This window comes from Aequorivita lipolytica (genome assembly GCF_007997135.1).
Lineage (GTDB): Bacteria > Bacteroidota > Bacteroidia > Flavobacteriales > Flavobacteriaceae > Aequorivita > Aequorivita lipolytica.
In genome coordinates this window covers 115,343-158,989 of sequence record NZ_VORU01000008.1, presented here as the reverse complement: position 1 = coordinate 158,989, position 43,647 = coordinate 115,343, and the positions used below count along the sequence as shown (strand labels likewise).

45 protein-coding genes and 1 tRNA gene (1 of these 46 running past the window's edge) are annotated in these 43,647 nt (G+C 37.4%); 17 read left to right on the top strand and 29 right to left on the bottom strand.

Annotation, left to right across the window (positions count from 1 at the left end; genetic code table 11):
• Window positions 1–109: 109 nt before the first annotated feature.
• The 4 genes from ESV24_RS10660 to ESV24_RS10645 form a co-directional block, all read right to left on the bottom strand.
• A tRNA-His gene (locus ESV24_RS10660) sits at window positions 110–185 on the bottom strand.
• A gap of 110 nt (window positions 186–295) precedes the next feature.
• Window positions 296–1,012, bottom strand: coding sequence for a bacillithiol biosynthesis deacetylase BshB1 (gene bshB1, locus ESV24_RS10655; RefSeq protein ID WP_111816248.1), 717 nt, complete (start codon window positions 1,010–1,012; stop codon window positions 296–298).
• A gap of 142 nt (window positions 1,013–1,154) precedes the next feature.
• Window positions 1,155–2,303, bottom strand: a complete 1,149-nt coding sequence (locus ESV24_RS10650) for a trans-sulfuration enzyme family protein (protein WP_111816247.1) — start codon at window positions 2,301–2,303, stop codon at window positions 1,155–1,157.
• A 126-nt stretch (window positions 2,304–2,429) separates the two neighbouring features.
• A complete protein-coding gene (locus ESV24_RS10645; protein WP_146743164.1) occupies window positions 2,430–2,729 on the bottom strand; it encodes a hypothetical protein in 300 nt (99 codons plus the stop codon).
• Window positions 2,730–2,900: 171 nt separating this feature from the next.
• Here ESV24_RS10645 and hutI point away from each other — a divergent pair, with 171 nt between their 5' ends.
• The 5 genes from hutI (at window position 2,901) to ESV24_RS10620 (ending at window position 9,377) form a co-directional block, all read left to right on the top strand.
• Window positions 2,901–4,139 carry an imidazolonepropionase gene (gene hutI / locus ESV24_RS10640; RefSeq protein ID WP_111816245.1) on the top strand — a complete coding sequence of 413 codons (1,239 nt, stop codon included), beginning with the start codon at window positions 2,901–2,903 and terminating at the stop codon, window positions 4,137–4,139.
• Window positions 4,140–4,217: 78 nt separating this feature from the next.
• Complete coding sequence (locus ESV24_RS10635; RefSeq protein ID WP_111816244.1) at window positions 4,218–5,219, top strand: formimidoylglutamase; 1,002 nt, start codon at window positions 4,218–4,220, stop codon at window positions 5,217–5,219.
• A 61-nt stretch (window positions 5,220–5,280) separates the two neighbouring features.
• Window positions 5,281–6,081, top strand: a complete 801-nt coding sequence (locus tag ESV24_RS10630) for an MBL fold metallo-hydrolase (RefSeq protein WP_111816243.1) — start codon at window positions 5,281–5,283, stop codon at window positions 6,079–6,081.
• A gap of 12 nt (window positions 6,082–6,093) precedes the next feature.
• On the top strand, window positions 6,094–6,684 hold the full coding sequence (locus ESV24_RS10625) for a hypothetical protein (protein ID WP_111816242.1): 591 nt from the start codon (window positions 6,094–6,096) through the stop codon (window positions 6,682–6,684).
• Window positions 6,685–6,821: 137 nt separating this feature from the next.
• Entirely contained in the window at window positions 6,822–9,377 is a 2,556-nt protein-coding gene (locus ESV24_RS10620) for a T9SS type A sorting domain-containing protein (protein WP_111816241.1), read from the top strand.
• A 70-nt stretch (window positions 9,378–9,447) separates the two neighbouring features.
• On the opposite strand, the gene ESV24_RS10615 is transcribed toward ESV24_RS10620, so the two are convergent.
• The 4 genes from ESV24_RS10615 to ESV24_RS10600 form a co-directional block, all read right to left on the bottom strand.
• The gene (locus ESV24_RS10615; protein WP_111816240.1) at window positions 9,448–9,891 is read right to left on the bottom strand and encodes a hypothetical protein; all 444 of its coding nucleotides are present in this window, start codon (window positions 9,889–9,891) and stop codon (window positions 9,448–9,450) included.
• Between the two features lie 3 nt (window positions 9,892–9,894).
• Entirely contained in the window at window positions 9,895–11,586 is a 1,692-nt protein-coding gene (gene ettA, locus ESV24_RS10610) for an energy-dependent translational throttle protein EttA (RefSeq protein ID WP_111816239.1), read from the bottom strand.
• Window positions 11,587–11,615: 29 nt separating this feature from the next.
• Complete coding sequence (locus ESV24_RS10605; RefSeq protein ID WP_111816238.1) at window positions 11,616–12,092, bottom strand: DinB family protein; 477 nt, start codon at window positions 12,090–12,092, stop codon at window positions 11,616–11,618.
• Window positions 12,093–12,215: 123 nt separating this feature from the next.
• Window positions 12,216–12,398, bottom strand: a complete 183-nt coding sequence (locus ESV24_RS10600) for a CAL67264 family membrane protein (RefSeq protein ID WP_111816237.1) — start codon at window positions 12,396–12,398, stop codon at window positions 12,216–12,218.
• Window positions 12,399–12,652: 254 nt separating this feature from the next.
• On the opposite strand from ESV24_RS10600, the gene ESV24_RS10595 reads away from it, so the two are divergent.
• Window positions 12,653–14,296 (top strand): acyl-CoA carboxylase subunit beta, encoded by a 1,644-nt coding sequence (locus ESV24_RS10595; RefSeq protein ID WP_111816236.1) that lies wholly within the window; start codon window positions 12,653–12,655, stop codon window positions 14,294–14,296.
• Window positions 14,297–14,464: 168 nt separating this feature from the next.
• Here the strand turns inward: ESV24_RS10595 and ESV24_RS10590 are convergent, their stop codons facing one another.
• Window positions 14,465–14,755 (bottom strand): type II toxin-antitoxin system RelE/ParE family toxin, encoded by a 291-nt coding sequence (locus ESV24_RS10590; RefSeq protein WP_170227885.1) that lies wholly within the window; start codon window positions 14,753–14,755, stop codon window positions 14,465–14,467.
• Between the two features lie 9 nt (window positions 14,756–14,764).
• Window positions 14,765–14,992: a hypothetical protein gene (locus ESV24_RS10585; protein ID WP_111816234.1), complete on the bottom strand. Its 228-nt coding sequence runs from the start codon at window positions 14,990–14,992 to the stop codon at window positions 14,765–14,767.
• A 230-nt stretch (window positions 14,993–15,222) separates the two neighbouring features.
• Here ESV24_RS10585 and ESV24_RS15335 point away from each other — a divergent pair, with 230 nt between their 5' ends.
• Window positions 15,223–15,366, top strand: coding sequence for a T9SS type A sorting domain-containing protein (locus ESV24_RS15335; protein ID WP_160110616.1), 144 nt, complete (start codon window positions 15,223–15,225; stop codon window positions 15,364–15,366).
• Between the two features lie 50 nt (window positions 15,367–15,416).
• On the opposite strand, the gene ESV24_RS10575 is transcribed toward ESV24_RS15335, so the two are convergent.
• The 9 genes from ESV24_RS10575 to ESV24_RS10535 all read right to left on the bottom strand — a co-directional run bounded on the left by ESV24_RS10575 (window position 15,417) and on the right by ESV24_RS10535 (window position 25,412).
• Window positions 15,417–16,478 carry an AMP-binding protein gene (locus ESV24_RS10575; protein WP_235004035.1) on the bottom strand — a complete coding sequence of 354 codons (1,062 nt, stop codon included), beginning with the start codon at window positions 16,476–16,478 and terminating at the stop codon, window positions 15,417–15,419.
• Window positions 16,478–17,446, bottom strand: a complete 969-nt coding sequence (locus tag ESV24_RS10570) for a CPBP family intramembrane glutamic endopeptidase (protein ID WP_111816231.1) — start codon at window positions 17,444–17,446, stop codon at window positions 16,478–16,480. The genes ESV24_RS10575 and ESV24_RS10570 overlap by 1 nt, the downstream gene beginning before the upstream one ends.
• A gap of 80 nt (window positions 17,447–17,526) precedes the next feature.
• Window positions 17,527–18,567 (bottom strand): o-succinylbenzoate synthase, encoded by a 1,041-nt coding sequence (locus ESV24_RS10565; protein ID WP_111816230.1) that lies wholly within the window; start codon window positions 18,565–18,567, stop codon window positions 17,527–17,529.
• Window positions 18,568–18,621: 54 nt separating this feature from the next.
• Complete coding sequence (locus tag ESV24_RS10560) at window positions 18,622–19,785, bottom strand: hypothetical protein (RefSeq protein WP_111816229.1); 1,164 nt, start codon at window positions 19,783–19,785, stop codon at window positions 18,622–18,624.
• A 52-nt stretch (window positions 19,786–19,837) separates the two neighbouring features.
• Entirely contained in the window at window positions 19,838–20,518 is a 681-nt protein-coding gene (locus ESV24_RS10555; protein ID WP_111816228.1) for a metal-dependent hydrolase, read from the bottom strand.
• Window positions 20,519–20,543: 25 nt separating this feature from the next.
• Window positions 20,544–20,807, bottom strand: coding sequence for a Txe/YoeB family addiction module toxin (locus ESV24_RS10550; protein ID WP_111816227.1), 264 nt, complete (start codon window positions 20,805–20,807; stop codon window positions 20,544–20,546).
• Complete coding sequence (locus ESV24_RS10545) at window positions 20,798–21,058, bottom strand: type II toxin-antitoxin system Phd/YefM family antitoxin (protein WP_111816303.1); 261 nt, start codon at window positions 21,056–21,058, stop codon at window positions 20,798–20,800. The genes ESV24_RS10550 and ESV24_RS10545 overlap by 10 nt, the downstream gene beginning before the upstream one ends.
• A 59-nt stretch (window positions 21,059–21,117) precedes the next feature.
• Complete coding sequence (gene menA / locus ESV24_RS10540) at window positions 21,118–22,059, bottom strand: 1,4-dihydroxy-2-naphthoate octaprenyltransferase (RefSeq protein WP_111816226.1); 942 nt, start codon at window positions 22,057–22,059, stop codon at window positions 21,118–21,120.
• Window positions 22,060–22,166: 107 nt separating this feature from the next.
• Window positions 22,167–25,412, bottom strand: a complete 3,246-nt coding sequence (locus ESV24_RS10535) for a choice-of-anchor I family protein (protein WP_111816225.1) — start codon at window positions 25,410–25,412, stop codon at window positions 22,167–22,169.
• Window positions 25,413–25,619: 207 nt separating this feature from the next.
• On the opposite strand from ESV24_RS10535, the gene ESV24_RS10530 reads away from it, so the two are divergent.
• The gene (locus ESV24_RS10530; protein WP_111816224.1) at window positions 25,620–25,997 is read left to right on the top strand and encodes a DoxX family protein; all 378 of its coding nucleotides are present in this window, start codon (window positions 25,620–25,622) and stop codon (window positions 25,995–25,997) included.
• Between the two features lie 49 nt (window positions 25,998–26,046).
• Here ESV24_RS10530 and holA read toward each other — a convergent pair whose 3' ends face one another.
• Window positions 26,047–27,051 carry a DNA polymerase III subunit delta gene (gene holA / locus ESV24_RS10525; protein WP_111816223.1) on the bottom strand — a complete coding sequence of 335 codons (1,005 nt, stop codon included), beginning with the start codon at window positions 27,049–27,051 and terminating at the stop codon, window positions 26,047–26,049.
• An 86-nt stretch (window positions 27,052–27,137) separates the two neighbouring features.
• On the opposite strand from holA, the gene ESV24_RS10520 reads away from it, so the two are divergent.
• From ESV24_RS10520 to ESV24_RS10500, 5 genes are all read left to right on the top strand, one after another.
• Window positions 27,138–27,584 carry a type I restriction enzyme HsdR N-terminal domain-containing protein gene (locus tag ESV24_RS10520; protein WP_111816222.1) on the top strand — a complete coding sequence of 149 codons (447 nt, stop codon included), beginning with the start codon at window positions 27,138–27,140 and terminating at the stop codon, window positions 27,582–27,584.
• A 134-nt stretch (window positions 27,585–27,718) separates the two neighbouring features.
• Window positions 27,719–28,711 (top strand): glycosyltransferase family 2 protein, encoded by a 993-nt coding sequence (locus tag ESV24_RS10515; protein ID WP_111816221.1) that lies wholly within the window; start codon window positions 27,719–27,721, stop codon window positions 28,709–28,711.
• Window positions 28,712–28,816: 105 nt separating this feature from the next.
• The gene (locus ESV24_RS10510) at window positions 28,817–29,674 is read left to right on the top strand and encodes an OmpA/MotB family protein (protein WP_111816220.1); all 858 of its coding nucleotides are present in this window, start codon (window positions 28,817–28,819) and stop codon (window positions 29,672–29,674) included.
• Between the two features lie 132 nt (window positions 29,675–29,806).
• On the top strand, window positions 29,807–30,142 hold the full coding sequence (locus ESV24_RS10505; RefSeq protein WP_111816219.1) for a hypothetical protein: 336 nt from the start codon (window positions 29,807–29,809) through the stop codon (window positions 30,140–30,142).
• Window positions 30,129–30,650 (top strand): nuclear transport factor 2 family protein, encoded by a 522-nt coding sequence (locus tag ESV24_RS10500; protein WP_317046804.1) that lies wholly within the window; start codon window positions 30,129–30,131, stop codon window positions 30,648–30,650. Before ESV24_RS10505 ends, ESV24_RS10500 begins: the two co-directional genes overlap by 14 nt.
• On the opposite strand, the gene ESV24_RS10495 is transcribed toward ESV24_RS10500, so the two are convergent.
• Together ESV24_RS10495 and ESV24_RS10490 are read right to left on the bottom strand one after the other, a co-directional pair.
• Window positions 30,647–31,264, bottom strand: coding sequence for an L-threonylcarbamoyladenylate synthase (locus ESV24_RS10495; protein WP_111816217.1), 618 nt, complete (start codon window positions 31,262–31,264; stop codon window positions 30,647–30,649). The two genes, ESV24_RS10500 and ESV24_RS10495, sit on opposite strands and share 4 nt — an antisense overlap.
• A gap of 8 nt (window positions 31,265–31,272) precedes the next feature.
• Window positions 31,273–31,485, bottom strand: coding sequence for a hypervirulence associated TUDOR domain-containing protein (locus ESV24_RS10490; protein WP_111816216.1), 213 nt, complete (start codon window positions 31,483–31,485; stop codon window positions 31,273–31,275).
• A gap of 104 nt (window positions 31,486–31,589) precedes the next feature.
• Between ESV24_RS10490 and ESV24_RS10485 the strand changes: the two genes are divergently transcribed.
• A complete protein-coding gene (locus tag ESV24_RS10485) occupies window positions 31,590–32,465 on the top strand; it encodes an alpha/beta hydrolase (protein ID WP_111816215.1) in 876 nt (291 codons plus the stop codon).
• Window positions 32,466–32,520: 55 nt separating this feature from the next.
• Here the strand turns inward: ESV24_RS10485 and ESV24_RS10480 are convergent, their stop codons facing one another.
• The gene (locus ESV24_RS10480) at window positions 32,521–34,842 is read right to left on the bottom strand and encodes an ATP-dependent helicase (RefSeq protein WP_111816214.1); all 2,322 of its coding nucleotides are present in this window, start codon (window positions 34,840–34,842) and stop codon (window positions 32,521–32,523) included.
• Between the two features lie 162 nt (window positions 34,843–35,004).
• Between ESV24_RS10480 and ESV24_RS10475 the strand changes: the two genes are divergently transcribed.
• Window positions 35,005–36,621, top strand: coding sequence for an FMN-binding glutamate synthase family protein (locus tag ESV24_RS10475; RefSeq protein WP_111816213.1), 1,617 nt, complete (start codon window positions 35,005–35,007; stop codon window positions 36,619–36,621).
• Window positions 36,622–36,749: 128 nt separating this feature from the next.
• Window positions 36,750–37,274 (top strand): DUF7935 family protein, encoded by a 525-nt coding sequence (locus ESV24_RS10470; RefSeq protein ID WP_111816212.1) that lies wholly within the window; start codon window positions 36,750–36,752, stop codon window positions 37,272–37,274.
• 13 nt (window positions 37,275–37,287) lie between these two features.
• On the opposite strand, the gene ESV24_RS10465 is transcribed toward ESV24_RS10470, so the two are convergent.
• The 6 genes from ESV24_RS10465 to ESV24_RS10440 form a co-directional block, all read right to left on the bottom strand.
• Window positions 37,288–37,920 (bottom strand): response regulator transcription factor, encoded by a 633-nt coding sequence (locus ESV24_RS10465; protein WP_111816211.1) that lies wholly within the window; start codon window positions 37,918–37,920, stop codon window positions 37,288–37,290.
• 36 nt (window positions 37,921–37,956) lie between these two features.
• Window positions 37,957–38,709, bottom strand: a complete 753-nt coding sequence (locus ESV24_RS10460; RefSeq protein WP_111816210.1) for a sensor histidine kinase — start codon at window positions 38,707–38,709, stop codon at window positions 37,957–37,959.
• Window positions 38,688–39,338: a hypothetical protein gene (locus tag ESV24_RS10455; RefSeq protein ID WP_146743163.1), complete on the bottom strand. Its 651-nt coding sequence runs from the start codon at window positions 39,336–39,338 to the stop codon at window positions 38,688–38,690. Before ESV24_RS10455 ends, ESV24_RS10460 begins: the two co-directional genes overlap by 22 nt.
• Window positions 39,339–39,352: 14 nt before the next feature.
• Window positions 39,353–40,042 carry a hypothetical protein gene (locus tag ESV24_RS10450; RefSeq protein ID WP_111816208.1) on the bottom strand — a complete coding sequence of 230 codons (690 nt, stop codon included), beginning with the start codon at window positions 40,040–40,042 and terminating at the stop codon, window positions 39,353–39,355.
• Between the two features lie 190 nt (window positions 40,043–40,232).
• The gene (locus ESV24_RS10445; RefSeq protein WP_111816207.1) at window positions 40,233–41,147 is read right to left on the bottom strand and encodes a patatin-like phospholipase family protein; all 915 of its coding nucleotides are present in this window, start codon (window positions 41,145–41,147) and stop codon (window positions 40,233–40,235) included.
• Entirely contained in the window at window positions 41,144–43,198 is a 2,055-nt protein-coding gene (locus ESV24_RS10440; protein WP_111816206.1) for a M1 family metallopeptidase, read from the bottom strand. Before ESV24_RS10440 ends, ESV24_RS10445 begins: the two co-directional genes overlap by 4 nt.
• A gap of 90 nt (window positions 43,199–43,288) precedes the next feature.
• Here ESV24_RS10440 and recG point away from each other — a divergent pair, with 90 nt between their 5' ends.
• Window positions 43,289–43,647, top strand: the 5' end (the start) of a protein-coding gene (gene recG, locus ESV24_RS10435) for an ATP-dependent DNA helicase RecG (RefSeq protein WP_111816205.1). The gene runs 1,747 nt beyond the window's last position; 359 of the gene's 2,106 nt are visible here — the first part of the coding sequence; the start codon lies at window positions 43,289–43,291; the stop codon falls past the right edge of the window.

Here is a 43,647-nt window from a genome sequence, read left to right as displayed (position 1 = left end):
GACCGGGTTCCCTTCGACAAGCTCAGGATAAACTTCTCACCCGGCTTCAATTTCTTATAAATTATTAATATACAAAAAAAGCTCCCCATTTCTGAGAAGCTTTTGTTTTGGGTGGAAGACCGGGTTCGAACCGGCGACCCTCGGTACCACAAACCGATGCTCTAACCAGCTGAGCTACAACCACCATTTATCGTGCTTTTAGGCAAAATACCGCTAAGCGGACCTGCATATTCCAGCAGGCAGGTGCAAATATAATTCAATTCTTACGGTTGCACAATATTCTTGCTTAAGAAAATTAAATTAAATCGAAAATCGAATCTACCGCAGGATAGCGCTCTGTTGTGAATCCCTCGCCATACTCGGTACCAATAAGTCTTCCCAAATCTTGCGCCCGATAAGTGATGCTATCGCGAAAATTGGTTGAAGAAATTGGGGTTTCAGGCTCATCTGCTTCTTTTTGGTGAAACTGGCTTTGATACGCAAAAACAGCCTCTAACTTTTTCTCTAAAAAACCTGTTACATCAACTACAAAATCAGGCTCAATGTTTTTCCATTGTATATAATGGTAAACGTGTTTGGGTCGCCAAGCCTTTTGGTGATTGCCTTCGTAAATACTTTCAATTTTTTGGAGGCCGCTTAAAAAACAAGCGTCGCTTGCTAGTTTGCTCGCTTTTCCGTGGTCTATGTGTCTGTCATCTATGGCGTTGCAAAGCACGACATTGGGCTGATATTTTCTGATAATTTTAATGATTTCGAGTTGTGATGCCGCATTATTCACCAAAAACCCATCGGAGAATTCTAGGTTGTGTCTAAATTTTACACCCAAAACTTCTGCTGCGGTTGCTGCTTCTTTGTCTCGTATCTCAGCAGTTCCGCGGGTTCCAAGCTCCCCGCGGGTAAGGTCTAAAATACCTACTTTTTTTCCATTGGCTATTTCTTTTGCTAAAGTTGCCGCACATCCCAATTCCACATCGTCTGGATGTGCGCCAATGGCGAGTATATCAATTTTCATAAATAAGTTTAAAAGTTTAATTGTTTATGAGTTTAAAGGCTGGTGGATTGAATTCCTATCAGCAACAAACATCCTTTAATCTTCAGTTTTTAATATTTTCATTAGGTTTTTATTCCAAACAAAAAATAGTAAAATTGAAATTCTAACATTTTGAAAATGCTCCTTCCAAATCGGCAATTATATCTTCCACTTCCTCAATTCCCACTGAAAAACGCAATAAGCCATCGCTTATATTTTGCTCTTTTCTCGCCTCAGGTGTTAATAAACTGTGTGATGTTTTTGCAGGTGAAAGAATGGTAGATTCCACACCAGCCAGACTCATTGAAGGTTTTATCATTTTTAAACCTTTTAAAAATTTACTTACATCCAAACCTTCATTTATTTCAAAAGAAAGCATTCCCGTATACCCACTCATTTGTTTTTTTGCAAGCTCATAATCAGGATGGTTTTTCAGACCGGGATAGTACACTTTTTCAACCAAAGGATGTTTTTCAAGCCAGTTCGCCATTTTTTTAGCATTTTTATTTTGGGCTTTTACGCGCAACACCATCGTTTTCATACTGCGCTCCAAAAGCCAAACGGTGTAATCGCTAAGATTTCCACCCAGATTTTTAGCAAGATTCCAAATTATTTTTATGTTTTCTTCGCTAGCGGCAACAGCACCTGCAGAAATATCACTGTGTCCACCCATATATTTCGTGGCACTGTGTATCATAATATCAATCCCGAAATCTGCCGGAGTTTGGTTTACGGGCGAAGCAAAGGTGTTATCGATCATTGTTAAAATTTTGTGTTGTTTCGCCAATTTTGAAATCATTTCCAAATCTGTAATGCGCATTAAAGGATTTGAAGGCGTTTCAACAAAAAGAACTTTAGTGTTTTTCTGAATTTTTTCAGAAAAATCTGCTTCCGAGAAACCATCGGCAAAAGAATATTCTATTCCGAATTTATGAAACTCCTTAACCACAAAATTATAAGTTCCTCCATATAAAGTCTGCGGAAGCACCACGTGATCGTCTTTGTGTAAAAACGCAAGCATTGCAGTACTAACGGCAGCCATTCCACTCGAAAAAATAAGTGCTGCTTCACTTTTTTCAAGCATTGCTATTTTTTTGCAGAGCGCTTCTTGGTTTGGTGTATTAAAATAACGTGGATAGCGCTTCACTTCCACGTCTTCATACGCATAGCTGCTGGACATATATAGGGGTGAAATGGCGCCTTTAAATTGTTTGTCCTCTACCTCGCCAATGTGCGTGCAAATGGTGTTTATACCTAGGGATTTTAATTTCATTTTATATTGGTTTTTCAGAAAGTTTAAAGGTATGGTTTTTTCCAGAATCAGGACAGAAAGGAAAACAGGATTAGAAGGGAAATCAAAACTCCGAAGAGAAGAAACGATAAAGAAACGATTCAGGTTTTAGGAAACTACATTTGTAATTCTTTCCATAAGCTTTTCATATTCTGAAAATTTTCCAACGTGGATTTCATCGCGTGAGTTGGCAAGCGTTTCCTTTAAATAAATTTCTTTTGGAAATAGAATCTTTGTAAGTTTCTCAACTTCTTCTACACTGAAACTTTTATCCTTTAATTTACGGTAGTAAGTTCCCTTAGGAATTTGAAGTTTTTCAATAATATACGCCGTCTTATAAGGTGATTCTTTTATAAGCTTGGGAAGTTCTTTTAGATAATTCGAGTATTCTGAGACCAATTGTATCATTTTATTAATATTTATTTCAATATAGCCATAATAATTCACTCAATCAAACCATCTACATTTTATAATAAGTTGCAACGAGATAAGTTCCCGCTAATTCACTGCTCTTCACGAACTGCCACTGCTAACTTTTTAAGTATCTTTATAAAAAATTGTTGTTGCAAAAATTATTTCATGAAATTACTGCTCACACATATAAAAGAATTGCTCCAGGTACGTGAAAACTGTCCTTCAAAACTTAGTGGCAAAGAAATGAATGAACTTCCAACCTTAAAAAATGCTTGGGTTTTTATAAACCACGGTATTATTGAAGATTACGGAACAATGGACAAAATGGGCCCACATCAAGGTTTTAAAACGTTGGATTGCAGCGGAAAAATGGTGCTTCCCGCTTGGTGCGACAGCCACACACATATAGTTTACGCAGGCAACCGCGAACAGGAATTTGTAGATAGAATTAAAGGGCTCAGCTACCAAGAAATTGCCGAAAGAGGCGGAGGAATTGTAAACAGCGCAAAAAAATTACAAGAAACTTCGGAAGAGGATTTATACCATCAATCTGCCGCTCGTTTGGAAGAAGTGATGCGTCTAGGCACAGGAGCTATTGAAATAAAAAGCGGTTACGGATTAACAACTGATGCTGAATTAAAAATGCTACGCGTTGCAAAAAAACTTGCTGAAGAATATCCTATTACCATAAAAACCACATTTTTAGGCGCACACGCAATTCCCACGGAATATAAAGGCAATAAAGATGGTTATCTAGATCTGCTCTGTAACGAAATGCTGCCAAAAGTAGCTGAAGAAAAACTTGCAGATTACGTAGATATCTTCTGTGAAGAAGGGTATTTTTCTGTTGCCAATTTGGAACGAATTCTTTCCGAAGGAAAAAAATACGGTCTTATTCCAAAAGTACACGTCAATCAATTCAACAGCATCGGCGGGATTGCAGCAGCCGTAAAACACAAAGCGCTGAGCGTAGATCATTTGGAAGTTTTGACAAATGAAGATTTAGAAGCATTGAAAAATAGCCAAACTATGCCCGTGGCACTTCCCTCCTGCTCCTACTTTTTGAGTATTCCCTACACGCCCGGCAGAAAAATTATTGACGCCGGACTGCCATTAGCGCTCGCTACAGATTATAACCCAGGTTCTACGCCAAGCGGAAATATGAATTTTGTAGTTGCAACGGCCTGTATAAAAATGCGTTTAACGCCCGAAGAAGCTATAAATGCAGCTACTATAAATGGCGCGTATGCTATGGGTTTGAGCAAAACCCACGGCAGTATTACAAAAGGGAAAATGGCAAATCTTATTATTACAAAAGAAATTCCATCCTACGGCTATTTGCCCTATGCTTTTGGCAGTAATTTGATTGATTCGGTAATTATTAATGGGCAAGAAGTAAAGTAACCCCTCCACCTATCGGCACCTCCCCTTAAAAAAAGGGGAGGAACTTATTTAAAACCTAAAAATATATTGAGGATTATTATGAACTTGCTTAAAATTTATTCTGAAAAAGATGTTGTTTCTTTTATAAAGAAACGGGCTGGAGAAATTAAGTTTGGTGAAAAAGTAAACTTTGTTGAAACGCTCGACGATTTAAAAAATCATTCGGCAAAATATGTGCTTTTGGGAATTCCAGAAGATATTGGAGTTCGTGCAAACTATGGAAATCCCGGAACTTCAAAAACTTGGGAAGCCGCTTTGGGAAGTCTTCTAAACATTCAGCACAATCATTTAACCAATGTGGAAAACGTAATACTTTTAGGCGAAATTGATTGCGAAACGCAAATGAAACAGGCAATAACTATTTCAAAAGAAGAAAACCACTATGCCGAAAAACTGGGCGAATTGGTTACCCAAATTGACCATAAAGTTTCGGAAGTTGTAAAACTGATTATTGAAGCTGGCAAATTTCCAATTATTATTGGCGGCGGCCACAACAACAGTTATGGAAACTTGAAAGGTGTTTCCGAGGCATTGCAAAAACCAATAAACTGCATCAATTTTGACGCGCACACAGATTTCCGTTCCCTAGAACATCGCCACAGCGGCAACGGGTTTTCGTATGCGTTTGAAGAAGGGTTTTTAAATAAATACTTCATTTTCGGATTACATAGAAATTATACTTCGGAAGCCGTTTTCAATTCAATTGAAAAAAATTCCGAAAGGGTAAAATTCAATCTTTTTGAAGCTATTACCATCCAACAAAAAATATCCTTTTCCGAAGCAATGAAAGAAGCTGAAAATTTCTGCAGCAATGAAAACTTCGGAATTGAACTGGATATGGACGCCATTGAAATGATGGGCAGCAGCGCGATTTCGCCCAGTGGATTTACTTTGTCTGAGGCTCGAAAATTTGTTTCCTATTTTTCAAAAAACGCCAATGCGCGTTACCTTCATATTTGCGAAGGGTCGCCATCTGCGGGGCTTTTTCCGAATCAAGTGGGTAAAGCGATTGCTTATTTGGTGAGTGATACAATCTCATAATTTTATAAAAAACGCCGATAACTCTTGTTTTCTTGGTATCTTCATTCAAAAAATATTATTTATGAAAAATCTAGCCTACATTTTAATGGTTACAATTGTGTTAACAGCTTGTAAAAACACTTCAGAAAAAGAGGAATCGGAGGCAACGATCAATACTCCATTAGAAGAAGTTGATGGCGGGGAGGCTGCAACAGAAGAAGGTTTTACCATCAATCCGGTAGAGCACGCCACTATGGTCCTAAATTGGGACGGAACAATAATTTATGTAGATCCCGTGGGCGGAAAAGAAGCATTTTTGAAATATACCGAACCAAATTTGGTTTTGGTCACAGATATCCACGGCGATCATTTGGACCTTCCTACACTTGAATCCATTGTACTGGATAATACCCAAATAATCGCTCCAAAAGCGGTATTTGACAAATTATCTGAAAATCTTCAAAAGAAAACAAAAATTTTAAATAATGGCGAGAGCACTTTAAATAATGAAATTACTATAGAAGCTATCCCAATGTACAATCTGCGTAAAGAAGCTTTGAAATTTCACGAAAAAGGACGTGGAAACGGGTATATACTTGAACAAAATGGTGAGCGAATTTATATTTCCGGCGACACCGAAGATATTCCAGAAATGCGTAATCTCAAAAATATTGATATAGCCTTTGTCTGTATGAATCTCCCATATACAATGACGGTTGAAAAAGCAGCCGAAGCGGTTTTGGCTTTCAAGCCAAAAACCGTTTATCCATATCATTACCGCGGAACTGAAGGGTTGAGTGATGTTGAAAAGTTCAAATCTTTGGTGGAAGCAGGCAATCCAGATATTAAGGTTACACAATTGGATTGGTATCCAAAAAAATAGATTTCCAAAGGAATGAAAAATTATTCAACAATTAATCTAAGTACAATTGAATTTGCGTGGAGAGTTTTTACGGCATTTTATATGTTTCGCTATGGAATGGTGAAGCTAACTGGTGAACAGTTTGCTTATGGTAAAGATCTTTATGACAAAACAATAAATGAATTATCAGGTCTCGATTTAACTTGGGTATTTTTTAGTTATTCGGAAAGCTTTGCAAATATCATCGCTCTTTTTCAGATTTGTGGAGGTTTGTTATTGTTGTTCAATAAAACTAAGTTATTGGCAGTAACCCTTCTGTTTCCCATATTATTGAACATTCTCCTGATTGATATACTCTACGCGGGTTATCCAATATTGGAAGCAATAATAAATGTTTCTTTTTATATATTAGTACTCGTTTTTATATGCTATAATGAGCGGATCCAGATATCAAAAGCATTTGCCGCGCTGATTTTGAGTCCTAAAAATCCGTTAAGTCTGAAAGCAAAAACATTTCAAATATTCGTGGTTATTCTTACAATAATCTTGACTTACATCATTATCAATTTTATAATCAAAAAATTTTTATTGGGAATTCATTTCCAATCAGAAATATTTCATTGATCCTAATTTTCTTTTATGAACTTTCATTCCGCAAACAATCTTTTGTGATTGGGCTGATTGTTGAACCATTAATTACGATATTTACAATGGATTTCAATCCGTTTCAAAAAAAAAACTAAAATTTAAAATCGCCTTTGATGAAAAATTACAAATACTTATCCCCGTCTTTTGCTCTTTTAATAGTATGCTCAGTCTTTCTTCTATCAAGCTGTAAAAACACTTCTGAAGAAAAAGTATCCGGCAAGGAAACTGGAAAAATGGAATATCCCGCCGAGTGGATGTACAACCAACGCGCTTATCCCAACAATTATATAAATAAAGAAGCTTACAAAGAAGCCGTTCTTCAGTCCAGACAAATTATTGCAAACAGAGCTCCTGAAATGGCTGGAGAATGGACATTTGTTGGCCCATTAAACACTGGTGGACGCGTTACAGACGTTGCGATTTCTCCTGATAACGACAATCATCTTTACGTAGCCACAGCAACGGGTGGGATTTTTAGAAGTTATGATGCTGGCACAAACTGGACGCCAATTTTTGATGAAGTAACAAAACCATCAATTGGTGATATTGCAATAGCTCCCTCAAATTCACAACGCATTTACGCCGGAACTGGTGAAGCAAACGGAAGCGCTACAGATGGTGCCTATTTTGGTGATGGAGTTTACCGAAGTGACGATGCCGGTGATACTTGGACGAATGTTGGTTTGCCAGAGAGCAACCACATAGGTCGCATAGTTGTTGATCCTACAAATCCTGACCGCGTTTTTGCCGCGGCTACTGGAGAACTATACGGTAAAAATGTAGAGCGAGGGATCTACAGAACAATAAATGGCGGAACGAATTGGGAACAGGTTCTTTTTGTGACAGATTCAACAGCGGCGATTGATTTTGCTATGAATGTTGCAAATACAAACATTATTTATGCAGCAATGTGGGAGCGCACCCGCAAACCTTGGCAACGTGATTATGGCGGTGTAAGTTCTGCTATTCACCGTTCGATTGACGGTGGAACGACCTGGACGGAATTAGGAGCAACCAATGGCCTACCTGCTCCAAATGCACAAACAGGACGAATTGGTATCGCGGTTTCTGAATCAGACCCTTCAACGGTTTATGCCCGTTTTACAACTAATGAAATTACCAATGAATTTGATGGTTTATACAAATCAACAGATAATGGCGACAATTGGACACTGGTAACCACGCCGGGAGCCCTCAATGGAATAGATGCTAATTTTGGGTGGTATTTCGGAAATGTGCGGGTTAACCCTACAAACTCTGAAGAAGTTTATGTAATTGGTTTTGAAATGGCAAAATCAACCAACAGTGGTGCTTCTTGGCAAACCTTACCCGGAATGCACGTAGATCATCACGCATTGGATTTTTCAAGAACAAACAGCAACTTTATGCTCTCCGGAAACGATGGCGGTGCTTATATTTCTAATAATGGAGGAAGTAGTTGGACTAAGTTTTTAAATCTTCCAATCACACAATTTTACAATATTGAAGTGGATTATTCACAACCCGAAAGACTTTATGGGGGTACACAGGACAACAATACTATCCGCACTCTCACCGGAGGCACTAGCGATTGGAATTCAATTATTGGCGGCGATGGTTTTCATGTGAATGTAGACCCCAACGACAATAGTTATGTTTATGGAGAATCGCAATATGGAAATCTTCGGCGTTCAACAAATGGGGGCAGCTCATTTCAAAATGGAACAAATGGGATAAGCGGTAGCGACCGCACAAACTGGAATACTCCGGTAATTCTTTCACCGTTCGATTCTTCTAAAATGTATTACGGGTCTAATAAGCTTTACACCTCAACGCGCGCAGTTTCTTGGACTGCCATAAGCCCAGACTTAACCGATGGCCTGCATCCAAGTGGTTCTTTAGCTTTTGGTACACTCACCGCTATCGCAGCTTCCTATAACAATCTTGACGTTATTTATACCGGAAGCGATGACGGAAACGTAAACGTAACTTTTGATGGGGGAACAACGTGGACAGACGTTAGCACCGGCCTGCCAGACCAATACATTACTTCAATCGCGATGGTTCCGAGTGACGATATGGTTGCTTATGTAACGGTGTCAGGTTTTAAGTATTTAGATTATACGCCACGCGTTTTTAAAACTGCGGATGGCGGACAGAACTGGACAGATATTTCATCCAATCTCCCAAATATTCCCGTAAATGATATTATTGTTTATCCAGCCGAAAACATACTTTTCGTTGCGACAGATTTAAATGTTTGGTATTCCAAAGACGATGGTGCCAATTGGACCATTTTAGGAAACAACCTTCCATTTACAGTTGTAATGGATTTGAAACTTCACGAACCTACGCAAACACTTTACGCCGGAACTTTTGGAAGAGCGATGCACAGTTATGACGTGAGTACTATTTTAGGAGTTGAAGAAAATGAATTAAGTGAAAATTCAATCAAAGTTTATCCGAATCCAGCAACTTCAGAATTTACAATTTCTCAAAATATTTCTTCGGAAGGGACTGTTCAGCTTTATGATATTTCAGGGAAAAAGATAAAAGAATTGTTCCGAGGAAATTTCGGCTCAAATAAAAACATCAAAGTTAAAACTGACGGGATTGCGGCAGGAATTTATTTAGTTAAAGTGACTAGCGGAAAGCAATCTTTTACGAAGAAACTAGTAATCAAAAAATAAATTGTCCGTGTAAAATTAAAACTCCCAATTCAAAAACTGAGTTGGGAGTTTTTAAATTTATACATTCGGCTTATTGCTTTTCACAAACTACGCCCCAAATAGGCAACACATTTTTAGAAGTATTTATTTTTACATTTGTTTCATCAATTACTCTAAAATCTGCCGCACCTGAGAAGTTTTTGTCGAAAATAGCTGCAAGCGAAAATTTAGGGTTTTTAAAATTTAGAATTTTCCAATTTCCCTCAGAAGTGTAAGTTCCCTTTTCTGAAATTACAATCGGTTTTTCTTCCGTATCTGGTTGTGGAATGCTTTTGAAGTCAAATTTAAACGTATTGTTTTCAAAAAGCTTTAACGATATTGAAGCAACTCCATTCCCTAAACTTTTGTAGGAAACAGCTTCAATATTACCCAAGACGACTTCTTTGGATTCTTTTGAAGCATCAACTCCTTTTCGCTTCGCTCCGCATGATGAAAGAGCTATTAGCAAACCAATTATCATAATATTTCTCCACATAATTTAGCGTATCAGTTTTTTGTACTTAATTCGTTTCGGCATCAAATCGCCACCCAAACGTTTCTTTTTGTTTTCTTCGTATTCGCTGAAACCACCTTCAAAATAATACACCTCACTATTTCCTTCAAAAGCGAGAATGTGTGTGCAGATTCTGTCCAAAAACCAACGGTCGTGACTAATTACAACTGCGCAACCTGCAAAGTTTTCCAGACCTTCCTCAAGCGCTCGAAGCGTATTTACGTCCAAATCGTTCGTTGGCTCATCCAGCAAGAGTACGTTGCCTTCTTCTTTTAAAGTCATCGCGAGGTGAAGCCTGTTCCGTTCCCCACCAGAAAGCATAGAAACTTTTTTGTTCTGTTCGCTTCCGCTGAAATTAAAACGGCTTAAATATGCTCGCGAGTTAACCTGCCTGCCGCCCATCATAATCAATTCCTGACTATCGCTGAAGTTCTCCCAAATGGTTTTATCTACATTTATATTTGAATGTGCCTGATCTACATAGGCAATCTGCGCGGTTTCACCCACTTCAAAAGTTCCTTTGTCTGGCGCTTCTTCGCCCATAATCATTTTAAAAATCGTGGTTTTACCAGCACCGTTTGGGCCAATAATACCAACAATTCCAGCTTGTGGCAATTTGAAATTCAAATCTTCGTAAAGCAATTTATCTCCAAATGCTTTTGAAACGCCTTTGGCCTCAATAACATTTGTTCCCAAACGTGGACCGTTCGGGATATAAATTTCAAGTTTTTCATCCAATTGTTTTTGGTCTTGGCTTAGTAGTTTATCGTAATTCTGTAAACGTGCCTTTTGTTTTGTTTGACGACCTTTCGCACCTTGTCGAACCCATTCCAGCTCGCGTTCTAAAGTTTTTTGACGTTTGCCCGCTGTTTTAGATTCCTGCGCCAAACGTTTCGATTTTTGATCCAGCCAAGAAGAGTAATTTCCTTTCCACGGAATACCTTCTCCCCTGTCCAATTCCAAAATCCAACCCGCAACGTTATCCAAAAAATATCTATCGTGTGTTACGGCAATCACGGTTCCCTTATATTCTGAAAGGTGATGTTCTAACCAGTGAACACTTTCAGCATCCAAATGGTTTGTGGGCTCATCTAGCAAAAGTACATCCGGTTCTTTTAGAAGAAGTCGGCAAAGTGCGACCCTTCTTTTTTCACCGCCGGAAAGAACGCTGATCAATTTATCAGGTTCGGGCGTGCGCAAGGCATCCATCGCTATATCTAATTTTGTGTCGAGTTCCCAAGCGTTTGTAGCGTCAATTTTATCCTGAAGCTTTGCCTGCTTGTCCATCAGTTCGTCCATTTTTGCAGGGTTTTCATAAACCTCTGGCAAGCCGAACATATCGTTTATTTTATTGTATTCGTCAAGAATATCAACAACTTCCTGCACGCCTTCCTTTACAACTTCAAGCACGGTTTTGGTTTCGTCGAGTTTAGGCTCTTGTTCAAGATAACCTACAGTATAACCTGGCGCAAAAACTACATCGCCTTGATAGTTTTTTTCTTCGCCGGCAATGATTCGCAACAAAGTGGATTTACCACTTCCGTTAAGACCAAGGATACCAATTTTGGCACCATAGAAGAAGCTTAAATAAATATTTTTAAGAACTGGAGTCTGGGCACTTTGATAGGTTTTGGTCAACCCAGACATTGAGAAAATTACTTTTTTATCGTCGCTCATTTTGTGATTTTTGAGAATTCGTTGATTCGTTAATGTAAATTTAATAATCTTAGAATGATGAGCATTTGGCCACTGTGATATGCCGTATGCTCAATAACCAACATTATTTCACGTAAAAGTGTTTGCTCGCCATTGCCATTCTTAACAGATTGCATCAATTTATTTTCATCATTTAGAAGAAAAAATTTTAGACGTTCACGATCTGTTAGGTATTCAGCTTTTAAATTTTTCCAATCATCTTCGCTTTTACATACTTTTTCTTTGGGCCAATAGTAATCTGGCCATTTTGGTTCGGTGTAATCGCTGGAGCATGTAAATTTCACAATATCTTTCTGCGAAAATGTTACGTGAAAAAACATTTCATAAAAGGAATACGGAAGATTCGCGGGACGAGTGTTTATGTCTTCAAAAGAAATTTTCTTCAGCATTTCGATAACCGGAACAAATGCCTCACCACCATCGAGGTGCTTGGCTAGCCGGTATCGAATTTGTTTTTCTTCAGACATTATTTTGTTGATTCGGGATTTGGGATTCGTTAATTCGGAATTTGTTAATTAGAGATTTGTAGCTTCGGATTTTATAGTACTGAAATAGCTACTGCCCACTGCAACTGATCACTGAACACTGAATTAAACCCTTCCCTTTAAAGCATTAAAAACCCAAGAGATTGCAAAAAAGCCAATTCCCACGGCGGCAAAACCCCATCCGGCAACGTCGTCATAACGAAATGCTCCTAATGCAATTAAAATACAGCCCATTAGAATCATTATAAAAGTGGCCCAAGCCAGTACCGTATTTTTATTCATTCCCATAATCTATTTCTGTTTGGTTAGTCTTCTTTTTCAAGCCGCAAATTTACGCGTAAAAACAAATATCGGTAATATAAAACAGATTTTAGTTAACAAAATGTCATAGTTTTTGACGGAAGACGGAAGTTGGAAGTCGGAAGCTGGAAGACTTTGCTAGAAGATAAGAGCAGTAAAATTTCATCTTTGAACTTTAAACTTTGAACTTTGAACTTAAAACTTTGCTGCATTTTGTATTTTAGCGCAAACATAAATTTCCAATGGATTTAAACTTCAACAAAAACGAAGACCACAATAAACTGCTGGTTTCAGAATTAAAAAATAAACTATCAAAAGTAAAGCTTGGCGGAGGCCAAAAGCGAATAGACAAACAACACTCGCAAGGCAAACTTACTGCTCGTGAGCGTATTGAATATCTGCTCGATCCAAAAAAACCGAGTATTGAAATCGGAGCCTTTGCTGGTGATGGAATGTATGAGGAACATGGCGGTGCATCCGGTGGTGGCGTGGTTGTGAAAATTGGTTATGTGAAGGGCAAGCAATGTATTGTTGTTGCCAATGACGCCACTGTAAAAGCGGGCGCTTGGTTTCCTATAACGGCAAAAAAGAATCTTCGCGCACAGGAAATTTCTATGGAAAACCGGTTACCGATTATTTATTTGGTGGATAGCGCAGGGGTTTATTTACCTATGCAGGATGAAATTTTCCCCGATAAGGAACACTTCGGAAGAATTTTTAGAAACAACGCCGTTATGAGCAGCATGGGCATCACACAGATTGCCGCCGTTATGGGCAGTTGTGTGGCCGGCGGCGCCTACCTTCCTATTATGAGTGATGAAGCGTTGATTGTGGACAAAACTGGAAGCATCTTTCTAGCGGGAAGTTATTTAGTAAAAGCCGCCATTGGCGAAACTATCGATAACGAAACCCTTGGTGGTGCAACAACACATTGTGAAGTAAGCGGCGTAACCGATTATAAGGCGAAAGATGATAAAGATGCACTCGACAAAATTAAAAACATTTTTTCTAAAATTGGAGATTTTGACAAGGCTGGTTTTAACCGTGAAAAAGCTTTAAAACCAAAGGAGAAGCAGGAAGATATTTACGGAATACTACCAAAATCGCGTGCAGAACAATACGATATGCGCGAAATTATAAAACGCCTCGTGGACGATAGCGATTTTGAAGAATACAAAGAAGGCTACGGCCAAACAATCCTTACAGGTTACGCCCGCATAGACGGTTGGGCCGTGGGAATTGTAGCCAACCAACGCAAATTGGTAAAAACTACAAAGGCCAAAACCAAACCGAGTGAAATGCAATTTGGTGGTGTAATTTATAGCGACAGTGCAGATAAAGCCACTCGTTTCATTGCCAATTGCAACCAAAAGAAAATCCCACTTGTGTTTTTACAGGACGTTACCGGATTTATGGTAGGCAGTAAAAGCGAGCACGGCGGAATTATAAAGGATGGCGCCAAAATGGTAAATGCCGTTAGCAACAGCGTTGTTCCAAAATTCACAATTATAATTGGGAATAGTTACGGCGCCGGAAATTATGCTATGTGCGGAAAAGCCTATGATCCCCGATTGATTGTAGCTTGGCCAAGTGCGGAACTTGCGGTTATGAGCGGAAACAGCGCCGCAAAAGTTTTGCTTCAAATTGAAACTGCTTCGCTCAAAAAGAAAGGTGAAACTATAACCCCTGAAGATGAAAAAGAAATGTTCGATAAAATAAAAGCCAGATATGACAGACAGATCTCTCCGTATTATGCTGCTTCTAGAATTTGGACCGATGCAGTGATAGATCCGCTGGACACGCGAAAATGGATTTCTATGGGCATTGAAGCCGCAAACCACGCGCCTATTGAAAAAGCTTTTAATTTAGGGGTTATTCAAGTGTAGTGTTCGTGATTCGTGATTGGTGATTCGTGATTCGTGATTCGTGATTCTTGATTCTTGATTCTTGATTCTTGATTCTTGATTCTTGATTCTTGATTCTTGATTCGTGATTCGTGATTCGTGATTCGTGATTCGTGATTCGAAAAATAAATAATTTTCAGTCGTTAATCGTTAATCCTTTCTTTTTTTCCAAATCTCAGGATTGCGGCTGGTGTGGATTATTGATAGGATTTCGATAAAACTTTCATCAACAATTCTATAATATATTCCAAAAGGAAACTTTCTTAAATAGCGTACCCGCGTACTTTTATATTTCAATTGGAACAATTCTGGGTTTTCTGAAATTACATCGAGCTGGGCGTACAATACCTCCAAAAACATCAAAGCGAGCGTAGAATTAATATTGCCATAATAATCAAAGATTTCATCGGCTTCTTGTTGGGCAAGTATCCGTATTCGCAACTGATACATTTATTTCTTTTTAAAGGAATCTTTGAATTCTTGGTAAGTAACATAATTATCGGGGTTGGCATCTGCCTCTGCAACGCGATCATCAATTATTTTCTTATGCGCCTCGCTCAAAGAATAGTCTTTAATCTGTTCCTTTTCCTGCATCATTAAATACAGTTGAAACTCCTCCATGGTCTTAAAATGGGTTTTATCCAAGTTCAGTTCTTCATCTATATAGATTGTGGTCATAAGTAGAGAATTTATTTTTTAAGAGTTAATCTTCTAATTTCGAAAATCCTCTTTCCCTAACCCTAAAGGATAAGGATTTTCTTAGTTCTTGCTGCGGTTAAGAATTTTTTCTCCCTTTAGGGCTGGGAAAGAAAAATTCTTATTGTGGTCATAACAAAAAAGTTTTACCCAAAGATAGCGAATATTGCGAAAGTAATATTGTTGCTTTTTTACGCAATGTCTTAAAGAATGTGCTTGGGCAGACTTTGCTTACTTCCAAAGGAACCAGCAATAAAGAGCAAGTGGATATTTCTGGTTTTAGCGCTGGCAATTATTTTGTGAAAGTTACTGTGGGCAATAAAGGAAGCAAGGTTTTACGTGTTATAAAAGAATAATTTCTTTAAAAACCCTTCCTGCATTTGGAACGCTGGAAGGGTTTTTTAATTTATTTTAAATTCTTCAAAACCTCAGCCCGCTTTATCTTTCCGGTTTCAGTATAAATAAATTTGGACAGAGTGTATATTCTCTTAGGTTTTTCATAAGCCGAAAGAGTTGTAAAAGCTTCCGAATAATCTTCAACTTTTAATTGCTTTTCACTCTCGATTATCAAAATAACCCGTTCACCCAAAGCTCCATCTTTTTCCGATGTTATAAAGAAAGGCAGGTTTATGTGAATTGAAAGTTTTTCTTCCACCGTTTCGGGATGCACTTTTGTACCGCCACTATTAATCACATTATCTATCCTTCCCAAAAATTTAAAGGAAGTTGGAGAAATTAGTTCAACCACATCATTGGTAGCGACGGTTTCTTCTGAAATTTCGGGAGCGTGAATTTGTAAACAACCATTTTCTGACTGTGAAAAATTCACTTTTGGAAGTGCAGAAAAAACAGCAGATTTTTCCTTTCCATTTAATGGTCGAACGGCGATATGACTAATAGTTTCAGTCATTCCATAAGTTGCGAATATGTGCGTTTCACATTTCTGAAGTTTTTTCTCTAATTTCCACGGCACCGCTCCGCCACCAATAATTAGTTTTTTCACTTTGTACAAATCTGCTAAAGAATGAAAAACTTGGTACGGAACCATTGCTGTAAAATCGAAATCGGCGTCTATGTTTTCGAGAGGATTTTTTTCGGGTGCAACTGTGTGCAAATCCCAACCAGCCGTCATTGCACGCACGAGCATCATCTTCCCTGCAATATATTCCGAAGAAAGGCATAGCAATGCTTTTGTATTTTCCTTTAAGTCAAAATGATTTACCGTGGCTTCAGCACTATTAAAAACGTGTTCTTTTTGAAGTATTATATTTTTCGGAATTCCTGTGGAACCGGAAGTTTTTACGGTTATAAAATCGTTGTCGTTCAACCATTCCAAAATAAATTTTCCAATAGCAATTTCATCCCCCTTTCCTTTTAGAACAAAATAGTTTGCACGATCCTTTAGCGATTCCGCAGAAGAAAACGCTTCGCCATTTAATTTGAACTTTGGTAGCAATAACGGTTTCACTATTCAATAAAAGTTGAATTCTCGTTATTTTCTTCAGTAATAACAATTGGTTCTTCCACTTTTCCGAAGAGCTTTCCGCCCCAATCTCGCCATTTGTAACGCCACGCCATCAGCAATAGGAAAATTGGATAGAGAATTAAAACAGGTGTAATTACATCAAACCCTGCGGAAGGTTCTGAAATATCCTTTAATACGGAATTAGTTTTGAAAACGGTCCAATCAGCCGTTACCAACAATGCGGTTATCAAATTGTTTCCTGCGTGAAAACCGAGTGCAAGCTCCATTCCTTCATCCATAAGCGTCATAATTCCCAAGAAAAAACCTGTGCCTATGTAATAAACCATAATTATATTTCCGAATTTGTCAACTTCGGGATTGGCAAGGTGTAACGTGCCAAAAATCACGGAAGTAAGTACAAGCGGAAGCCATTTATTTTTTGCCAAAACCCCAATTCCCTGCATCAAATAACCCCTAAAAAGATATTCCTCAAAACTAGTCTGCAACGGAATCATAATTATGGCAATAACAGCGAGAATTAAAAACGGAACTAAATCAAATTGCAACACATAATCTTCCGGATTGCTGTAATAATCCAATCCTGTAACAACTAAAGTAGTAATAGTTATTAGGGCAAAACCAAAAAATACGCGTCCCCAATCGGTTTTTTTTCGTGAAGTTGTAAGCGTTACAAAACGTTGCCGATGAAGGTAACGCACCACAAGATAAACTCCCAACAAACCGATTGCAAAACTCAACAGCATCAAAAATAGCGTGAGATTTGAGCTTAATGTAGTTAAAACTTCATTTTCATCTATGGAAAATATACTTTCATCATCGGACAATTTTTTAGACATCACCGCAAGAATTAACGGAATTGTGCCAATTTGGCTAGCTAGAAAAATAATTATAAATCCCACTAAGTAGCGCCACCATTCGTGAAGGACATTAAAGGCTTGTTTTATGTACATTTTTTGTTATTGAGTTATTGGGTTATTGATTATAGGTTATTGGTTATTTAAATCTTGAATCATGAATCTTAAAATTTGAATTAAATCTGAAAATCCCAATCAACCGTAGGATTGTAATGCAACTTACCGCTTAAAACTTCCAGCGGACTTTCAATATTATTGGTGTAAAGGCTGCCCGTGCCCAAACCTTGTGGCAATTTACTGTTTTTTGTAAAAGTATATTGTGAAATCGCGCTCAAACCCACATTACTTTCCAAAGCAGAAGTAATCCACCAACCTGCATTGTGTTTTTCAGCGAGGTTTATCCAACTATCGCTTCCGCGGAAACCGCCTATTAATGATGGTTTTAAAATGATGAATTGGGGTTTTATCGTATCGAGTAATTCTATTTTTTCTTCTTCTGAAAAAACGCCGATCAATTCTTCATCCAATGCAATTGGAAGCGGAGTTTCCTCACAAAGCCGAGCCATTTCCTGCCATTGTCCTTGTTTTATGGGTTGCTCAATGGAATGTAATTTTAAATCTGACAGCACTTTTAGTTTTTCCAGTGCATCTTTTGGGGAAAATGCACCGTTTGCATCAACGCGCAATTCTACTTCGGAAGCGGAAAACTCTTCTCGTATTGATTTTAAAAGTTCAATTTCGGTTTTGAAATCTATTGCGCTAATTTTCATTTTTATGCAAGTAAAACCTTGCTTTAGTTTTTCCGAAATCTGTTCTTTCATAAAACTTTTATCGCCCATCCAAACCAAACCATTTATTGGAATTGAAGCTTCGCCACGCGTAAATTCCGAAGGGAATAATTCAAAAGGATTTTCTGAATGTAATGATTTAAATGCGGTTTCAACGCCAAATTGTATTGAGGGGAATTCCGTTAAAGCTTCGTGTAAATCTTCTTCATTTACACCCATTGCAATATTTTCGCAAACGCCTTCCAATTCTTCTTCGTAGTCTGGACGATCGTCAATGCTTAAACCGCGCAAAAGCCCGCACTCTCCTACTCCAAAACTTTCCTCGGTTTTAAGAATAAGGAAATAAGTTTCTTTGGTATTCAAAACGCCTCGGGAAGTTCCGCTCGGTCTTTTGAAGTTTAGGATGTGCTTTTTAAAAGTCGCTATCAATTGGATTATTAGATTGTTGGATGGTTAGATTGTTGGATTTTTCGTTTTTCAGGATTAATTTTCTTTTTCTATTTGTTCGCTTTCGGAATAATAGGTAATAGTTCGATGCGCAACAATAGTTGGTTTTTCAGTTTTTTCAGCACTTCCTTCAAGATACATACTACATTCTATCCAATTGTTGTGCTCATCATATCGATAATCATAGAAACGGGTGCGAATAGCATTGGCACTATCATCAATGTCAACGGCTTTTGTGATGTCCCCGAATTCATTATACCATTCCGTTGCATTATCTGTTAAAAACCAGCCAGACGTTCCTTCGGATTGTATATAACGATCTAATTTATAAGGACGTTTCTCGTTGTTTTTATAAAAGTAATTTTCTTGCCATATCTTACTTTCGTTGACCAATAATTCTACCTCTGTTATTCTCTGTTCAGTGTCATACTTGTATTTATATATTACTTTAGCCTTATTGGAAATATCAGTTTTGATATGAAAAATTGGTATGCTTCTGAATATATTTTCATCAAAAAAAACTCTCTGGGTAGTGATTTGCCTTTCCAAATTGTATTCATTTACTATACGTTTATGGAGATGCTGTTTAGCTTGAGATTCATCCATCTCTGAAATTAAGTTAGTGCTAAGAAAATAGCTTTCTTCTAAAATTTTATTTTTATCAATTTCATATTTAAATGTCTCAAATAAATACTCTGGATCAGGCTTTTTTAAATCCTTTTCCATAATATATTTTCTATTAACACAAACTTCATTAGGGTTGAAAATGGGTGGTAAATATTTTCGACCTAAGATTTTATTTTTAGTAAAATAGTCCAGAGAATCCAATTCAAATATAACGATATCCTTATCTCGATTACTACCCAATAGTTTTGTTAAGAATAAAGAATCATTATATCGACGGTATTTTTTATCTAAGAACCCATATTTATTAAATAAAAATTTTCCGGTTGCTGCCCCTTCCAAATATTCTAGATTATTATGGTATTCATATTTTGCTATTGTTATTTTTGGAAGCGTATCTGAGTAATCCCTATCAAACGTTGTAACCAACATCTTTACCATTCCTTTTAAATTGTACTGGTCCCAACTCGTTTGAATAAGTGATTGACTTTTATCTATTTTCTGGGCTTCACAAGAATTGAAGGAAAGGTTGAAAATCAAAAAGATTATGATATGTATAGGAAAGTTAATTTTCATTATTTGAAATATTTCTTACTTTTTTGGAATTTGGGATTTAAATTTTGGGATTTTAAAGTTCAATACTTTCCCCAATTTCAAGAAGCATCAAATCCTTATTGGCATCATAAAACTTCCGTTTTGCTTCTTCATGGTCTATTTCAATATATCCGAAAGTGTCGTAATGCACGCCCAAAACTTTATCGCATTGCACAAAATCGCTGGCAATGATTGCATCGTCAATGCCCATTGTAAAATTATCACCGATGGGAAGTATTGCCAGATCCAACTTTGTAAACAATGGTATCAGTTTCATATCCATTGTCAACGCGGTATCGCCGGCAATGTAAATATTTTTATGTTCGCCCTCTATTACAAATCCGCCTGGTTGCCCGCCGTAGCTGCCATCGGGGAAAGAGCTGGTGTGGATTGCGTTTACATATTTCACTTTCCCGAATTCAAACTTCCAGCTTCCGCCGTGGTTCATTGGGTGTACCTCAAATCCTTTTTCCTCGTAATGATTTGTAATTTCATAATTGCTCACAATGGTTGCGCCGGTGTTCTTTGCTATCGCTTCGGCATCCAATATGTGATCGTTATGGGCGTGTGTAAGCAGAATATAATCTGCTTTTAATTCGTTGATGTCAACTTTATCTTTTGCTAGATCATTTCCGGTAATAAAAGGATCCACCAAAATGTGTTTTCCCTTTATTTCAATACCGAGACAGTTTTGTCCGTAGAATGTAATTTTCATATTTTAATCGTTTTTAGGTTTCCCATTAATAATGAAACCTCATTGAAATAATGGTTATTTTTTCTTCTTCTAAATTTACGAAATATACCAATCTATGTTCTTGGTCAATGGGTCTGCTCCACAAACCGTTCAGATTTCCCCGCAAGATTTCGGGTTTACCGATTCCACTCTGTGGATCGGCAATAATAGCATTCAACAAAAGTGTTATTCTCTTTTGAATTTTTTTATCGCCGGATTTTTTCCAAAAATCCCTTTCTTTTAAAGCTCTTTCGGTATAGGTTATTTCCAAAGGTCTTCAGTTTTGACGGCAATTGTCTTTCCTGTATTCATCTCTTCCATTGAAGTTTCCAAATTTTCCCTATTTGCCTTGCTGGAAAGAAGATATAGCGTTTCTTTCCATGAATTATACTCCGAAATTGATATCATCACAACATCCTCCTGCCCAGAACGATGTATAATTACAGTTTGTTTGTCTTCAGAAACTTTATCGAGTTTTTCCTTTAGATTTTTTCTTAAATCGGTCGCGTTTGTTGTTTCCATAAAAATAATTTTTAAAGTCAAATGTACGCTATAAAGTACTTGTTTGCAATAAAAATAAATCACATAAAAATACTAAACAAGATCGCAAACAGAAAAGTACTTAACGCAACCTTTTTCAATTCGCCATCAAGTAGCATTGGTGATTTGTTTTTAAAAACGGTTTTAATATTTAAAAGGAAAGGAATAAAAGCAATTAAGTATAGAAATTGCATTGGTTCCCGATAATTTATAACTGTGTAAATTATCGCGCAAAGCATTCCGAAGAGCAACAAAAAAGCGTGATATTTTTTAGCTTTTTTCATTCCCGACTTTACAACCAAGGTGTTTTTTTCCACGGCCGCATCGTTTTCAATATCGCGCATATTGTTCAAGTTAAGGACAGCGGCACTGAAAAATCCAATTGACGCTGCGGACAACAATAATTGCCATTGAAGGCTATGGGTGAATAAATAATAGCTTCCCAAAACGCTCAGTAATCCAAAAAACAGAAACACAAAAACATCACCCAAACCGGAATAGCCATAAGCCTTTTTACCCACAGTATATTTTACAGCAGCGATTAGCGATACAATCGTAAGATTGAAAAACAAAAAGGAAATAATGAAGTTTTCATTCCTAAAAGCCATAAAAATCAAAATCGTGGCCAAAAAGAAAGTAATAACTCCAGTAATAATCATCCCAACCTTCATCTGTTTGGGTGAAATAATCCCCGAACCTACCATTCGTTTTTCGCCTTCTCTTTTGGCATCGGTCCCACGGACGCCATCGCCATAATCATTTGCGAAATTGGACAAAACCTGAAAACCAATTGTTACCAATATTGCAAGCCAAAAAATACTGGATTTCCAAAAGGGCACTGAAATACCGCCGCCTACAAAATTTTCAAAAGTTGATGGATAACGCGCTGCATTTCCCAAGGAAGCCCCAATAATTATCCCAGAAACCGAGAGCGGTAGCGTTCGCAATCTGGCCGCAGCAATCCAAGCTTTAATTTTTGTCATTAAATATTTATTTGAAAGGACAAAAATACGCTTTAAAAATAAAAACCGCTTCTAATTAAAGAAGCGGTTTTCTAGCTTAACAATTCAACAATTTAAAAAATAAACAATTACTTAACAATCAACTTTTGAGAGATTCCTTTTGAATTTTTAACGATATAAGTTCCTGCAATTAAGTTAGAAACATTTATTGAAGCGGTCTCTTTTTCTGAAATAACCAATCGACCAAGCATATCGAACACAACGTATGAATCTGGTTTGCTGAAGAATATTCTACCTTCTGCAGGGTTTGGATATACTTTGAAACTATCATTTGAAGCCAATTCGTTATCGTTTACAGAAAGCACTACATTATCCAAAGAATAAATGCTTAAAGTAGCACTCACTTCATTTGAAAGAATAACCAATGCTTTTCCAGTTGGACTATCATCAGCTTCAACAAATGCAACACCTTCTGGGCCCAAATCGCCACTTTCAGGATTCCCAGGAACGGTACCTCTACTGTTTACATACTGAAGATATACTGGGTTTGCAGGATCCGTAACATTATAAACCATCATTCCGCCAATACGTTCCAACAAAATAAAGGCATAAGCTTGGTCGCCAATTTGTTTTACAATAATCCCTTCCGGCTCTGGGCCTTTGTTATCGCTTCGGTTTTTGAAGTTGTTGTTACTGTTGCTCGCATTGAAAATGCCTCCTAAACTAGGATCTGCTGCAGTAATTACTTCAAAATCGTTTCCGCTATCGTAAACCAAGTTTCCAGTTTCGGCTTCAAAAATACTGAATGAACGACACCCAAAAACGTGGATTTCTTCGTAAAATCCGTCGCCATCAGCATCACCGGAAGCAGCAGTAACGTTTATATCACCAAGATTGGTTTCCAATTTCAAAATATCAATATCTGAAAATACTGCTGGATCTAAAATATAATCCGCATCATCTAGTTTTCTTTCTTCAGCATAGCCGGAATAATCGCGTGCATCGCCTTCATTCGCAATTGCGATATAACCTGTTCCGTTTACAGAATAAAAGGAAACAGCATCTGGCATATACAGACCTTTTATTGGCCAAGAAGCATTGAAAATAAAGTCGGTTTCATCTGAAGTATCCAATGAATTCTGTGGCAAACTGTGGTCTTTTTTTCCGAAGGAAATAATATCTGTGATTTCCAAAGTGGAAAGATCAACAATTGCATAAGCATTGTTCTCTTGAAGGGTTACATAAGCCATTTGTGAATCATCGGAAACTGCAATGTATTCTGGCTCCATATCCTGTGAAACAGTTGCGCCTGGGCCAAAAACTCTAACTCCGGCTGCTACCAAAACCGCTTGCTGCGAATCGAAAGCGTTAAAATTCAAAGTAGTTACATCTGCCTGCGAAATATTTCCCAAACCAGCAGAAACGTCTATTACCGAAACAGAACCTTCAGGATCAATTGTATAATCATCACTTGGTTGACCTTCATTGGCAACCAAAAGTTTGGTGCCGTCAGGTGAAAAAGTAAGCATATCTGGTAAAGAACCAACTTCCAAGATGGTTGGGTTGTTTCCATCGGTATCGGCAAGAACCACAAAACCATTGTCAAGTGGGTTAGTGGCGGCAATGGCTGCAGCAACAATTCCATTGCTTACGGCTACACTTTGCACAGAACTGCCGAAAGAAGCTATATCTATTGTAGCTAAAGGGGTAATGTTTTCAGGATCTGAAAAATCCAATACTTCAATAGCTCCCACATTAGTTACAAACAGACGTTGTGTAGCAGGATCATAAGCAGTGATTTCGGCAGTTCCATTGGCATCTACCAAGTAGCTTGCAAGGTAATTCACATCAAGTTCAGTAGCATCACCTACGGGCACTATTGTATCATCATCAAGAATATATACTGAAAATATATCAGTTGTTCCAATAACCAAACCAGCTTCGTTAGTAAGTGAAAGCACAAAAAACAAGTCGCTTCCATCATCGGTATTGTTAATAATTGGAATAGTTATGGTCTGCGAAGCTGTGCTTCCTGCTATAAAAGTTAACGTTTGTGCAATAGCAAATGTAAAATCTGTTCCTTCAGCAGCGGTGCCTCCTGCAATTAAACTTACATCAACTGTTCCATCAACCGTTGGTGCTTGAGAAACTATAACGTTTATTGTTACAGAAGTACCATCTTCAGAAACGGAAACATACGGAGCTTCAAATTGAACACTAACTATTGAAACAACAGCGCCATTTCCAGGAGAACCAATATTAGGAACATCAGAATTTGTTCCACCCAAATCAATTGTTTCCACGGCTCCATTTGCATTACCCACAACACTGAAAGCAGCAAGTTCAACATCATAAGATTGACCATCATTTAATGATGTATCAGGATAGGAAGCTGAATCTATTGGGGAAGTGGTTAACGGATCACCTTCCCACAATGTTACAGCATCGCCGCCAGCACCAAGGCCTGCGCCATCGGTAAAACCAATTTGAACGTCTGTTAAATTAATCACTTGGCTCCAAATAGCTGCAAAAGTTGAAGCATCGTTTGCATCGCCAATTATCACGATTGCAAAACCATCTGGTTGAATTTCAGAAATTCCTTGAATAATATCTGCAGTTGTTGGATCGGCAGAGTCATCATCATAATACAAATCACCATCAACGCCAGAAACCCAAGCATTAGTTCCATTGTTTTTTATTTCAAACCAATCTGCAGTTAAATCAGTTCCAGCTTGACCGGGGAAAATTTCAGTAATAATAAGTTCAGAGGAACCTGCTATCGCTGGACCATTACCTGGCGAACCAATATTAGGAACATCAGAATTTGTTCCACCCAAATCAATTGTTTCCACGGCGCCATTTGCATTGCCAACAATACTGAAAGCAACAAGTTCAACATCATAAGATTGACCATCATTTAATGATGTATCAGGATAGGAAGCTGAATCTATTGGGGAAGTGGTTAACGGATCACCTTCCCACAATGTTACAGCATCGCCGCCAGCACCAAGGCCTGCGCCATCGGTAAAACCAATTTGAACGTCTGTTAAATCAATTACCTGGCTCCAAATAGCTGTAAATGTTGTAGCATCATTTGCATCGCCAATCATCACAATTGCAAAACCTCCGGGCTGAATTTCAGAAATTCCTTGAATAATATCTGCTGTAGTTGGATCGGCAGAGTCATCATCATAATACAAATCACCATCAACGCCAGAAACCCAAGCGTCAGTTCCATTGTTTTTTATTTCGAACCAATCAGCAGTCAAATCTGTTCCTGCTTGGCCGGGGAAAATTTCAGTAATCTCTAAAGAAATTTGTGAAAATGAAATTGTACATACAAGCAAAAAAGCAAAAAGTGTAATTTTTCTCATTGTTATTTATTGTTTTAAAATTTCAGCTAAATTAATCTGTGATTTTAGCAATTGCTTTAAGTCAACTTTAATAATAAATGAAGGATTACGTTGTTTTGTGTAGAATTTAAGCTCGGATTTTACGTCATTGTAAACAGAAGGTTATTAAACGTTTCATTAAAAAATATTGGCTATTTTTAGATCCTAAAAAATTTCAAAATAGACTTTATGAACAACTCAACAAGTTATAATTCAGGATTACTTTTACTTCGCGTAGGTTTCAGCGGAATGATGCTGACCCACGGAATTCCAAAACTTTTAAAAATGATTTCGGGCGATTTTTCTTTTGGAGACCCCATTGGCATTGGCGAACCGGCATCTTTAGTTTTAGCGGTTCTTGGTGAAGTGTTATTTCCGATTCTTGTAATAATTGGGTTTAAAACTCGCTTAGCAGCTATTCCTGTAATTATTACGATGGCAGTTGCAGCGTTTATTGTTCACGCAGCCGATCCCTTGGGAACGAAAGAAATGGCTATTCTTTATTTAATTGGTTTTGTTGTGATTGCACTTTTAGGAGCTGGGAAATATTCTGTTGACAAGAAATAAGTTTTCAGTTGGCAGTAGGCGCGCGATTTATCGCGAGCAGGTTCAATATTCAATTAAAAATCTTCACCAACAATTCCTTCAATAAATCGCCTTGCGGAAGATTTGCAGCACCCACACCTTTGCTTTTCATATCTACTTCACGGATTGCTCCTATAATGGCGCTCACCTTTTTCATTGGATAATTCCGTGCGGCAGTTTGATAATCTTTTACAAAATATGGATTTACACCCAAAACTTTTGCTGCATCACCTTTGTTTGAAAGTGCGTGATATTTCAGCAGTTTTGAAAAGAAACTGTAAAGCAGCGCTACTGTCATCACCAACGGATTGTTTTTCGGGTTCTGAGAAAAATATTGAATGATTGCAAACGCTTTTTTAATATCCTTTTCACCAATGGCATTCTGTAATTCAAAATTGTTAAAATCCTTACTAATACCTATATTTTCCTCAATAATTTGCGGTGTGATTTGTTCACCTGGTTTTAAAATAAGTTGGAGCTTTTCGAGCTCATTATTTACTTTGCTTAAATCATTCCCAAGAAATTCGACCAACATTTGTGCGGCTTTTGGAGTGATTGTGTAACCTTTTCCCGCCAAAACACGTTTTATCCAATCTGGAACCTGGTTTTCGTAAAGCTTTTTACTCTCAAAAAGTTCGCCCGTTTTGGCCACAGTTTTGGCAAGCTTCTTTCGTTTATCTAAGGTTTTATATTTATAGCAAAGTACCAAAATTGTTGTGGGCTGTGGGTTTTCGGCATAACTAAGCAAATTTTCAATAGTGCGCGAAAGGTCCTGTGCTTCTTTTACAATCACCACTTGTTTTTCCGCCATCATTGGGTAGCGTTTGGCGTTGCTGATTATATCTTCCACCGTAACATCGCGCCCATAAAGAACCATTTGGTTGAAACCTTTTTCTTCTTCGGAAAGTACGTTTTCTTCAATATATTTTGAAATGCCATCAATATAATACGGCTCCTCTCCCATCAAAAAATAGATGGGTTTTGTGTTTCCGTTTTTAATATCGTTGATGATGGATTTTACTTTGTCGAGCGGCATTGGACGATTTTCGATTAACGATTGTAGATTTTAGATTGTAAGGCCTAATTTTTGAATTTTGAACTTTAAATTTTGAATATTTGCAGATGCAAAAACTAAACTTTCCTGAATATTCGTTTCGCTTCAAAAGTAATGAAAATAAAACGTTGGTTTTTGATGATATAAGAAAAAAATTCGTGGTGCTTACGCCCGAAGAATGGGTTCGGTTGCACGTTGTTCAATTTCTTCTGAAAGAAAAAAACTATCCCAAAAGCCTTATTAACGTTGAAAAGCAACTAAAACTGAACAACACCGTAAAACGATATGACGTGGTGGTTTTCAACAATGATGGCAGCATTTTTTTGATTGTGGAATGTAAAGCACCGTCCGTTCCAATCACACAACTTACTTTTGATCAAATTGCGAGATATAATCTTGCTTTGGAAGCAGAATATTTAATGGTTAGTAACGGTTTGGAGCATTATTATTGCCAAATGGATTTTGAAAATGAATGTTATATTTTTCTGAAAGACATTCCAGTTCGTGATTCGTGACTTAGTTAATTAGTTAATTAGTAGCGTAAAATTTTTGAATTGAAAATATACAAATCACGAATCCCAGAATTAACGAATCCCAAAAAATTTAAACTGCCACTGCCACTGGATACTTTTTAACTAAATTTACACCCGTGAAAGCAGCCGTAGTAATTCTAAATTGGAATGGAAAAGATTTGTTGGAAAAATTCCTACCATCGGTAGTCAAATTTTCCAATCAAGCCAATATCTATCTTGCAGATAATGCTTCCACAGATAGTTCAGTTTCATTTGTTACAGAATTTTTTCCTTCAGTAAAAGTTATTCAAAACAAAGTGAACGGTGGTTATGCAAAGGGTTATAACGACGCTTTAAAAAATCTTTCCGAAAAAATTTTTGTGTTGCTCAACAGCGATGTTGAAGTAACCGAAGATTGGTTGCAACCTGTAATTTCAGAATTTGAAAAAGATGTTTCCGTAGTTGCCGCACAACCAAAAATCCTAGATTATAAAAACAAGGGATATTTTGAATATGCTGGCGCCGCGGGCGGATTTATTGATGAATACGGTTATCCCTATTGCCGCGGACGGATTTTCAATACTTTGGAAAAAGACGAAGGTCAGTACAACGATATTTCTGAAATATTTTGGGCTTCCGGGGCATGCCTTTTTGTAAAAGCCGGAGCTTTTTGGCAAGCTGGCGGGTTTGATGAAGACTACTTTGCGCACCAAGAGGAAATTGATCTTTGCTGGCGACTGCAATCCAAAGGTGGAAAAATACTTTATGTTGGTAATTCAAAGGTGTATCATGTTGGTGGCGCTACTCTAGCTGTCTTAAACCCACAAAAGACATTCTATAATTTTAGAAACTCTCTTTTAAACCTACTCAAAAATGCGAACGGAACCCAAGCTTTCACTTCAATTTTGATGCGAATGCTTTTGGACGGAATTGCAGCTTTTCAATTTTTGGTGCAGGGAAAACCGCAGCATTTCCTCGCGGTAATAAAAGCACACTTCAGTTTTTATGGATTCATTCCTAAATTTCTTCAAAAAAGGAGAATTCACGCTTCAGAATTAAAATATTTTTCCGTCAAATCTATTGTATTTCAGTATTTTATAAAGAATAAAAAAGTTTTTAACGAACTTTAGTTTATTTTACTTAAAGTATTGTTAATCGTTTCTTGACTGGAAGCTATTTTAATAATTTTGGTTCAGAATTTTTGAATAAACAATCTAATATAACACTAACAAATTATGAAGAAATTATTGATTTTAGCAGTATGCACCAGTTTGGCGTTTACTTCTTGTGTATCGAGCAAGAAATATGCTGAGCTTGAGGCCAAACAAAAAAATACCCAAGATTTGCTGAACACGGCAACCGTTAAACTTAACGAATGTCTTACAGAAAGAGCAGCCTCTACAGCACGGGCAAAAGAGCTTGAAGAGCGCTTGGCTGATATGAAAAAGACAAATTCAGACCTTATTCAGAGTTCAAAAGACCTTACTATGTTAACTTCTAAAGGTGCTACAAACCTTGAGAAGTCATTGGAAAGCTTAAAAGAAAAAGATCTTAAAATTACCCGTTTGCAAGATGCACTAACAAAAAAGGACAGTGTTACACTTGCTCTTGTTACCAGTCTTAAAAGAGAAGTTGGAATCAACGATCCAGACATTGAGATAGATGTAGAAAAAGGTGTGGTTTATATTTCACTTTCAGACAAGGTAATTTTCAAAAGCGGAAGCTACCAAATTTCTGGAAGAGCTACCGAAATTTTAGGTAAAGTTGCTAAAGTAATCAACGGAAAACCAGAATTTGAAGCGATGGTTGAAGGACATACAGATAATGTGCCTTACAGTAATGGTCTGTTAGTTGACAATTGGGATCTTAGTGTAAAAAGAGCTACCGCTATCGTGCGTGAGCTACAAAAACTTGGTGTAGCACCATCGCGTTTAGTTGCAGCTGGTCGTGCAGATTACGTACCTTTGGTTCCTAACACTACTTCTGAAAACAGAGCTACCAACAGACGTACACGTATCTTGGTTCTTCCAAAAATTGATCAATTCTACGATATGATTGAGAAGGAAATGAAAAATCTTGAAACTGGAAAATAATTCCTGAAGATTTAAAAATTATTAAACCCGGTCCTTCCAGACCGGGTTTTTTATTGCCGACTTCAAAAGAATCTTTAGATAGGTTTTCGTATCTTAGATAAGAATATTAAACCCTACTTTAAACTTATAAAAATGGAAGAATTCAGAACAGATTGGTCTCGCGAGGAACTTAAAGCATACATTTTACTCTACTGTGCCAATGCTAATTTTGTAGAAACAAAAGAGGAAAAAGATTTTATATTGTCTAAGGTTGGCGAAGAAAAATACCAAAAAATCCATAAGGAATTTGACGATGATAATGACTATCAACAGATTCAGAAAATCCAGCACACCGTGCAACGTTTTGAATATTCCAAAGACGAAATAGACCGACTGTTCAACAATATAAAAAAAATGTTTTTAGCCGATGGGTCTATCGACATTATGGAGAAGAATATTTATCGTGGACTGAAACATTTGCTTAAATAACCATCTTCAAATCCGGAACATTAGCCAAAATAAATTAAATATCATAGAAAAATTTTACCAAGCCTTTGCAGATTTAGATGCAGAGCGCATGTTGGAATGGTACCACGACGACGTTACTTTTGAAGATCCTGCCTTTGGCGTGCTTCGTGGCGAAGAAGCTAAAAATATGTGGCGAATGCTTTGCCAAACACAACAGGGCAAAGACTTTAAAGTAGTAAGCTCAAACATAGAGTACACTCCGGAAGCCGGAAAAGCCCATTGGGAAGCTTATTATGTTTTCAGCAAAACTGGGAGAAAAGTTCATAACGTAATAAACGCTACCTTCAAATTTAAGGATGGCAAAATAATAAACCATGTGGATAGGTTTAGTCTTTACAGATGGTCCAAACAGGCAATGGGACTCAAAGGGTTTCTGGTAGGATGGACGGCTTTTTTCAGAAAAAAACTCAATACACAAACACGATTTTTACTTTCAGAATTTCAGAAGAAACAAGCCTCTAAAAGCTAAAGTTCCAAACTTCCTTTTCCTTCGCGTATTACCACAGGCTCAGTTCCAGTAAGGTCAATAACGGTGGAAGGAATGTTACCACCATAACCGCCATCAATAACCAAATCTACTAGATTGTCCCATTTTTCTAAAATAAGTTCGGGATCGGTAGTGTACTCAATTACTTCATCTTCATCTTTTATGGAGGTTGAAATAATAGGATTACCCAATTCGTGAACAATAGCGCGAGTAATTGAATTGTCTGGAACACGAATACCAACTTCTTTTTTCTTTTTAAAAACAGTTGGTAGATTATTGTTTCCAGGCAAGATAAAAGTATAGGGTCCTGGAAGGTTTCTTTTGAGTAATTTAAAGGTTGGAGTATCAATCTGTTTTACATAATCACTGAGATTACTTAAATCTTCGCATACAAAAGAAAAATTTGCCTTTTCAAGTTTTACTCCCCGCAATTGCGCCACACGTTCCATTGCACGATTGTTGTTTATATCGCATCCCAAAGCATAAACAGTGTCACTAGGGTAAATAATAACCCCGCCATCGCGAAGGATTTTCACTACGCGCTTAATTTCTTTTGGATTGGGGTTTTCCTCGTAAATTTTTATAAATTCAGCCATATTCTAAACTATTTTCTCTTTTCTACTTCGCTTTCAAGTTTCAAAACCATATCGCCGTCTGCCTGTTTTATGTGAAGGGCTTTATTGCCTTTTTCGCCATGTCGCGTTATTTTGCTCCCTTTTAAAGTTTTGCTGATTTCTTCGGAAAAAGTTTCAACCACTTTTCCTTTCGCGGTACCAGTGCCCCATTTCCAACTTACCTGTGAACCTTTTCGAATCATTTTTTTATTTAAAGTTACTCACAATTTTCAAAAATAAAAGTTTCCAATATATTTCTTAGCATAAAATACGCTTTTAGCCGTTATGTGTAAAACAAAAACCACTTATGAAAAAACTTCTCATTATAATTCTATTCTTCGGAATTCAAATTAGCTTCCTTTCCTGCTCTAAAGATAATGACAACAATACGGAAGCTCCAGCTTTGGCAGAAAAAATTAGTATGGATGTTTCCTATGGAAATAATATGCAACAAAAATATGATCTCTATCTGCCAGCCAATCGCTCCACAGAAAAAACAAAAGTGATTATACTCGTTCACGGTGGCGGATGGACCGAAGGCGATAAAACGGATATGGATTTTTTTATTCCATATATCAAACTTAGACATCCAGAGCACGCAATAGTAAATATAAATTATGTGCTTGCAGACTTAGATACGCCTGCCTTTCCCAATCAGTTTTTAGATGTGGATGCCGTAATAAACAAACTTACTTCTGAAAAGAATGAATTACAAATTCTGCCCGAATTTGCATTGATTGGCGCTAGTGCCGGTGCACATATTTCATTGATGTATGATTATGATTACGATCCGGACGACCAAGTAAAAATAGTGGGTGACATCGTGGGCCCTACAGATTTTACAGATCCTTTTTATAGCGGAAACCCTGGTTTTCCGCTTTTAATGGCCGCGCTGGTCGATGAAGGTGCGTATCCTCCCGGAACTAATTACCCAGAAGTTTTAAGCCCAGTCTTTAGAGTTTCTAATGGAAGTAGCCCAACTTTACTTTTCTACGGTAATTCAGATCCGCTGGTGCCACTATCTAATGGTGCGGCTTTAAACGCTGCACTAAATACTGCACAGATAGATCATAGTTTTACGGTTTATGAAGGTGGTCATGGCGACTGGGCGGCAAATGACATTGAGAATATGAAGTCAAAAATAAGTGGGTATATTGATACTTATTTGGAAATTTCTGAATAAAAATAAAAAAATTGGGATGCATCAGCCAAAAGTTAATGCATCCCAAATTAACGAATCACGAACTCACAACTTTCAGCTTCGCAAAACGAAGTAATAGTTTTTTCATCCCACCGTTCTCGAAATCTATCTCGGCTTTCGTATCTGCCCCAACGCCTTCAATTTTGAGGATTTTTCCTTTTCCAAAGCGTACGTGCTCCACCATGGTACCGATATCCAAATTAGCATCTTTTGCGCTAAAATTTTTATCCGTCTCACTGGCAACTGGCTTCAGTCTTCGTAACTTTCTGAGTTGCTCCTCTGAAGGACCAGATGGTGCTCTGCTGGTCACCGGCTTTCGTAAGCGCAATTTACTATGATCTACCTCATCAAAAATATCTGCATCCAATAGCGGTTTGTAGCGATTTTCTGTTATTGGAGTTAAATATTCTAAATAGCTTTCGTCAATTTCCTCTATAAAACGGCTAGGTTCAGCATCTATCAATTTTCCCCAACGGTAGCGGGATTGTGTATATGTTAAATAAGCTTGCTTTTCGGCACGCGTAATAGCTACATAAAATAAACGCCGCTCTTCTTCCAATTCGCTTCGCGTATTCATACTCATCCCGCTAGGAAATAAGTCTTCTTCCATACCCACCACATAAACGTAGGGAAACTCAAGGCCCTTTGCCAAATGCACCGTCATTAGTGCCACGCGATCATCATCACCTTTATCGTTGTCCAGATCTGTTGCGAGCGCGACATCTTCCATAAATTCTGAAAGCGAACCTGTAGCATCTACGATCTCTTTTTGCTCTTCCACAAAATCGCGCATCCCGTTGAGTAATTCCTCAATGTTTTCAATACGGGCAATGCCTTCGGGCGTTCCATCTTTCTTTAATTCCTGAAGTAAGCCAGTTTTTTTTGAAACGTGCTCTGTTATGGTGAAAGCGTCATAACCTTTATTCAAAATCTGAAAACTTTCAACCATCGTCACAAAATCCTGCAGCTTGGTTTTGGTTCCGGAGTTTATCTTTAAATCAATTTTATCGATGTTTTTCATCACCTCAAAAATGGAACGATTGTAATGATTTGCGGCGACTATTAATTTTTCAATCGTCGTTCCACCTATGCCCCGCGCAGGATAATTGATAACGCGTTTCAGCGCTTCTTCATCCTTTGGGTTTAAGACCAGTCGCAAATAGGACAGTACATCTTTAATCTCCTTGCGTTGATAAAAGCTGAGTCCGCCGTAAATTCTATACGGTATATCTTTTTTCCTGAGTGCATCCTCAATCGCACGGCTCTGTGCGTTTGTTCGGTACAAAACTGCAAAATCACCTTCTTGTAACTGATGGTTCATTTTATTTTCAAAAATAGAACTCGCTACAAAACGGCCTTCGTCGCCATCGGTCATTGTTCTATTTACAAGAATTTTAGCACCCTCATCATTTGCGGTCCAAACTACTTTTTCAAGTCTTGTTTTGTTTTTTTCGATGATGCTGTTTGCGGCATTTACAATATTTTTTGTGGATCGATAATTCTGCTCCAAACGAAATACCTTTACATCATCATAATCTTTTTGAAAATTTAAAATATTGTTGATGTTCGCTCCACGGAAAGCGTAAATACTCTGAGCATCATCGCCTACTACACAAATATTCTGAAATTTATCTGAAAGCGCACGTACAATAAGATACTGGCTGTGGTTTGTATCTTGGTACTCATCCACCAAAATGTAGCGGAAACGGTTTTGATATTTTGCAAGCACCTCTGGAAAACGGGTAAGCAGTTCGTTTGTTTTCAACAAAAGATCATCAAAATCCATTGCTCCAGCTTTAAAGCATTTGTCTACGTATGCTTTATAAATATCTCCCAGACGCGGCATTTTTGCCATTGCATCCGCTTCCATCAATTCAGGATTGCTGAAGTATGCCTTTACGGTAATCAAGCTGTTTTTATAGGAAGAAATGCGCGAATAGACTTGCTTGTATTTATAGATATCTTTGTCTAAATGCATTTCTTTTATAACGGCCCTAATTACACTTTGTGAATCCTGCGTGTCATAAATAGTGAAGTTTGAAGGATAGCCCAATTTATCGGCCTCAAACCGAAGTATTTTCGCAAAAATACTGTGGAAAGTTCCCATCCAAAGATTCTTAGCTTCGCTTGCCCCAACAATTTGCGAAATACGTTTTTTCATCTCGCGCGCTGCTTTGTTGGTAAAAGTCAATGCCAAAATATTAAATGGATCCACGCCCTGCGACATTAGGTATGCAATACGAAATGTAAGCACTCGGGTTTTGCCTGAGCCGGCACCCGCAATTACAATCATTGCACCGTCTTTTTGCAGTACTGGCGCAAGTTGGGCCTCGTTAAGTTGTTCTAAATATTTTTCCAAAACTTCATTTTCTTCAAGTTGTGAAAATAGTTATTATCAAACTTTTTTTTTAAGTGAATTCATAGAAATTATAAACAATATTAAGCTTGAAAGACTAATTTTGAGAATGAAACTATTTTTTTAAACCATTTAATTTTAAATACCTTTATAAAAAAACTTTCAATGGATGCATTTCTATCATTTCTTGCCGATATTCCATGGTGGGTCTGGATTCTTTTCTTTTTAGCGCTCGTTGCCATTCGGGATATCTTTTTCAACAAGCATCACACTGTTAGCCACAACTTCCCTGTAATTGGACACATTCGGTATATGCTGGAAAGTATAGGGCCAGAACTTCGGCAATATATTGTGGCCAACAATCGGGAGGAGCTTCCTTTTAATAGAATTGAGCGTGGCTGGATTTATGCTTCCGCCAAAAACGAAAACAACTATGAAGGCTTTGGAACCGATCGCGATATATATGAACCGAATTACATTTTCATAAACAACGCAATGCTTCCTTTTAGGGTAGAAAAAGACAATCCCAACTATAAAAATCCTTATTTTCTGCCTTGTGCCAAACTTATGGGAGGCTTCCATAAACGTCGCCGGCCGTATCGCCCTGCTTCTGTTATTAATGTTTCTGCAATGAGTTTTGGCTCACTGTCTGCGCGTGCTATAGAGTCTTTAAATAAAGGTTGCGGCTTAGCATATTGCTATCACAATACAGGTGAAGGTGGTCTTTCTCCTTATCACAAAACGGGTGCTGATGTAGTTTTTCACTTTGGAACTGGATATTTCGGCGTTCGCGATGAGAATGGAAATTTCTCTATGGATAAAATAATAAAACTAGTTAATGAAAATCCGCAAGTACGCGCTATAGAATTAAAACTCTCTCAGGGTGCAAAACCTGGAAAAGGTGGAGTTTTGCCCGGATCCAAAATCACAGAAGAAATTGCTGCAATAAGGCATGTACCTTTGGGCAAAGATGTACTGTCACCACCAAATCATTCCGCTTTTGAAGGGGTAAAAGGAATGGTTGAATTTGTGGAAAGCATCGCAGAAGCTACGGGACTTCCCGTAGGAATTAAATCGGCAGTAGGGCGTTTAGGCGAATGGGAACAGCTGGCTAAAATTATGAAAGAAACCGGAAAAGGTCCAGATTTTATAACCATTGATGGTGGTGAAGGGGGAACTGGAGCCTCGCCCCCAAGCTTTGCAGATCACGTTTCGTTACCTTGGCTTTTCGGTTTTGCTGAAGTCTATAAAATCTTCAAAAGGAACGATATGTGCGAACAAATTGTTTTTATTGGAAGTGGAAAGTTGGGGTTTCCAGCAAGGGCCTCAATGGCTTTCTCTATGGGTGCCGATTTGGTAAACGTTGCTCGTGAGGCAATGATGAGTATCGGTTGCATTCAGGCCCAACTATGTCATACAAACAAATGTCCCAGCGGTGTTGCAACGCAGAATAAATGGCTGCAACGCGGAATTAATATAGAAGATAAATCTGTTCGGGCACATTTCTATTTTAAAAACTTCTGTAAAGAATTGTTAGAAATGACGCACGCTTGTGGCTATGAACATCCCTGCCAGTTTACAATGGACGATGTTGATCTGACAGTTGGAGACAAGAATTTGATCAAAACCCTATCGCAGTCATTTATGTACCACAAATGCGCGGTGCCTTTTAAAAGCATGAAAGAATTGTCACATTGCGAACACCTCGGTGGAAATTTTCACGAAAAGCAGGCTAAGAAGGAGGTAAAAGCTATGAAAAAGGAAAATAAAGTCCGCTATTGAGTTGCTATCCATAAGCTATCGATTTTTTGAAATACAATAGCCCTGCATTCCTAATGCTACGTACCAGAATACTGAATACTGAATACTGAACACTGAACACTGAATACTGAATACTGAATACTGAATATATGGAAGAAGCATCCCAAATTATTAGTTATGTAGCCTATCTTTTACCTGCGATTGTTGTGGGTGTGATTGCTTATTATTTCTTTAAAGGCCATACCGCCAATGAAGAAGGTCGAAGAAGATATTTAATTCAAAAAGAAGCCCAAAAACAGGTTCTACCACTTCGTCTACAGGCTTATGAACGTGTTACTTTGTTTTTGGAGCGTATAGACCCCAATAAATTATTGGTAAGGGTAAAGCCTTTTTCAGATTCAAAAGATGATTATGAAAATCTCCTAATTAAGAATATTGAGCAGGAATACGAACATAATTTAACGCAACAGATTTACTTAACTCCGGAATGTTGGAACTTGATAAATGCCGCTAAAAACGCGACAATTCATGTTATCCGGCAAGGCGCCATGCACGAAAAAGACGGAAATGTAGACAGAATGCGTGAGTGGCTTTTGCAGAATTTTATGGAGGAGATTACTCCCTCTCAAAAAGCTATGGCGTATGTAAAGAAAGAAGTTAGTGAGCTTTTCTAATTAAGAAATCACACTAAGGTGTAAATAGATTGTGGTGGATTGCAAAAAGCACAAGGCCAATCCTATTTTTTATCTTCAGTTTTTTGTGCACTGAATCCCTGTAACCTTCTACGGTTTTGTAGCTACAGCACATTTTATCAGCTATTTCCTTATAATTCATATCTGTGCAGGCAAGTTTGATGAATTCAATTTCCTTCTCTTTTAGTTCAGTATCTATTTCCTTTTCCAAGGAATCTACAAGAATTTGTGAGACGGTGTTTGTGTAATAGCGCCCGTTTTCCATAACCTGTAAAAGAGCCTCCTCAAGTATGTCTTTTTTAGTATCTTTCATTAGGTAACCGCACGCCCCAGCACGGAGCATTTTCAAAATAGTATATTCATCTTCTTCAATTGAAAGGGCGAGTACTTTTACATTAGGGAACTGTTTCTTCAGAATTTCGGTGGTTTCTATTCCGTTCAAAATGGGCATTTTTATGTCCATGAGAACCAAATCGGGAATTTTTTGAGGATTTTCGAAATTATCCAGTAACTCACGGCCATTCTTACATAAGTATAAAACCCTGAAATTTTCAAAATCTTGAACTAGCCCACCTATGGCTTGGGAAAGCAAAAAATGATCATCTACCACTACTACGGAATAACTCATTGTGCAATACTTTTATTTTAGAAACTATTTTTGTGTCTATGTGAATTTATATTTAAGATGTAGCGCTGTACCTTTACTTTTTACCGACTTGATTTTCAAGGTAGAGTTGATAAGCTGGGCCCTTGTTTTCATGTTCTTTAAGCCAATACCCATAAAATTATCGGTTTTTTCAAAACCCACTCCGTTGTCTTCCGCTAAAATGGTCAACACATTATCAGAATAATCCAATAATACCTTTAATGTGGACGCTTTGGAATGCTTGATGGTATTTGAAAAAAACTCCTGCAAAATTCTAAAAAGGATAATTTGGATATTACTTTCAATAGGCGTAACCGTTCCTTTCACTGTTAATTCGGCCGCAATAAATTTTAATCTATTGAATCTTTCTATCTCTAAACCTACAGCTTCTTTAAGACTTAAACTTTTTAAGGCTTCCGGATTTATTAATTTCGAAAGTGCTCTAAGCTCATTTAGACCTGTACCAATAGTTTCAGAAACCTCTTTCATCATTTCTGGCTTTTCCTGAGCCATTTGGGCCTGTATTTTTGCCAAGGTCATCAACTGTCCAATATTGTCGTGTAGTTCCCAGCTTATATTTCGTAAAGTTTCTTCGCGAATCTCTATTTGTGATTCTGCCAATTCACGATCGAAATCCTTTTTTGCTTTTTCCTGCTCTTCCAGCAAGCGATTTTTCCTGCGTGTAAAAACGCTGAATAATACAATAACGATTACTACAAGAGATATTGGAATGGCTATTGCCGCAATTATTATGATTTCTTTTTCATCCATAAAAAACCTGTCATAAAGAACAAATACATAATTATTACGAGCGAAAATTGTATAACCAGCAAAATTTCAAAAAAACTGTCCTGTTTATAGAACCAAGTTCTGATAATTTTTATAGGAAGATATCCTATGTAAAACAAGAACAACCCAACGCTCACCCAAAAAAGAAGATCGTTTTTAACTACAAGTACCAAAGACGATTGCAAAATACTAATGTAATAAAGAACGATACAAAAAATAAGTATTGCGGCACCAATTATATAAGATGTTATAAAACCACTATTCATAAAATCTGTAAATATCCAATCACTTAAATAAAACAACCAGTAAACAGCTATACCAATTTTTATATACTTTTTGAATTTTGCTTCCTTAATTGCTTTCATAAAAACATAAAAGAAAAGCGAAAAATAGAAAACGTAGTATATATTATAAACAATAGCATTGGGAATGCCATAAGCATTCTTTACATACATCCCCAATGACTCTGTTAACAAAGTAAATAGCAGTATTACTGGCAAGACCTTTAGAGATGTATTCTTGTATAACGGTAATTTAATAATGGACAACAAGAATACAATAGCATAAAGCGGTATGTGGACATTTTGTAAAATTTCTAATATCGTAATCAAAGTTAAAGAGTAATCTAATTATCGTTTCCAAAATCATCTTTACCTGGAGGAGGCATAATATGGCTCTCATTCAAAATCAAACTTGTGCCACCACCTTGCACTGTAGCAGTGTTTGATGTAAAAAATCCAGCCTCATTGACAGTGCCTTCAGGTTCATCCTGTTTTTGGTTTTGGTTATCCTTTTCGATTTTCGTTTCATTCTTATTTATGGGCACTGCTGTATATTTTCCATCCACTTCTTCAATTGAAAACCCAACGTTTTTTCCCTCATATTCCATAGTTGGCACTACAAAAAAGCTGTTTCTTCGTGGGTATTTTACGACATCACCATTTGGAAATTTTTCGCCGTTTGGATAATTGGAAAGATAAAAACGCAAAGTATTTATATCCACATTGGCCTGATTTGCCTCGTGCTCAATATAAGCTATGTATTGTTTTATAGTCTCCAAATCATATTCAGCATAACGGGTTGGTGTAAATTTTTGCGAGTCAGAAACAACGCTATCCTCATATTTTTGGATAATTGGAACGCGTCTTTCAGAATATGAATCATACATTTCCTGCGCTCTTTCTACTGTAATTATGCGGTCCTTTGGCGGCCCCTCGTATGGAAGCTCACTATTTGTAGATGATTCTTGGCAGCTATAAAGCACCAAACTGATACAGAAGAATAGTAATAAATGGTTGGTAATTTGTGAATTCATAATGTGTTGGTTTTATGGTTGTGGGATAAATGTAGTTACAAATAGAAGAATTTGAAAGCATCTACTTTATAAACTTAAAGTGAAGATAAACCATAACACTTGATTATTAGCACACTACAATTATTTCCACTGAAAATACAGGGAAAACACTGAGATTTTGGGGGAATTACCCCATTGAAAAGTAAGAAAATCAATCATCGTTTGTGCGAATTTCGTTAAGCTCATTGTTCTTTTGATCCGCGTAATTGAAACCGAGCTCCCACCATTTCGCCATCATTTCCTTCTCAAAAATCAATGAGTTGGTCGTTAGGACCGTAGGCGTGTAATACAGATTGATAATAACATCTTTGTTGGTTGCAACAAATTTCCCGATTCTTATATTTTGCTTTTCAATACGGTCGGCCATATAATTGTGCATATTGGTAAGCAATGAAAAAACATTTTTTGAAGGAAGCCGATTGTAATACGTTATCTCGGTTTCCAAAACAATTACGTCAATGCTTGTTGCGCCTCGGTTTATGGCCTCTTCTATAGGAACCATGCTTCCAAAACCACCATCGGCATATTCGCAGCCATCCTTTTTTACAAGACTCATAAAAGGAGTATAGTTTGAAGAAATCCATATCCAATCCAAAAAATCCTGATATTCAAAATCATTCACAGATTTGTATTCCACTTGGTTCAAGGACAGGTTTGAAACAGTTACAACCACTTCTTTTTCAGAAGCTTTTAAATTATTAAACTCTACTTCGGTCACCGACTTTTCTATCAATTTGCGCAAATTCAAGCTTTCGCCGAAGGTCTTTTTTCCTTTTATAAAATTCCGTAAGACCGTGTAATGGTCAATCGCAATCTGTTTGCCCCCAAACTTATCTTCCTTTATCACGAACGGACAACTGCTGAAAATACTTTTTTGGTTCACAGAAGTATAAACTTCCTTTATTTTTTCAACCTTATTGAGCGCCAAGTGCGAGATAAGCAAACTGCCCGTAGACGTGCCCACAAAAAGATCGTAATCACGGCGCAATTCCTCAATTAAATACTGCGCAACGCCACCTGCGAATGCGCCCTTACTACCTCCGCCCGAAATTACTAACGCTCTCATTCTTTTACAATTGAATTTAAATAATTGGCAGCTTTTTCTGAAACCTGCCTGCCCAAAATCTTTATTTGTTCGTAATATCGCTTTTCTTGAAGTAAATTATTTAATAATTCTTTTGAAGGTTTTGAAAAACGCCACGTTGGGTGAACACAAGCTTCCGCCAAATTTTTGAGCGTTTTCAAATCCCATAGTTGAAGTTCGTTTACATATTCAAAAGCCTTTTCGCGGATTTCGAAGCTGAAATCTTCTGACGTATAATTTTTCAATTCATTTAAATAATTTTCCTTTTCGCTATTTTGATAGTTTTCAGTGATCAACGCTAAAGTCAACCACAATTGCCTAATATTTTTGTTTTGAAACCCTTCAATGTCTTTTGTTTGGTTAAGATAATCAATTCGTTTTTCAGGAAACTGAATCCATAATTTATAGAGCGCGGTTTCTAAAGTTACGTATGAAGCATCGTTTAGCAGACTTTCGTATTCCGTTTGCAGATCCTTCGGAATGGTTTGCAATGAAAGCGCCACAGCTTGCCTAACATAAAGGTTGTTGCTTTCAAAAGCTTTTTTATACAGTGGAAGTGTTTCAGAAATAGGTTCGTTAACCAATTGATAGACCGCTTCCTGACCAATAAAATCATTCGGAAACGTAAGCGCGGTATTTAACTGACTTTTTTTATCCTCCAAAGGTTTTGCCCTAAGCGCGGAAACTTCAAAATACTTCATTATAAAATTAGATTTCAATAGAGAATGATAGGCTTCTTCTGCTTTGAAAGCTGTCTGTTGAAGCCAGTCTTTTTCAAAATCTGTAATGTCAACTTCGGAAACATTTTTCACTTCATTCAAAAAATCTTCCGTAGAAACATTTTTGAAACTATACTTTTCCAAATAGTTTTTAATTGCTGTTTTAAATTGCTCATCCCCTATCCGGTTGCGCAAAATATGCAGTGCCCACGCTCCTTTTTGATAAAAAGTTAGCGAGCTTGCTTTTGGATTTAAAAGCGATTCGCCTTTTCCCTCATCGCTCATTGCTTTCAATTGTTCTGCCGTTTGGTACAATTGCCAGTAATAATAATCATCGCCAAAAATATGTTTTTCGGCAAGTAAAGCATAATAGGTTGCAAAGCCTTCCTGCAACCAATGGTCCTCGTTTGCTTTTTCGGTTACCAAGTTCCCAAACCATTGATGCGCGAGCTCGTGGGCGTTTACGTTTACGTAATTTCTATCGTTAAATCCTGTGGAATCCACCACAAACGCTTCTGAAAAAAATGTGGCAGTTGTGTTTTCCATTCCGGCATACAGAAAATCGCGAACGGGAACTTGTTTGTAGTTTTGCCACGGATACGGGACGCCGATTTCAGTTTCCAAAAAATCAAAAATCTGTTTGCTGTAGCGATACGTGGGCTCTACTTTTAGTGAATCTGAAGGTTTATAATACAATTCCAACGGAATTCCAGAATTTGAAACCAATTCTTTTTTATTGAAATCACCGATTGCGAAGGCCACGAGATAGCTGGACATGGGTTGTTTCATATCATAAAGCCAAGTATTCGAATCGTATAATTTGTCGAAGAATTTTAATTTGCCATTTCCAATAACGGTTTTATCATTCGGTGCAGTAAACATCAAATCAAACTCAATTTTATCGTTTACATCATCTATGCTTGGCAACCAGTGTGAAGTGTATTTCCCTTGTCCTTGAGTCCAAATTTGGTCATCAAAAAAATATAAAGTTTGCTTGGGTTCCATTTTATACCAAAAATCCGCTTTGTAAATTCTCCCTTTTTCAAAGTTGCCAACAAACCAAACTTTTGTTTTAACGGAAGATATCTTAAAATCAATAGTATTATTCGAATCAATTTCAATATTCACGGCATCCATAAAAATTGAATCAGTTTCCTTTAAGATTTCAAAAGTGGTAGAAAAACGACCCAGTATTGTTTTTTTACTGGCATCCGTCCCAATTGAAGCCCCCACTTTCAAAAAATCCACAACATCGCTCTGCTGCGCAAATAGCGTGAAACTTGAAAAAAAAAGTGCAATAAGAAATTTATTCATTTTAAGACGAGGAATTTTTATGAGATAGCAAATTACAAATTTTCAACCAATGAGATTCCTGCCTTCGCAGGAATTAAGTATTTTCGTTTTATGAATGCCACTTTTCTACAAACTCCAATAGACTACCTTAAAGGCGTTGGTCCAAACCGGGCAGATTTGCTGAAAAAAGAGTTGGGCATTCATACATTTCAAGATTTATTAAATCTTTTTCCGAACAGATATTTAGACCGAACTCAGTATTATAAAATTGCACAATTACAGCAAACCAATGCGGAAGTCCAAATTATTGGTAAAATGACCCACATTAAAACCGTAGAACAAAAACGAGGCAAAAGACTCGTCGCTACGTTTATTGATGAAACTGGCTCGATAGAATTGGTTTGGTTTCGCGGTCAAAAATGGATTCGGGAAAATTTAAAACTGAACGTTCCTTACGTAATCTTCGGAAA

What these genes read in the sequence shown, in the direction of transcription:
- ESV24_RS10600 (WP_111816237.1), bottom strand. Translation starts at nt 12,398, where the DNA reads ATGGGAATGAATAAAAATACGGTACTGGCTTGGGCCACTTTTATAATG.
- ESV24_RS10630 (WP_111816243.1), top strand. Translation starts at nt 5,281, where the DNA reads ATGAAAAATCTAGCCTACATTTTAATGGTTACAATTGTGTTAACAGCT.
- ESV24_RS10635 (WP_111816244.1), top strand. Translation starts at nt 4,218, where the DNA reads ATGAACTTGCTTAAAATTTATTCTGAAAAAGATGTTGTTTCTTTTATA.
- ESV24_RS10625 (WP_111816242.1), top strand. Translation starts at nt 6,094, where the DNA reads ATGAAAAATTATTCAACAATTAATCTAAGTACAATTGAATTTGCGTGG.
- ESV24_RS10605 (WP_111816238.1), bottom strand. Translation starts at nt 12,092, where the DNA reads ATGTCTGAAGAAAAACAAATTCGATACCGGCTAGCCAAGCACCTCGAT.
- ESV24_RS10460 (WP_111816210.1), bottom strand. Translation starts at nt 38,709, where the DNA reads ATGGATGAAAAAGAAATCATAATAATTGCGGCAATAGCCATTCCAATA.
- ESV24_RS10520 (WP_111816222.1), top strand. Translation starts at nt 27,138, where the DNA reads ATGCAAAAACTAAACTTTCCTGAATATTCGTTTCGCTTCAAAAGTAAT.
- ESV24_RS10585 (WP_111816234.1), bottom strand. Translation starts at nt 14,992, where the DNA reads ATGACCACAATCTATATAGATGAAGAACTGAACTTGGATAAAACCCAT.
- hutI (WP_111816245.1), top strand. Translation starts at nt 2,901, where the DNA reads ATGAAATTACTGCTCACACATATAAAAGAATTGCTCCAGGTACGTGAA.
- ESV24_RS10510 (WP_111816220.1), top strand. Translation starts at nt 28,817, where the DNA reads ATGAAGAAATTATTGATTTTAGCAGTATGCACCAGTTTGGCGTTTACT.
- ettA (WP_111816239.1), bottom strand. Translation starts at nt 11,586, where the DNA reads ATGAGCGACGATAAAAAAGTAATTTTCTCAATGTCTGGGTTGACCAAA.
- ESV24_RS10545 (WP_111816303.1), bottom strand. Translation starts at nt 21,058, where the DNA reads ATGGAAACAACAAACGCGACCGATTTAAGAAAAAATCTAAAGGAAAAA.
- ESV24_RS10440 (WP_111816206.1), bottom strand. Translation starts at nt 43,198, where the DNA reads ATGAATAAATTTCTTATTGCACTTTTTTTTTCAAGTTTCACGCTATTT.
- ESV24_RS10490 (WP_111816216.1), bottom strand. Translation starts at nt 31,485, where the DNA reads ATGATTCGAAAAGGTTCACAGGTAAGTTGGAAATGGGGCACTGGTACC.
- ESV24_RS10595 (WP_111816236.1), top strand. Translation starts at nt 12,653, where the DNA reads ATGGATTTAAACTTCAACAAAAACGAAGACCACAATAAACTGCTGGTT.
- ESV24_RS10555 (WP_111816228.1), bottom strand. Translation starts at nt 20,518, where the DNA reads ATGAAAATTACATTCTACGGACAAAACTGTCTCGGTATTGAAATAAAG.
- ESV24_RS10530 (WP_111816224.1), top strand. Translation starts at nt 25,620, where the DNA reads ATGAACAACTCAACAAGTTATAATTCAGGATTACTTTTACTTCGCGTA.
- ESV24_RS10645 (WP_146743164.1), bottom strand. Translation starts at nt 2,729, where the DNA reads ATGATACAATTGGTCTCAGAATACTCGAATTATCTAAAAGAACTTCCC.
- ESV24_RS10485 (WP_111816215.1), top strand. Translation starts at nt 31,590, where the DNA reads ATGAAAAAACTTCTCATTATAATTCTATTCTTCGGAATTCAAATTAGC.
- ESV24_RS10470 (WP_111816212.1), top strand. Translation starts at nt 36,750, where the DNA reads ATGGAAGAAGCATCCCAAATTATTAGTTATGTAGCCTATCTTTTACCT.
- ESV24_RS10620 (WP_111816241.1), top strand. Translation starts at nt 6,822, where the DNA reads ATGAAAAATTACAAATACTTATCCCCGTCTTTTGCTCTTTTAATAGTA.
- ESV24_RS10615 (WP_111816240.1), bottom strand. Translation starts at nt 9,891, where the DNA reads ATGTGGAGAAATATTATGATAATTGGTTTGCTAATAGCTCTTTCATCA.
- ESV24_RS10560 (WP_111816229.1), bottom strand. Translation starts at nt 19,785, where the DNA reads ATGAAAATTAACTTTCCTATACATATCATAATCTTTTTGATTTTCAAC.
- ESV24_RS10450 (WP_111816208.1), bottom strand. Translation starts at nt 40,042, where the DNA reads ATGAATTCACAAATTACCAACCATTTATTACTATTCTTCTGTATCAGT.
- ESV24_RS10570 (WP_111816231.1), bottom strand. Translation starts at nt 17,446, where the DNA reads ATGTACATAAAACAAGCCTTTAATGTCCTTCACGAATGGTGGCGCTAC.
- ESV24_RS10650 (WP_111816247.1), bottom strand. Translation starts at nt 2,303, where the DNA reads ATGAAATTAAAATCCCTAGGTATAAACACCATTTGCACGCACATTGGC.
- ESV24_RS10495 (WP_111816217.1), bottom strand. Translation starts at nt 31,264, where the DNA reads ATGGCTGAATTTATAAAAATTTACGAGGAAAACCCCAATCCAAAAGAA.
- ESV24_RS10535 (WP_111816225.1), bottom strand. Translation starts at nt 25,412, where the DNA reads ATGAGAAAAATTACACTTTTTGCTTTTTTGCTTGTATGTACAATTTCA.
- holA (WP_111816223.1), bottom strand. Translation starts at nt 27,051, where the DNA reads ATGCCGCTCGACAAAGTAAAATCCATCATCAACGATATTAAAAACGGA.
- bshB1 (WP_111816248.1), bottom strand. Translation starts at nt 1,012, where the DNA reads ATGAAAATTGATATACTCGCCATTGGCGCACATCCAGACGATGTGGAA.
- menA (WP_111816226.1), bottom strand. Translation starts at nt 22,059, where the DNA reads ATGACAAAAATTAAAGCTTGGATTGCTGCGGCCAGATTGCGAACGCTA.
- ESV24_RS10475 (WP_111816213.1), top strand. Translation starts at nt 35,005, where the DNA reads ATGGATGCATTTCTATCATTTCTTGCCGATATTCCATGGTGGGTCTGG.
- ESV24_RS10465 (WP_111816211.1), bottom strand. Translation starts at nt 37,920, where the DNA reads ATGAGTTATTCCGTAGTAGTGGTAGATGATCATTTTTTGCTTTCCCAA.
- ESV24_RS10445 (WP_111816207.1), bottom strand. Translation starts at nt 41,147, where the DNA reads ATGAGAGCGTTAGTAATTTCGGGCGGAGGTAGTAAGGGCGCATTCGCA.
- ESV24_RS10505 (WP_111816219.1), top strand. Translation starts at nt 29,807, where the DNA reads ATGGAAGAATTCAGAACAGATTGGTCTCGCGAGGAACTTAAAGCATAC.